The sequence below is a fragment of the Spirosoma endbachense genome (assembly GCF_010233585.1).
Classification (GTDB): domain Bacteria; phylum Bacteroidota; class Bacteroidia; order Cytophagales; family Spirosomataceae; genus Spirosoma; species Spirosoma endbachense.
This window is the reverse complement of record NZ_CP045997.1, coordinates 2,160,579-2,218,249: the sequence shown is the minus strand read 5'-3', so window position 1 is coordinate 2,218,249 and position 57,671 is coordinate 2,160,579. Positions and strand designations below refer to the sequence as shown.

Below are 57,671 nucleotides of genomic sequence, written 5' to 3'. Positions count from 1 at the left end.
CTGTAGAAGCCTACCACCACCATTTTCAGTAATACTCTGGTTAATGGGTAACGCATCAGGCGTATTTGATTGTTTGTTGCTCCACGAGCATTTCTTTGAGAACAGGTAACTGCTCACTTTCCAGCGTTTGGTGAGACGATAGAAGGAAACTGACCCCTTGTTGACGATTTATTTCGCCAATCCAGGAATAAAGCGTCGATAAAGCATCTGTATCCAGGGTAATTAGTGGTTCATCCAATAAAATGAGGGTAGGATTGCCCATAAAGGACATGACCAGGGAAAGTTTCTTGAGCATACCACTCGAATAGGTTCGTAGCGGATCATTGACAAACAGCTCAATATTCATGCGTTCTATATACTCCTTTTGCTGTTTTTTTGATCCTCCTTTGGCTGAGCTAAACAGCTGTATGAGTTCCAGTCCCGTTAAAAAGTCGGGGAAAATGGGTTCGGCCTCCGCGAAATTCACTCGCTTTCGGTAAGCTACAGCCTGCTTTTTAAGGCTGATCTGAGGATGAAGTAGTACATCGCCCTCGAAAGCGATAGCCCCGGCCAGTGCTTTTAAGAATGTACTTTTTCCCGACCCGTTTTCACCTTTAACCCAATAAATCCCGGCAGCTATCTCCAGCTGATCGATGTGCAGGACAGTAGTTGCATTATAGGATTTTTTAAAACCGTTGATTGTCAGCATTGATTGAGTAGAATTGGCTCGCCGGGAAATCATCGTAACAAACTTCTCTTAGTTAAGCAAATACGAGCGTAGGGCTACCAGGCCATTGACCGTGGTAACCACAAATTGCTACAAATTTTGAGTGATGATAGCTTAAATAGGACTATCGCTCAGGGACGTGCCACGGTTATTATAGACGCCACCAACACCCGTGGCACGGCCCTGAGCGATAGTCCTATTGAGCAAATGTCAAGCCTGGTTGTCCTCTTCGTTTATATAATTACATAAACGGCTCCAAAGTTGGTTAAGAGGATAGGCTAGCAGAGAGGAGTTCTAGGGGAGAAAAAGGAGCTTTTGGCTAATGCCTGATTTAACCTGGCTTTTTTTAATCAATAAACCCAGACCATTTCTGACCTGGGATTATTGATGATAATTTTTAGCAGCTGATTAGCACTGAGGTTTTTTAGCACAAGTCTGCGCCCAATAGCCAATAATTGCTCCAAGTATCATACCAATACCTGCGCCCAGAATGCCCGCGCAGCTACCAAGCATTCCGGCCCCAAAGCCAGTTGCCAGTATGATAGTCAAATCAATTTCTGCTTTTTGAACTTCTTTCTTGTCAGCGCTCATATCTGCTATTTGGGGATATACCACATATAACGCAAATCTCGGTTAGAAATGGCTGGACTTTGTATTTTATTGTGTTTATGGTATGTATAGGACCAGATTCAATGCGTTCAGGAGCCAATTCTATACGTTCCAATAGCTACGCAGGCCGCGTAGACAGGCTATCCAATCATCCATACTCGTGGGCTTAACCAGATAGGTGTCGGCCCCTAAATGGTAAACATCGACAATATCATCAGGATCGCTGAATTTACTCATAATCGCAACCGGGATTTGCCAGTAGGGCGAATCGATTTGCTTGAGCTGATCTAGCAAATTGATTCCATCACTCCTCTGTGGTAGGTATAAGTCTTGTAAAATCAGCTGGGGTAAGTATTCTTCGTCGCCAATACAGTATAAATAACGCAAGGTGACCTGGGCTGTAGAAGCGTGAACAACCTCTATCTCCGGTAAGGCCAGCGATAAAGCGTCTTTCAGTAGCAACCACAACTCCAGATTGTCTTCGACAACCAGTAAGCCTCCGTTCGTTGGATTAAAGCTCATGGCCCAATGAATTTAACAAATCTGTTCGTCTCGATACAACAGCAATGATGTGCCAACTGTTGAAAAATGAGTCAGTTAAAGTTACAAATTGATTTTGATCGTATCTGAATTAATTGCGATCCAGAAAAACGGCCTTATTGCCTGGGTTCTACCAACGGACGATTTATAACCGCAAAGTCATCCATAAAACAGTTCCATTAAATGATCTTGCTAATCGTACGTGGCGCAGCAACCACTTTATCCGTTGCCTGTGGTGAGCCTTATGAGTGACTAAAAGGCTAATTCTGGCAAAAGACTATCTTTGCTTCAGTGGCGAAACCTGGCTGGGATGATCAACAATAAACGAACAAGAACTGATGCGATTCCGTGCAACTCTTCAGTCTAATGGTAAAACAGTTACTGGTATCGAGGTGCCAGATGAAGTCGTGATCAGCCTGGGTGCTGGTAAACGCCCTCCAGTGCGGGTTACCATCAATGGCTATACTTACCGAAGCAGTATAGCTGTTATGGCAGGAAAGTTCATGATAGGCGTTAGTGCCGAAAATCGGAAGGGGGCTGGCGTTGTGGCTGGGGATGAAATCGACGTCGACATTGACGTGGATACTGAGTCGCGGGAGGTTATTCTTCCTCCCGATTTTGCTGCGGCCTTAAACGGTAATGTGCAGGCAAAGGTATTTTTTGAGCAACTCTCTTATAGCAATCAACGTCGTCATGTACTCCTGATCGAGCAAGCGAAGACCGTTGAAACCCGACAACGCCGGATCGCGGCATCGGTAGCTAGGCTGCAAGAGGGAAAAGCCTAGCTTACTGTCACTTATAACACGGCAAAATGACGCGCTGAGCTATAGGTCAGCAGGATTTACAATTGATTAAACAGGCTCGCGATTTATTTGCTACCTCTTAACTATAAAAGAGACTATGCCCATGGCGAAAAACAAAACGACCGAAAATGAGAATAGCGTAGAGGATTATCTGAATGCTATTCCTGAAGAGAAAAAACGTAAAGACTGTTCGGAGCTTATTACGCAAATTACGACACGAACAGGGCTTACCCCTAAAATGTGGGGTACCGGTATCGTTGGCTTTGGCAGCTATCATTACATCTACGAAAGCGGGCGCGAAGGCGATGCCCCGTTAACCGGGTTGGCTTCCAGATCAACTGCAATTACTTTATACCTGGCTACCAGCTTCGACCAAAAACAGGAATTACTACAAAAATTAGGCAAACACAAAGCAGGCAAAGGATGTATTTACATTCAGAAACTGGATGATATTGACATGGATGTATTGAGCCAGTTGATCCTTGATTCTATTGACCACATCAGAAATCAGTTTAACAACGTTTGATTCGTTGTCTCAAAGTAGTGCAATACCTCTCAGATAGGGTTGAAGATCCTATATTGTATTGACTAGTAATAGTCTAGGTTAAATAATCCACAAAAAAGCCTGGTCAGCTGACCAGGCTTAGTATACGGAAGAAAGTTTATTCATTCCTGTACGATTGCCGTCTCACGTCGTTCCGTAAGGGACTGGAAAATAGTTAGACCTACTGCTTGTGCGGCTATGGTAATGGGCCCGTACGGATCAATACCAGGTACAGGGCCATCCTTAGCAATAATCCAGCCAAACACCTGAAGAAAGACGTAATTCGATGCAAATCTGATTAATTGAGGTTTCATAGCGTGCTCTTTTAACGTTATGAACTATTAGTCGTTCGAACAGGAGACTTGGGAAACAAACGACTTCATATGTTTTTCGTGGGCTGGCGCAGCTGGTTGTTGGTTACCTCTATTATTATCCAGAAGTCGGAGAAGACCAAATCGCATCAGGAAATACCTAGGTACTGCAATAAAGTAAAATTTCAAGTCTGTTTACATCATGTCCTGAGTTAGTTGGTGTAAATTGTAAAAGGGGATTTTTGTTTTTGCAAAAATTATCATTTGCAATACAAAAATTGGCATTTCAGTATATTGTTGGTATAAAGTTCTAGTTATGAAAAAGGTATGGCTTATTTTTAGTAGAAGAATTTAGCCAAACCTGTGAAATGATTAAAAAACTACTCATCAACCTCTTACTGATACTGCTGAATATAATGAGCATAGCGTATGCTCAGGAGCGCGTCATTACAGGACGCGTAACATCCAGCGATGACGGCGGCCCATTACCAGGGGCCAGTATAACGGTTAAAGGAACAACACGGGGTACCACGGCTGATGCCAGTGGTAATTTTAGTTTAGCGGTATCGGGCAAACCCACGCTGGTCGTTTCATCCATTGGCTTTGCCCGGATGGAAGTTGAAGTGGGAAGTCGTAGTAGCATTGCGGTGCAATTGCAGAGTTCCGATAGTGAACTCGAAGAAGTAATCGTTACGGGGTATGGCGGTGTGCTCAGCAAACGGGAAGTAACCGGGGCTGTCTCTAAAATCAAAGGGGGCGAAATTCAGAATGTCCCTTCGCAAAGTGTTGACCGGGCCATGCAGGGGCGCATTGCCGGTGTACAGATTTCTTCGGCCAATGGGGCTCCCGGCGGTGCCATGCAGGTTCGCATACGGGGGGTAGGCTCAATTACGGCGGGTAATGAACCGCTTTATATTGTCGATGGTGTACAGCTTAACACCCAAAACACAAACAGCTTCGCCAGTTCCAATCCACTTAATTTTCTTAACCCGAATGACGTTGAATCCATCGAGGTATTAAAGGATGCTGCGGCTGCGTCGATCTATGGTTCACAGGCTGCCAATGGGGTCGTTATCATCTCGACCAAGAAAGGGAAAGCCGGTCGGACGCAGATCAAGTTTAACCACTATCAGGGTGTCGTTGAGCCGATCAAGTACTTCGACGTGCTCAATTCACAAGATTGGGTAAACATGCGGACGGAGGCTTTTATGAATGCCAACCCAACCCAAAATCGGACCTGGGCCTTGCAGCAGGTGCTGGGGATTCTGCGCTATAACACGGCCAATCTGGGTGAAGGTCAGTTACAGGGTATTGTCGACACGCTGAAGACCTATGACTGGCAGCGGGCTGCCATGCGGAGCGGTCGGGTTGAGAATTATGAAGTCTCGCTTTCGGGCGGTAGCGATCGCAATACATTCCATTGGTCGTCATCCTATAATACGCAGGATGCCAACGTCATCGCGGTCAATTTCAAGCGTTTTACCTCTAGCCTGCGACTGGGCCAGAAACTATCGGACAAATTACACTTTGAGGAGTCGCTTAACCTAAGCACAACCACACAGGGTGGACAGTATGCCTCACCCAATGGAGGGGGCTTTCTGGGCTCGGCCGCTTTTGGGGGGCCGCTGATGGTGCCCTCCAATGCCATTTACAATGCCGATGGAACGTATGCCAATACACCCGCTACGGGCAATGCCGTTGGGGTACTTAGTCATAATTTTATACTGTCGGCCAATCTGGCCAAAATTGCCGCCGTCACCAATCAGCTGATCGGTACAATGGCACTCACCTATAAAATAACACCTCAATTAATATTCCGGCCGACGGTCAACCTGGATTATCGTCTCATAAAAGGTAGTTATTACGCAGATCCTCGTATTCAGGATGCGTATAGTGTGCAGGGGCGCTCCCAGTTTCAAAATGACGAGAACGTAAACTTTCTCACCAATGCTACCCTGACCTACGGGCATCAGTTTGGTAGCCACTCCTTTAATGCACTGGCAGGGGTCGAGTATCGGAGCGATACCCGGAATACAACGAGTGGGTCGGCTACCGGATTCCCAACGTCCGACTTCCAGTATATCTCGGCAGCAGCCAACTATACCGCCATGTCGAGCTCCTGGACGGGCTATCGTCGGGCATCCGTGTTTGGTAAAGTTGATTACAACTACAGTAGCCGGTATTTCTTATCACTTATTGGCCGCTACGATGGATCTTCCCGCTTTGGCGCTAACAACCTATTTGGTTTCTTCCCCTCTGTTTCAGCCAGCTGGCTGGTTTCTGATGAGAGCTTCCTGAAAGGGAATAACGTGTTGACCGAATTGAAAGTGAGAGCCAGCTTTGGATCGACAGGGAACGACCAGATTGGCAACTTCGACTCAAGAGGTTTATATACCGGTGGAGCGAACTATAACGGTGGTAGTGGTATTTATGCCAATAGCCTTGCCAACCCCAATCTGAAATGGGAACGCAATACCGAACTGGCTGCCGGACTGGAATACGGATTATGGAATAACCGGATTCGTGGTCAGTTTGACGTATACGATCGTACCAGCAACGATTTGTTGTTACAGCGTCAGGTTCCCAATACTAGTGGTTTCACCACAATTACCTTCAATGCGGGCCAGTTGAAAAACCGGGGTTTTGAAACAGAGATTACCGTCGATGTGCTCAGAAACTCAGCCCTCCGCTGGGAAACTAGTTTCAACTTCTCGGTTATCGACAATAAGGTTACCAAACTGTATGATGGTATATCGCCCCAGGCCAATAAAGACAGCCTTATTTTGTTAGCCGCAGCCGTTCAGGCTGGTAACACGACAACCACCCGAAATTTCATCGTCGGCAAGCCTGTTTACGCAAACTATGTGCCGTTGTATGCGGGTGTAAACCCTGCAACAGGTCGTGCCATGTGGTATGACCAGAATGGCAACGTCGTTTATACGTACCAGACCCCACGTGATTCGAAATACGCCGGATCAGATTTTGCGAACATCTACGGTGGATTTCGGAACCAGATCTCGTATAAAGGGCTGGAGCTGACCGCGTTCTTCCAGTATGAATTCGGTCGTCGGGCAAACAACTCTCAGGGCCTTTCGCTGATCGACGATGGAACCCGGAATGTAAACACCCTGGTATCGACGTATGAGAATCGCTGGCTCGCACCCGGCCAGATCACCGATGTTCCCCGTCCGTATAACGGAGGAGCTGAAGTATTGGGTTCTTCGTATGTTTCCAGTACGAGCCGTACCATTGAAGATGCTTCCTACATTCGCTTAAAGCAGGTGCAGCTAGCCTATACGGTTCCGAAAGCGATCCTTACCCGTACAAAGGTGATTCAGAATATTCGCCTTTACGCTGTGGCCACCAACCTGGTTACCTGGACCAAATGGACCGGCTATGATCCCGAATTCCTCAACTTCGGATCGGGCAATACGGGTGCTATTCCCCAGTCAAAGACGTACACATTTGGGATTGAGGTAGGTTTCTAATTATTTATCTTTTGACATTCCGATTATGAAAATATACACGTTTAAACGGGTGCTTGCCACGGCTATTATGACGTGGGGACTTGCTGCCTGCAGTAGTTTAATTGAAGTGAAACCAAGGACATCGATTGATTCCGGTACGGCACTCACCTCACAGGAAGCCATCAATGCGGCTGTCAATGCGGTTTATGATGCGTTGCAAAGTACGGATCTGTATGGCCGTGATTTGATTGCGCTTCCTGAGGCCCTTTCCGATAACGGGCGTGCCACCAACAACTCAAGCCGTCTTGTGCCAGAGTACCAGAATCAATCGGGTGCACACATGATTAACTGGACTCAGGACTATTACGGGATTAACCAGGCTAATCTGGTTCTCGACGCACTGACTAAAGTTAAGCTGACCGATGCCTTACGCAATTCGTATGAGGGCCAGTGTCTGTTCCTGAGGGCTTTAATGTATTTCGACCTGGTTAAAGTCTATGCGTACATGCCAACAGCCACCATCAGTGATTATAATCGGGGTGGTGTTCCGTTGATTTTGTCAGGGGTATTGACCTTGCCTCAGGTAACCTATCCGGATCGGGCAGCTACGGATGCCGTATATACCCAGATCCTGGCCGACCTGACCGCTGCTATCGATAAACTAAGTGCTACGGCTAAAACAAGAGGGCCGATCTACGCTACGCAGGGCGCTGCTCAGGCACTTTATTCGCGAGTAGCACTCTATGCCGGAAAATACCAGGAGGCCGCTGATTTTGCAACCAAAGCATTGGCTTCCGGGATCGGTACATTTCAACCGAAAGCCAATTACATTGCTGGCTGGCGAACAGCTATTAACCCCGAATCGATGTTTGAAATTAACTTTCAAACGAGTGAAAATATCGGCGTTAATACGTCGCTACAAACAACCTTTACGACACTGACGGCCGTTGGAAACCGCACGACTACCGGTGGTTTTGGCGATCTGGTACCGACCGTGGCACTCCTGGCCGACTTAGAGTCAGAAAAAGATGCGTCGGGTGCTGTACTGGACATTCGTCGGCAGCTCTACGAGCTGGGAACCAGCGGTCGGGGCGCTGTAAACACCGAAACGACGAAGTTTCTGGGTAAGAATGGCACCATCAACCTCGATAACGTTCCGGTGATCCGTATTTCGGAAATGTACCTCAACCGGGCCGAAGCGTATTATCGCTTAGGAAAAGAAGCCGATGCCATTAAAGATTTGAATACGATCCGGACGCGGTCGGGTTTAGCCGAAAAAACCACCCTGACAGGTGCCGCTTTGCTGGACGAAATCATTAAACAGCGCCGACTCGAATTTGCTTTTGAAGGACATCGCTTCTGGGATTTGAAACGACTGGGCCGCGACATTGTCAAACTGCCCACAACGGTTCCTTTTACTGATTATCGCATTCTGGCCCGGATTCCGATTGCCGAAATCAATAACAATCCCAAGCTAAAACAAAATTATAACTACTGAGCCACTGACTCAGTGTTCTTAACACTATTACTACTTTGCTATGAAAACACTCCTGCGTTTCATGCTGATAGGTTTTATCCTATTTACACAAACTTCCTGCTTTGAGGAAAGTGATTTCCTGTGGAATAAAAAAACGGTCGTTGAATTTCAGGCTACGGTTGTTACCTCACTGGCCGTTGGAAAAACATATCCGCTGTTGCCCATTAAGAACGGGGCTGGCAATCAGACTACTCAGGTGAATCTGGTGGGGCCACAACGGAGTAAAGAGGAAGTTATTAAATTTTCGGTCGATAAAGACAATACGACCGCTGTTGAAGGGGTGCATTACAACCTGAAAGGAGGGACCTTTACCATTCCTGCCAATTCCAGTTTGGGGAATTGTGTTGTCGAGGTTTTGAACGGCACACCACCGACTTCAACGACGACCAAAACCGTTGATCTGGTTCTGACTCTGGAAGGAAATGGGTCGGACATTAGCCCGAACGAAAATTATAAGAAAGTAGGCTACCGAATTTCATTTTAAGAAGTAGCCCGCAGTTTTTAACATAGGACTTTCGCTCAGAACCGTGCCACGGTTTGTTGGCTCATCTTTAGTAACCGTGGCACGGTTCTGAGCGAAAGTCCATAACTATTAATCGTAATTCATTTTAACTCAATTAACCTAACACAATCGATTTCTATATGCGTTATAATCTAAGTATGGCACGCCAAAGTCTGTGGCTTTGGCTGATTTTAGGGTCTACCTTTTCGCTCGTTAGCCGTGCGCAGGATGCCCCCACTTACCAGACTCCGCCCAAAGTGCTGGCCGATCTGGTAACCGTACCGCCTACGCCCACAGTGAGAATGTCGGCAAAGGGCGACATGATGCTTATCTTCGAACAGGCGTCTGTTCCTACGATTGCCGAACTGTCGCAACCCGAACTCAAACTGGCAGGTTTACGCCTGAATCCGGCAAACAGTGGTCCCAGCCGTATGCCCTATATAACGGGCCTGAAGCTGAAAAAACTGACGGATAAAGACGAAAAGGCCATTACCGGCCTACCCGCTACACCTCAGATTAGCTATGTGCAGTGGTCGCCCGACGAAACCAAGATTGCGTTCGCCAATTCGACTGATAGTCAGATCGACTTTTATATTGCGGATGTAGCCACCGCTACCGCAAAAAAAGTTGGTTCACTGGCTCTCAACGCCACGTTGGGTATCCCATATCGTTGGGTGTCTGACAGCAAAAGCCTGATCGTCAAGACGATTTCGCCGACAAGAGGCACTGCTCCCGAAGTCAGTCGTGTGCCAAGCAGCCCAACCACTCAGGAAAACGTTGGCGGCAAACGTGGACAGGCTCCTACCTATCAGGACTTGCTTAAAAATCCGTCCGACGAGCGTCAGTTTGCCTATTACACCAATGCTCAGGTCGTTCGAATGAGCCTGGATGGGGTCGCCACAAACATTGGTCAGCCAGGAATCATTCTCTCGGCAGAACCATCGCCGGATGGCCAGTACGTGATGATCGAGACGGTGCATACACCGTTTTCGTACTTAGTGCCTGTTCGCCGTTTTCCGCTGAAAACAGAAGTATATGCGATTGCGGGTTCGTTGGTGAAAACCCTAAACGATGGCCCTTTGCAGGAAAGTGTAGCCTACAGTCGGGATGGTGTTCCCACAGGTCCGCGGGATTACAACTGGCGTTCTGATACACCCGCTTCGGTTTACTACACGGTGGCTCAGGACAATGGCGATCCTAAGGTAAAAGCCGACATTCGGGATAAAGTTTTTCTGCTGGATGCTCCTTTCTCGGCGCAACCCAAAGAAATCTATGCAGCCCAGTTCCGGTTCGAAGGTTTCGATTGGGGGAATGAAACGATGGCTTTGGCTACCGAACGCTGGTGGCAGAACCGCAAAACGATCACGAAAACGGTCAATCCTGGCAACTGGCAAACCGCTGTTCTGTTTGATCGTTCGTATGAAGATCGTTACACCAATCCCGGCCAGCCTGATACAAAACAGAACAAATATGGTCGTGAGGTGCTGAATCTGCTCCCTAACGACGAAATTTTGATGCTCAACATTCAGGGCGCATCACCCCAGGGCGACCGGCCTTTTGTGAGCCTGCTCAACCTGAAAACCAAGCAAACTAAAGAGCTCTGGCGTTCGGCGGCTCCTTATTTCGAACGCCCGATCGCGGTACTGGATGCGGCTAAACAGATCATCCTGACTACTCAGGAAACGCCCGATGAGAGCCCCAATTATTTTGTCCGCAACCTCAAAGCCCGTGTTGCTCCCGTTCAGGCGACGTTCTTCCCTCACCCGTATCCGCAGCTGAAAGGGATTCAGAAACAGCAACTTCGCTACAAACGCACGGATGGGGTCGAACTGACTGCCACGCTTTATTTGCCGGTCGGTTATAAAAAAGAACAAGGTCCGCTGCCAACGTTCCTGTGGGCTTATCCTGCTGAATTTAAGAGCAAAGAAGCGGCTAGTCAGGTATCGGGTTCTCCTTATCAGTTCAACCGGATCAGTTTCTGGGGTGCGGCTGCGTTCGTAACGATGGGCTATGCTATTCTGGACAATGCCAGCATTCCCATTATAGGCGAGGGCGACAAAGAACCGAATGATACGTATATAGAACAGTTAGTGTCGAGCGCCAAAGCGGCTATTGATGAAGGTGTTCGGCTGGGTGTTGTCGATTCCAGCCGGGTAGGCGTGGGCGGTCACTCATATGGTGCATTCATGACGGCCAATCTATTGACCCACAGTAAGCTTTTCAAAGGTGGAATTGCCCGTAGTGGTGCCTATAACCGCACATTGACACCATTCGGTTTCCAGAACGAGCAACGCAGCTACTGGCAGGCTCCGGAGGTTTACAACAAGATGTCGCCTTTTATGAATGCCGATAAGATGAAGACACCTCTGCTGTTGGTTCACGGTGAGGCAGACAACAATACGGGTACATTTCCGATCCAGTCTGAGCGATACTATAATGCGCTGAAAGGCTTCGGTGCAACGACTCGCCTGGTTTTCCTGCCTTACGAAAGCCATCACTACGATGCCAAGGAATCGTTACTGCATATGCTTTGGGAGATGAACGGCTGGTTGGATAAATACGTCAAGAACCCAGCGGCTGCCGGACAGGCCAACAAAGCCGGTAAAGTAGGCGGAGGGAAATAACTAGTTAGTTGGAGTAGCCAAAGGGTCGAGGTAGTCAGTAACTAAAAAATTATTGACTACCTCGACCCTTTGGCTATTTTATGGATTATCAGCTTGTCTGATTTTAACTGGTACTCTTCTAACTTCTATTTTATCCGTTCTAGTCATGAATGTGGTTGATGACAAAACCTATAAGCCGGCCGCCGGTGCGGTTTCAAAAACCGTATAGGTTTACAAATAACTTCCTGTTTCGAGATTTCTTCGCCAACTTTGGGCGCTGCTTACAGGCAGTTGACGGTGAATTGTCAAGTGCTTATCAGAGATAATAAATACCCACTAATGTTGCTCTATTACGGTCGTTTTTTTACCTCTGATCAAGGGATTCAGGTCGCATTCACCCATCTGAGTGATCTCTACTCGACAGAATCGCTGAAACAGTTTGCCAGTCAGGTCAGTGAGCAATATCGGTTGTTGGAAGACCAATTAAGCGAACAGGAAGAGGTAATGATTATCACTGCTCCGGATTTAACGGCCACCGAGATTGTATTTCTGACGAGCCACCCAGCAGCCGAAGTAGACCCAAACAGGACAGACATCGTATCGGCGAAAGTTACCAATCTGCAGGCCTTGTGCAGACTAGGGAAGTCCTGAACCAGATCGAAAAATGTAAATACCAGTGGCTTACAGATAAGGAAAGCTATCCGCAGGCCACTGGCTTATGGAAAGACTACGGGAAATATAGGTCAACAACTCTTCAATTGTACCAAAACGGACACCAGTTGTCCAGAATCGTACGATCAGGTTGCATTCTGAATTCTCAACTTTCTAATTATCAGCTATTTGGTGATTTGGTATGAAAGTTGGTCTTTGGACAAAGAGCCACACTCGCGCTTTTAAGTTGAATCAGATCATTGGCGTGACCTGATTCAATGAAGTGTTTGAGGGTTGACTAAATTCTAGGTTAAGAAAACGGAAAGCATACATAACTCTATGTATGCTTTTTTTTGTTTCCTGCTAGATGCACACAGCATACGGCTTACTTTCGTTTGGGTCTAAATGGCCCTGATTCAATAGTAAAACCAGCATTCAGTGTGTACCGTTACTGGGTCCGACTAATAAGATTTATTGGTAATATACGTTCTATCTGGCCAATCTTGGCTAAGATTGTAGTCGATTACTATATTGTTTCATAGACTACAGCTAAGAAAGTAGACGATGAAATCAGTTAACTAAGTCTATGCGTCTCGTTTTAATACTGAGTATTTTACTAGTAACAGCTTCCTGCAAACTTGAAATTCCTGATACGGATATAACGAAATTCACTCCAGAACCAACGGTGGTTTCGGTGCCGGGCGGCCTAATTGATAAAGTGACGGGATTGGCCGATAGTCGTAGTCAGCCCGGTAACCTTTGGGCTATTCAGGAAGGAGGTACTCCACTGGTACTGACAATGTTGGGGCAGGATGGCACTATAAAAGGGAGTATCAGTGTGCCAAAATTTACGAATCGGGATTGGGAGGATTTAGCCATTGGGCCTGGGCCGACTGAAGGAACGAATTATCTGTATATTGGCGATATCGGCGATATAAACGTACAAAACAGTATTTCACAGATTTACCGATTACCCGAGCCGCCAACGTTAAGAACAGCGATCACGCAGATTGAACGCATTAATTTCCAATACCCCGACCGGCTACAGGATGCCCGAGCGATGTTTGTTGACCCGCTCACTAAAGATATTTACATCATTGCCAATCGTAATCCCAACGTCCATTTGTATCGATTGCCGTACCCGCAAAACATCAATGCAATTACCGTGGCCGAAGCGTTTGGCGAGTTACCGATCGCTTCCCCCGTGACAGGAGCTACGATATCACCTGATGGGAGCGAGATCCTGGTACGAACCTATACCCAGGTTGCCTACTGGAAACGGAAACCCAACCAGAGCGTTGCCGACGCCTTACAAAACTCGAATAGCCGGCCAGCGCCTTTGTTATCGGAGCCTAAAGGTGAAGCGATCTGCTTTGATAAAGAGGGGAAAGGCTATTTTTCCCTTAGCCAGAAAACGTCATCGGCATCCGTAAATTTATTTTATTACAAAAAGCAGTAGCCAGAAAATAAACAGACCTGTTCTGCTCTGAAAGCTTATACAGCAAGCGGTCGAGCCTACCAGAGTCGACCGCTTGCTGTATGAAAAAAGGCTTCTTATTTCTTTGTCGAATCCGGTTCAACAAGCTTGGTCGTATCGCTCACCACCAATGTCGTATCATCGCTAATCAGTGTATCGTTTTGGATCACTGTGGTCGTATCCGACTGAGCCTGGTCTGTTTCGGTTTTCTTCGACTGGCAGGCTGTGGTCATAGTAATGACTGCTGCAAAAAAGAGGGCTGACTTGAGTTGTTTTTTCATGATAGTCCGTGTTGGAATGGCGAATCAGATTGTCGACATTAATACAGACGCAAGCAGAAAGTAACCCACTAATGCTATTAATTATACATTAATAAAGCCATTACTACTGTTCGCGAACAAATCCGGTCCAGTCCGCTTGTTGTTCATAAACTGGGCGGTTGCCAGTTGTTGCCTGCTGTGAATCCCGTTTGAAAAACGACAAATCTCCCCAAACGATTACGCCCAAACCATGTAGCTCGGGCGCAATCATTTACTCAATGGATGTGGATATAATCAATTAGGGTTTTAGTAACTTCACTTGCTGACGTTGTGACGATGTACTTACATTCAGTAATAGCAATCCTTTGCCATTACCTATCGGTACGCTAACCCGTTCCTGTAAACCTGCCTGATCGATGTGGTGTTGATGGAGCGTACGGCCCTGTAGGTCAATCAGATCTAGCTGAACCGCCTGGCCAGATGCACCACTAATTTCTATTTCTGCCGATTTGCCCTCTATCGGATTGCCCAGTGCCCGTACCTGCAATACCGCCGTCGGCTCTTCTGCGCTTAAGCGCGCCCGACCGCAGGCTTCTTTCAGGTTCCACACGTAAGTTACCACCTGGCCGTTCTGACGAGCCATCAGCGTAAACGGCTGAACATCATTGGCAGTACGGCTGTCTTTATCCACAAATTGATCCGGATTGGTTGTCCAGCCCGTTATACCGATAGCCTGAAACTCAATTGGAGTGCTATTGCCACCACTTGTGTTGAAATGGATAGCTCCCGTTCCGCAATCATAGGTAGGAGCCAGTAAGGTGAGCGGGCCTGTAGGCGGGTTAGGCGGATTACTATCACCTGTAACGGTGAATTTGAAGGTAGTAGACGCTGATCCACCATTGGCACTGGCTGAGGCCGTTACAATATAAACACCCGCAGTATTGGCCGTACCGACCAGAACCCAGGTCGGGATCGTACTACCGCTACCTTCCTGTCTGAAAAAAGTAGAAACTCCTGGTGGCAAATTTGATGCATTAACACCCCAGCTTGTTGTAAGGGACGAGGAGAAATAGGTGCCGATCGGAAAATAAACGCCCTGACCAACCGCCACTGTTAGGTCGGGTATGGTGCCTACCGAGACGGGGTTAGATGGGCTAGCGCAGTGGTTTTGTCTTGACCATGAGTAGGTAACGACCTGACCATTCTGTCGGGCTGAGATCATAAACGGTGGCGTATCGGCACAGGTACGAGCACACTGATCCAGAATATGGTCGGGGTTCGTAGTCCAGGAGGTAATCCCTGGCACCTGAAACTCAATCGGAGAGCTATCACCACCGCTTGTGTTGAAGTGAATGGCTCCTGTCTGGCAGTTGTAGGTCGGTTTGAGCACCGTTAAGGTGCCTCCACCGGGCTGCGATGTATTCGATACAGTTATCTTGAACGTAGTAGTTACAGGATTACTCCGAAAGGCGCCGGTACTGGCCGTCACAGTCACCGTAAAAACGCCAATAGTAGTTGGTGTTCCTAAAATAATGATAGCTGGTATAAATTGCAGGTCGTTCGGGCGGTAAAATACATACAACCCGTCTGGTAAGCCCGTGATGTTGAAAGCCCAGTTAGACATGTAATTCGGTACATTAACTGTTGGGTCGGTGAAGTACGAACCGACTGGAAAGCCGGATCCCGGTACAGATTGCCCTATCGTCAGAAACTGGTCGGGAATAGGCCGGTTCAATATGGGTGGCTGTGGGGTTGAGGGGTTGGGGGGATTATTACAGGCCGCTTTCAGATCAAAATTATAAACCACACTCACTCCACTCTGAGTCGCTGTTATCTGAATGACTTTGGGATCATTTCGCAAGCCCTGCTCGACGATACCAAAATTATCGGTAGCAGACGCGCGGGTGATACCCGGTGCCGAATAGGTAATGGGTGTGCCGTTTCCTCCGCTCGTGTTGAAGGTAATAGCCCCCGTTTGGCAGTTGTAGGTAGGGGCAAGTAAGGTAAAATTACTAATCGGTTGGGGGGCGGTTTCTGCATTAAGTTTAACTAATTGAATGGCGGTAGTGACGAAAACGATACTGCCATCACCTGCTGTTGCGATATCTGTTAAAAAGCCATCAGATGGTCCATCGAACGTTCGCAGCGCAACAACTTTCAATAAGTTAGGGTCGTTCAGGGCAAGTGAAGCCGTACTGACTTTTAGAATTCGGGGGTCGGCTCCGTTTTCCTTCGATGTGTTGCCCACTGCGTAGTACTTCGTACCATCAGGGTCGGTATAGGGAGTAATAAATGTTTTTGTTCCGGCCAGCCCGAGCGATCTGGCTCGTTTAAAATTGCCGTTCCCGTCTAGTTCAAGTATGGCTGATACGGGGGGAGCGACGGCCATGGCGCTGGGGATCAGGCCGAGCCCTGCCAGGGCATACCCGTTACCGTCGGCGGCAAGTGTTACATCTGTAACTGCAAGAAATTCGAGCAGTGACCCCGGAGCAATGCCGTTGAAACCGCCTGCCATTGGTAAATTGTTTAGCAATTTTTGCCAGACTACATTCCCGTTTCCATCGAGTTTGGCGACCCAGCCTAATGTACCCACTGAGTTAAGGTTATTTAAGTCCTTTTCGTCGCCGGTAGCATTATAATAGCCAACGACCAGAAACCCACCATCGGGGGTATTAATAACGGCTTCTCCTTTAGTCAGGCTGTTATTGGGGGTAGGAAGATTAGGGTCTGGGTAGGCAATTTGTTTTGTCCAGGCTCCCGATTTTTGAACAGTCAGAACATGGCTGCCATCAAGGTTTGTGCTGTTATTGAGTAGCAAGGCTCCGCCGTCTGGTGTACCAATCAGATCGTCGTTTGCCGGATTGTTGTTTCTTCCGCCCTGCTGGCCACTGGCATCCACACTGGTAAATATAGGGAAGGACGAACCATACTCTGACCCCTCCAGTACTATACCCCCATCTGTACTGGGAGCTGTTAGCCCAATCCCGGCAATGTAGGCATAGCCACCAACGCAAGGGCAGTTAATCGGTAATTTGCCTGCCAGATAGGAGGTGCCAGCCAACCAGCCAGTTTCAAAGAGTTTGTTGCCCTGTAAATCGTATTTTACGACCTTAGGGAAGGCATCCGACGTTACAATGTTGCCATCTGTTGTTACTGACATCGTTAATCCGAGCCGTGCCCATTGGGCATCAGGAATCGATTGCGCCCAGGCGACGGGACTGCTTACCAGCCCTAAACTGAGCAGGGTCAGCAAAACGCCTTTGACCAATTGAGTATAATTTTTTTTCATGTCTGTAAAAAATTAAGGGTGTTTGTTGTACGTAAAAAAAGCCCGGCTAATCTGGCCAGGCTTCGAATGTATAGCGTTCGTATAACAGATAACTGACCGTAGAATATATTGTCCCCCAATTGATAGTAAAAGTCTCAGAGTTTATAGCAAAATCATCGACTAGGCTTTGCTAAGGCCATTTGCCACAAATTCTGTGGGGGTTTGCTGATAAAATTCTTTAAACACCATCGTGAAATAGGACGGTGTTTTGAAACCTGCCAGATAAGCCGTTTGCGAAGCACTGTGACCCGCGCGTAACAGGTCGGCTGCTTTGCGCAATCGGTACTGACGAATCAGCTCGTGCGGATTCAATTGAACGAGACTATGAATTTTCCGATAGAGCGTTTTGCGGCTCATGGCTAGCTGATCGGCCAGCCAATCGACGTTAAGTAAAGGATCGCTGAGGTGGTTTTCGAGGAGTTCATATACCCGGCGCAGGAAGGCATCTTCCACTATGTTGATAGGGCTGGGCGTGTCGGGCTGGGAAAACTGCTGACGATACTGATCGCGTAGTTTCTGCTGACGGGAAATCAGATTACGCAGGCGTAGGTGCAATTCATCAAAATGAAACGGCTTCGACAGGTAGTCGTCGGCCCCTTCCTGCAAACCCTCGATGCGGCTGCTGTGAGCTGCTTTGGCAGACAGGATAACGACGGCAATATGGTCAGTATCCGGGTGATTTTTGATGAGATGGGTTAGTTCATAGCCATCTTTTCGGGGCATCATCACGTCTGAAATAACGATGTCTGGCAGTTCGGCCTGCGTTAGTTGCCAACCCTCTTCACCATCGAAGGCCCGTAGAATTCGGTAAGTGGCCGCCAGTTCACTAGCCAGAAACTCGCTTAACTCGGCGTTGTCTTCAACAATGAGTAGGAGCGGAATTTGATCGTCAATCGGCAGATTACCGGGCAAGTCGGCGGTCACTGGAAGCTGATCAATTACTTTAGGTTCTTTGACGGGTAAAACAATCAGTGGCACTTCAGCATTGACCGAGGCAGGCTGAACCGGCAAGCTCAGCATAAACGTAGTACCAGCGCCTTGCTGACTGTCTGCACTGATTGTTCCACCAATCAGATCGACGAGTTCTTTTACAAGGGCCAGCCCGATACCCGTACCTTCATACGCACGGGTTTGTGAGTTATCGACCTGGTAGAACCGATCAAAAATATGGGGAAGATTTTCGGGAGAAACCCCAATGCCCGAATCCGCGATGCGAATACTTATGCTCGAAATATCGTCCTCTACCGAAGAAAGATTCGGTTTGAGGGTAACCGTTACATGCCCACCTTTACCCGTAAATTTCAGCGCATTCGACAGGAGGTTTGTCAGAATTTTCTCCCACTTGTCGGCGTCGAACAAGTGCTCCTGAGTGAAACCATCGGCAGTATACGTCAGCGTTACTCCTTTCTGCTCCGCCAATTGTCGGAACGACTCAACCAGATTATTGACAAATTCGGTTATGTCGCCCCGCATCAGCGAAATCGCCATATGGTGCGCTTCCAGTTTAGAGAGATCCAGTAACTGATTGATCAGGCGAAGGAGCTGATCGGCATTGCGTTTGACCAGCGATAACGTCTGACGGGTTGGACCGTCGAACCGGCTTTCCTGCAGGAGTTTTTCAACCGGCGACATAATCAGTGACAATGGCGTCCGGAATTCATGGGTTATATTGGAAAAGAAGCGGGTTTTTAGCTCATCGACGGCCTTAAGCTGTTCGGCTTCCCGGCGATTGAGTTCCATGAGCTGTTGCTGCCTGATCCGATTGGTATAAAACCGGATGTATCCCCAAATGGCTCCAACAGCCAGCAACGCGTAAAAGCTGTATGCCCACCAGGTTGCCCACCAGGGTGGATGAATGATGAGACGGATAGAGGCTCCTTTCTCGTTCCAGATTCCGTCGCTATTAGCCGCCTTTACCCGAAAGGTATACGTGCCCGGCGATAGGTTTGTGTAGTTGGCAAAATGACGATTACCATTCTGGACCCAGTTTTTGTCTACGCCAATGAGCTGATAGGCATACTGATTATGTTCGGGCTGCGTGTAGATCAATGCCGCAAAGCCGAAAGACAGGAAGTTTTCATCGTGGTTTAGGGTGATCAGATTGCTTGTGAGGGGCCGGGGCTGATCCATCACGTTAAGGGCCGTGATATAGACCGGAAAGGGTCTGGTATCATCGCGGATGCTATCCGGATTGAAATGAACAACGCCGTTCAGGCTCCCGAAATAAAGCTGGTTCTTATCCCGAAAGATCGCATTGCGCAAAAAATCATTGCTGGGTAGGCCGTTATCCGTGCCGTAGTTACGAACAGCTCTGGTGCGCGGTGAGAATCGGCAAAGCCCCTTATCGGTACTTAGCCATATGTTACCGGCATTATCGCTGGTAATGCCCACCACATTGTTGCTGGGCAGACCATCATTGGTTGTAATGGCGGAGAATAATCCAGTTCGTGGATCAAATCGATTTAAACCGCCTAACTGCGTTCCAACCCAGATAAGGCCCTGTTTATCTTCGTAGATGGTCTGCACATCATTACTGTTCAGACGACCTTTTGGGCCCGCTGTATAGCGTGTGAATCGACCCGTTCGTGGGTCCATCCGGCAGATACCCTGTCGCCTTGCCAGGACCCATATATCGCCCGTCCGGCTGGCCAGCAAGCCATATATATACTTGTCGGGCAATCCATTCGGATCATTGGGTTTGTATTTATAGTATCGATACTGATGGGTACGGGGATTAAAGGAAGCGATTCCAGACGTTGGCTCCACGTCGCCCCCGATCCAGAGATCTCCCGTTGGTGCACGACTGATAAAAACAGCTGGTATTTCAGACGGATATCCGGTATAGTTACCCGAAGCCTGGTCAAAATAAAACAATCCCTCCCAGGTTCCGAGCCAGACGCCTGCCGTGCCGTCGGGTTGAAGAGCCTGTATATAATTCTTCTTCTGGCTAGTTATATTGGACGCCAGTTGCTGAGGGGGTATTATCTGCGGACGATTTGTGGGTGGTTCAGTCCGATAAACACTATACCCATTGCTGATCCAGAGATGGCCGTTATTATCGGGCAACAACGCAACAACTTTGTTTTCCGGCAAGTTTGCCGTACCCTTATTTGGCCGTACCTGATAGGTTATAAATGGCTTATTGACAATAGCCTGCCGATCGATGCCATTATCGGTTCCTACCCAGAGTGTACCGGCCCGATCATGGTAAAGGGATTGAGCACTATTGCTACTGATCCCCTTCGAATCGTTGGGGTCGGGTCGGTACGTAAAAACCTGCTGTCGGGCCGGATCAACCCGGTGTAAACCGTTCGTTGTGCCCACCCAGATATGTCCCTTCTCATCGCCATGAATTGAATTTAAATACATGAATGGGTTGATTTGCCCATCTGGATTGTAGGGCTCTGGCCGAAAAGGTTTCTGACGCAGATCAAGCCGAAATAATCCATAGCCAGCTGTTGCCGTGCCGAGCCAAAGCACCTGTTGCGAATCCAGATAAAAGGCAATAAATGTGGGTTCCTGCTCGCCGGGAGGGAGGTGGGCCGGTATGAGTGTATAATGCCCTGTTGGCCGGTCAAATAGATACAAACCTCGCCAGGTTGCAACCCAGAATCGGTGTTGAGGATCTTCAAATACGGTTTTAATCGTTGCCTGGGGATGGGGCAGGGGATACAGCGTGAAACGATGAATGTCAGGTTCATAGCGGGCTAATCCACCTAGGGTGCTTAACCATAGCTTATGCTGAGCGTCTTCATAAACAGAATGCTGGTAATTCCATCGGTTGGCGTTGCTGGCTTGAATCGGGTGCGGAGTAACGCGCCCTGTCTGCTTATTTATCTCATGTAAGCCACCTTCAGTTACTGCCCATAACCGGTTGGCATGGTCTTCACACAATCCCGAAATAAAGTTGTTTTGAAAGCTATGGGCGTGGTCATTCGGATTGGGTTGTAAACTAGTGAAAGTGTATCCGTCATATTTGTTTAATCCGTCGTTTGTACCAAACCACATGAACCCTTCCCGATCCTGAAGAATGCAGTTGACTGAATTATTGGAAAGCCCGTCTTTTATGGATAAATGTTCGAAGTGCTTGTTTATTGATTGTTCATTCACCTGCGTTGTACTTATCCTTCCAGAACGGGTTGCCTGGGCGAATCCCGGTATTACGGGAATCATCAGGATCAAAAACAAGTATAGACGCACCATAAAAATTGGCAACAGAATTAAGACACTAAACTACGCAAAGAAGAACGTTTCTATTCGTACATCGGCAGCACCCACCGCTACTGTTCTGCCCTAAGTTTAATCAAATTACTTAATTGCCCCGCACAATTGCGATCAATAGGTTGAACGCACTATCTAAGTAAAGGAAATTACCTAACTGCTGCAATGATTTTTGTGTAATAGGGACTATATTAATGTTAATGGCTAGAGCAAATAGACAGTCGTAGAAATGTGCTGATCAAATCAATCGGGTCGACTATTCATTCCCTGTGAAGCAGCTAATTAGCACATAATTTGAATAGGTAATTTTTATGATACAGATGTAGTAAATTGGTTAATGCTTTGGCTTTATAAGTATGTAATAAGGTTGGAATGTAACCAAAAAACGCCCGGACATTTTGCGCCGAGCGTTTTTGTTGTAGTTGCTGATCCGGATAACGCCTGTTGGTCGTATCCGGGCTCTTTATTTACAGGTTGTGACAACTGTCAGGCTGCTGCTCGTAATGGTATTGGAAATAATATAAGGCTCTACTTCGTCTCCGCAGACGCTTTTTTCGATACGGCTAGGCTGTGTATTCTGGGCACTATACGTCAGTGTTTCACAGGTTTTACAGTTTTTCTTTTTGAAAACTCCACCTTCGCATGCCATCAACCCAATAGTGGCGAGCAGAATTAGTTGTATACGTCTCATAATTAGCTGGTTCATTATTTTAGTAGCAACGGCGTGTCCAGAGACAGGTTTCTACCAACCGATTGATACTCTTTGTGTTAATAGGGCGTGAAGAATAAACGCCGTTCTAAAGGCAGTTGTTTTTTAAACGAGCAAATTGGCAAGAATTATATAGCTCCTGATCAGGTTGGATAGTAGCTTCCCACTTTTGACACGTTCGTGGAAAAATTGGCCAGAATATAAATTTTCTGAGATCGCGTATTACTGATTACGTATGATAATTCAGTCTGATTTAGCTCAGCCATGAGCCATTTTTTATTGATATATCAAAAAAAAGATAAACTATTTAATGGAATTATAATTTATGCAAACGTTCCCGCAAACGTTTGCATAAATTATAATTATACTATTTATATAAAATATAAGATAAAACATAGTGTTTTCGTAATTGTATGCGGAAAACACATGAGTAAACTCCCCTGAGCTCTCACGTTTTAATACTTAGAAACCATCCGTATTATTTCTCGTTTTGTATTTTTTCTATAAACAGTACTTTGTTAATTCCTCCGATTGCACAGTAATGGCTCAATGGACCAGAACTCAGATTCAATCCGCAAAACAGGGGGATAACCAGTCTTCACACTAATTTCTTTTCCAGAATTTTTACCATTTAACTTTTATGAGTCCTATGAAAAAACGATTATTCTACTTGAAATTTAGGACAAGTATAGCATGGCTATTTTTGTTTCAACTCGTAGTCGGATTCAATGCTTTTGCGGGAACTGCCGACATACCCGTTTCGGGTAAAATCACCGACGAAAAAGGTGATCCCCTGCCTGGTGTCAGCATCGTTCTGAAAGGAACAACACGCGGAACCACAAGCGATGGCAGTGGGCAGTTTAAACTAACCGTACCTAACGAAAAATCAGTCCTGATTGTCAGTTTTGTGGGATACCTGCGGCAGGAAATTACCGTTGGCAATCGTACCTCTGTTGATGTTCAGTTGCAGAGCGACGACAAGGCATTGGATGAAGTCGTTGTTGTGGGTTATGGTACCCAGAAAAAAGTAAACCTGACTGGTGCCGTTTCGACGGTTGATTCGAAAGCGCTCCAGTACCGACCTACGGCAACGTTAGCCAATGCATTACAGGGAGTTACGCCAGGGTTAACCATCACACGCCAAAGCGGTCAGCCGGGTAGCCAGGGTATTCGACTTCAGATACGGGGTGTGACATCGGCCAATGGTAACGTTGATCCGCTGGTTATGCTCGATGGGGTAAGCGTTCCTATCGCAACGATGACAACCCTCAATCCAAACGACATCGAGAGTATCAGTGTCTTGAAAGATGCAGCCGCGGCCGCTATTTATGGCGCGCAGGCAGCCGGTGGCGTCGTATTGATCACTACGAAAAAAGGTAAGGCCGGTAAAGTAACGTTCGATTACCTGGCTCAATATGGTACGGATTGGGCAATCAACGTTCCCGGACGAATGAGTTTGATGGATGAAGCCCTATTCTCGAACCTGGCTCGCAAAAATTCAGGAAGTGCCCCGGAGTATACGGACGAAGAACTGCAACGCATTCGCGATGGCATACCCTATGTAGTCAATCCGGCCGACACGGGTACGTATCTGTACTATAACCAGCAGTCATTGACGGATCAATTGTTGCGTAAATATACAGCCATGAAAACCCATAATTTCACGGCACGGGGTGGTTCTGATAAGGTCAATTTCCTGCTATCGGCGGGTTATTACGAGAAACAGGGGGTATTCAAAGTTGGACCTGATAATGCGAAAAGGTATAATTTACGGCTCAATTTAGGTGCGCAGTTAACCAAGAATATCTCACTCGACACGCGGCTTTCCTATACGCTGGAACGCATTCAACAGTCGTCGGTTGGGGTAGATGGGCAAGGGCTACTTTATCAGGTTTATCGCCTGCGAACGCGAACGCCCTTCTTTACCCCGGAAGGGCGCTATAATGGGGCAGGGTCAGCGGCTACCGCTTATGGATTACTCGAATCGGGTGGTTATAATGACCAGAACAAGCGGCAGTTCGATGGTGTTGCCACCCTTCAGGCGGCTAACTTCGTAAAAGGCCTGACACTGCGGGGCATTGCTGGCGTGCAGTATCGCCCTGCTAATCAGGAAATCTTCAACCGAACTGTACCACTTTGGGGAAGATCCCGAATTCTGAGTTATGCCAATAACCCGAACTCTTACCAGGTTACGAATGAGCTGGTTCGTAATACCAACTTACAATTCCTGGCAACCTATGAGCTGAAGTTGGGCGATAAGCATAACTTCACGGCATTGGGCGGTTATCAGTGGGAGGATTATCGGGAGGAGGGCGTTTCCACAACATCGAGCAATCTGGTAAGCAATGATCTGCCGACGCTTAACCTCGGTGATGATAGAACCAAGAGCAATAGTGAATACGTAAGAGCGAGAGCATTTCAATCCCTGTTCGGTCGGATCAACTATAACTACGATGGTAAATACCTGTTCGAGGCTACCATTCGGCAGGATGAAAGCTCGAAGCTGGCAACCGGATTGCGTACAAAAATATTCCCGTCGGTATCGGCTGGCTGGAATATGCAGCGTGAAGAATGGTTTGCACGGGCACTTCCGCTGTTTACCGAGTTCAAGCTCCGTGGTTCATGGGGTCGTCTGGGAGGAGCGTTGGGCGATAACATTGGATACTACGATTACCTGAGTCAACTAAGCCGCGGTTCTGGCTTAGTACTGGGCGATTCGCGGACGTCGTATATCTTCCAGGGGTCGATTCCGTCGGCGGCCTTGTCCTGGGAAACCATCGAAACCAGCGACATTGGTATCGACCTCGGATTTTTCCAGAATAAGCTTCAGTTTACGGGCGATTATTACGTGAAATATAATCGCAATATGCTGACTCCCATGCAGTTGCCAGGTACAATTGGCATCGGTACGCCAAGGCAGAACAATGGTGAACTGAAATCATGGGGTTGGGAAACAGAGATTCGTTATCGCGGCCAGATCGGGAAAGATTTTACCTACTCGGTAGCGGCTAACTTATCTGATAACCAGAATAAATTATTAAGCTATTCGGGCCGTACGGTTATTGGTGCCGGTACCAACAACCTGATTGAAGGCTATCCTATCAATACCATTTGGGGTTATCAGACAGCCGGTTACTTCCAAACGGCCGATGAAGTGAAGAACTGGGCGTTCCAGGACAACCGTTCCGGAGCAGGAGATGTAAAATACATTGACCAGAATGGCGATGGACGCATTACCGTTGGGAAAGGTTCTGCCGCCGATTACGGAGATCTGACCTTACTGGGTACAACTACCCCTCGGTATCAATATGGGTTTACGCTGAGTGCTCAGTGGAAAGGATTCGATCTGACGATTTTCATGCAAGGCGTCGGCAAACGAAACTACCGTCCAGTAACAGAGTCTATCGCGCCATTGCTGGTTACGTGGAAGCAGGCGCTGGCCATACACAGCGATTACTGGACCCCCGAAAATCCGAATGCGCTTTATCCCCGTCCGTATGTTGGCGCTACGCACAACTACCTGGCATCGGATAAATGGACGCTCAACGCTAGCTACGTTCGCATGAAGAACCTGCAATTTGGTTATACACTGCCAAGTACCTTAACGGAGAAGGTCCGCATTGCTCAGGCACGGTTTTTCTTCTCGGGTCAGGATCTGTTTACGATATCTGGCCTGAAAGCCTTCCAGGGCTACTATGACCCTGAAACACGCGATAACGTGGAAAACGATTATCCGTTTTTCGCTACGGCTTCATTAGGCCTGAATATCTCATTTTAATCGGTTGTCATTCGTAGAACGAACCAAAGAATCTCAATGAAAACGATCATCAAATACATCGGCATTACCTTTACAATGCTTGCGGGTTTACCCGCCTGTGAGGTAGAGCGACTACCCGAAACATCCATCAGCGACCAGACCTACTGGCGATCGGAAGGCGATCTGAAATCTGCCGCTAATTACCTCTACACCTTTTTACCGGCCTGGTCGACCGAGGACGTTTGGTCGGATGATGCAATTGGTCTGGCTTCCAATAACATTAGCGATGGGTCAAGGCTCGCCCCGGCAACTGATGGAAACTATAATACCAACTATAACTTAATTCGGGCGGCTAACAATATTGTCGAGAAAGCACCACGGGCTTCTGCCAGTACCGATAAGGCAATCATTGATCGATATACGGCCGAAGCCCGGTTTTTTCGTGCCTGGGGGTATTATAATCTGGTTCAGCGCTTCGGTGACGTACCGCTGATCTTGAAAACGCTCGATGAAGCCGCGCCAGAATTATCGGCTCCAGCCAGCCCAAGAGCGGCCATTTTTGAGCAGATTTATCAGGATCTGGATTTTGCTGCACAGAAATTACCTACTCATACTGTGTTAGGTACGGCCGATTTTGGACGTATCAGCAACACCGCAGCGCTGGCCTTCAAAGCCCGAGTGGCGTTGTTTGAAGGAACCCGTTCGAAATACCATAATTACGGTGAGCCAGCCAAGCACCTCAAAGCAGCTGCTGATGCCGCTAAAGCCGTGATTGACAGCAAACAGCATGATCTGTTTACGGGCGCTTACTTCGACCTGTTTCAGATGCCTGGCGAGGGGCGACAAAATCGCGAAAACGTCATCGTTAAACAGTATGGCGTATCACTTACCGAGCGGGTTGTAACGCACAGTTATTATCGGGGCTCTCTGGAGAACGGCAATATGAATCCGACTAAAAGTTTAGCTGATTCATACCTGATGAAAGATGGACTGCCAATTGCCAAGTCGCCCCTCTATAAGGCTCCTGTGGTATCAACGGATGTGTTTGTGGATCGCGATACACGCATGAGCGATACATTTATGAAGAAGGGTGATCCAATGATGACCACAAAGCCAATCTTCGATATTGCTCCTCTGGTATTCAACAAAACGGGATTCATGTTCCGTAAAACGGCAAATGTTGATGACTGGAATACGCAGGCCTCAACGATTGACCGGCCAATACTTCGATATGCTGAAGTACTGGTAACTTATGCTGAAGCATTATATGAATTGAATGGCTCTATCAGTGATGCTGATCTCGACTTGACGGTTAACCGGTTGCGTCAGCGAGGTGGGGTAGCAAAACTGACCAATACTTTCGCCACGGCCAACGGCCTGAATATACGGGATGAGATACGTCGGGAACGGCGGGTCGAATTAGCGCAGGAAGGTTTCCGGTATTGGGATCTGCTGCGCTGGAAGACTGCCGAAACCGAATTGCCAAAACCTGTTTTGGGTAACTACTTCTTTAAGGCTGAGTTCGGTACGGTGACGTCGGTAAAGTTAACGTCCGATAACTACATACTCGTACAGGAGGCCAGCTTTCGCAAGTTCGATCCGAACAAGGATTATCTCTGGCCATTGCCGATTAATGAGATTGCGCTAAATCCGGCGTTAAAGCAGAATAAGGGCTGGTAAGGCAAACCCCGCCCTCAACAGAAGGCGGGGTGCACTGCTATCAACCTCCCTCTTTAAACCCGTTCCTGGGCAGGAACGGGTTTAATTCGTTCATCACACGGCTTCTGCCAGTTCCACATTATTCCCTCTATCTGCGGATACGGCCATTTTATTTCGGTAGAACAATCGGTATATGATTGGGAAAACCAGGAGTGTCAACACCGTTGCTGTAAGTAGTCCACCAATAACGACGATGGCCAGTGGTTTCTGGGTTTCGGAGCCGATGCCAGTAGAAATGGCGGCTGGAAACAGACCAATGGCAGCCATTAGTGCGGTCATGACTACGGGCCGGATACGCGACTGAACACCCTCACGAATGGCCCGGTCGAGTGGCATTCGTAGCTGCCGATTTTTGTTGAAGACCGAAATCAGAATGACACCGTTCTGTACGCAGATGCCGAATAAGGCAATGAAGCCTACACCGGCCGAAATACCGAAATTCATGCTGGTAACATGCAAGGCCAGTATACCGCCAATCAGGGCAAAAGGAACGTTGAGTAAGACCAGTCCTGCATCTTTAGCATTGCCAAACGTAATGAACAGAATCACGAAAATGGCTGCAATACTGATCGGTACGACTTTCGTTAACTGATCGGTGGCCCGTACCTGATTCTCGAATTCGCCTACCCACTCAACCGAATAGCCTTTTTCGGGCTGGAGTTTTTCGCGGATGCGTTGTTGCGCTTCGGCGATGGTGCTCCCCAGATCGCGGCCCCGTACCGAAAATTTCACACCAATAAATCGCTGGTTGAGGTCCCGGTAAATAAAGGCGGGGCCGGTTACCTGCCGGATGGTGGCAATTTCTTTCAGCGGTATTTTACCTCCGCTCATTGTTGGCACCATCAGCCGCATAATATCATCGTCGCTCTGGCGGTATTCGGGCTGAAACCGCACCCGGATGTCGAATTTTCGTTCGCCCTCGTACAGAATTGATGCTGTTTTTCCACCGATTGCCATCTCGATCACTGCCTGAGCATCAGCTGTCGATACCCCATAGAGCGCCATCTTGTGATCATGGAACTGAATACTCATTTCAGGCTGACCGACGTTGCGGATAATACCCAGATCTTTGATGCCCTCAACGTCTTTGACGGCATCCATCGCCTGATTGGCGTATTTCTCCAGCTCATACACATCTGGCCCGAAAATCTTAATACCGTTGCTGGCCTTATAACCAGCCACTGCTTCGGCTACGTTATCGATGATGGGCTGTGAGTAGTTGTAGAGCACCCCGGCGTAACGGCGTAGTTTCGAATCCATTTCATCGGTGAGTTGCTCGGTGGTAAGCCTATGTCCGGCAAGCCGTTCGGTCCATTCATCTTTGGGCCGTAAATCGACCTGGAACTGGCAGAAATAGAAGCCGTTTGGGTCTGTCCCGTCGTTGGATCGACCCACCTGTGAGAGCACCTGCTTCACTTCGGGAAATGACTTGAGATCTTGCCGGATGGTTTTGGCCATGGCTACACTTTCAGGAAGCGACATGCTCATGGGCAATTCGGCAGTGACCCAAAGCGCCCCCTCGTTTAACTGAGGCAGGAACTCGGTGCCAAGCATCGTTGACGAGAAAAATGTGGCTACCATAAAGCAGATCGACCCAATAAGGCTCATCCGGCGGTGACGATAACACCAGCCAAACGCGCCCATCACGATTCGTTCGAAGAAGTTGACAATAGGATTGTTCTTCTCCCGTACGTTTTTCTTCAGCAGGATGGAACAGAGTACCGGCACCAGCGTCAATGTAAACAACAAAGCTCCCAGCAAGGCGAAGCCAAGTGTCCAGGCGAGGGGTGAAAACATTTTGCCTTCTACTTTCTGGAAGGAGAAAATAGGTAGCAGCGCCGTGATAATGATGAGCTTGGAAAAGAAAACCGCCTTTCCTAATTCGCCACCCGTTTTGCGGATCAGACCGAGCTTCGCCATTCGGTTGTAGCGAGCCATGCCAACTCGGTGAGCCAGGTGATCCAGCGACACAAACACCCCCTCGACCATCACGACCGCTCCGTCGATGATGATACCGAAATCGATCGCGCCCATCGACAGCAGGTTGGCCGACATCCCCCGCAATCGAAGACAGATAAAAGCAAACAGCAAAGCCAGCGGAATAATGATGGAGACGATCAGCGTAGTTCGCCAGTCGGCCATGAATAAAAACACGATAACCGTTACCAGTACTATTCCTTCGGTGAGATTATGCAATACCGTATGCGTGCAGAATTCAATCAGGTTGTCGCGGTCGTAGAAGGTGACCATCTTCACATCGGATGGTAAAATGCGGGTATTCAGATCCTCGATTTTGGCTTTTACCCGACCGAGTACATCACTGGGATTCTCACCTTTTCGCATAACCACGATGCCTTCCACCACGTCGTCGCTGGCATCCAGTCCCACCTGACCAACGCGGGGCAAATTCGATTCGGTGACGTCGGCCACGTTTTTGACCAGCACAGGATTGCCGCCCATCTCTTCGATAATGATATTCTCAATATCCTGAATGGACGTCAGCAGGCCGACGCCCCGCACGACATAAGCCTGGCCGTTACGCTCAATCACGTCGCCCCCAACGTTGATGTTGCTGCGCGTAACGGCCTGGTAGACTTCAAGTGGTGTAATGTCGTATTTCGTCAGTTGGGTGGGGTTAACCCGTAGCTCATACATCTTGTCGCGACCACCAAAGGCCACCACATCGGCTACGCCCGGTACACTGCGGAGCTGTCGGTCGATGACCCAGTTCTGGAGTGTCAGCAACTCACGGCTATCACGATCCTTACTTTCGAGGGTATACCGGAAAATTTCTCCTGTTGGTCCGTAAGGCGGCTGAATTTCGGGTTCGACACCATCGGGGAGCGATACGTTGCGAAGTAGGTTGTTGACCTGCTGACGGGCAAAAAAATCGTCGACATCATCATCGAAAATCACTTTCAGTACCGATAGACCGAACATAGTGGTCGAGCGTACATTGGATTTACGCTGGACGGAGTTCATGGCGACCTCAATCGGTACCGTCACGAATCGTTCGACCTCTTCGGCCGAGCGGCCATTCCATTCTGTCACGACGATAATCTGCGTATTGGTTACGTCGGGAAAAGCTTCGAGCGGGGTTTTTAGGTAACTGAACACACCGGCAATGACTAGTGCCGCCGTCATGAAGAAAATAAAAAAGCGGTTTTTGAGCGAAAAACCGACTATATTATTGATGAGTTTATTCATAGAGAGTGGGGCAGAGGGCCAGAGGATAGGGAAAACTGCGGGAGTTTTTTCTTCTACCCCTGGCCTTCTGCTCAGTTATTTAGCGCGTTGTAGACCAATAACTGATCTTTGGAAATGACTTTTTCGCCCGGTTTTACACCCTGACTGATGTAGGCAATGCTACCCAGCGATTTGAGGACATTGACCTCACGGGTTTCGATGTCGGCGCGTCCCCGATAGACCAGGACGTAGCGTTTTGAGCGGTCGAAAATGATGGAGCTGGCCGGTACGGTTGCCAATTGCCCACCTGCTGCATACCGCAACGTGACGGTAGCGTGCATTTCGGGCTTCAGCTTCATTGCTTTGTTGTTCAGTCGGATACGCACCGTCATGGCTTTCGTGTTCGGGTCGAGAACGGTATAGATTTTATCGACTTGCCCCCGAAATTCCTCATCCGGATAACTGAGCGTTTGAATGGAGGCTTCCATGCCCTGCCGTACTTTACCAATGTCGCTTTCGTTGACGTTGGCCAGCACCCATACTTCGCTGATTTGCCCGATGGTAAAGAGGTTATCGGCATTATCGGAGCGGAGCTGCATATCGCGGTTGACGTTCTTTTCAATGACGTAGCCGTCGATGGGTGCTTTTACCGTGTAGATAGACGATTTGCCAATGCCGTAAATCCGGGAAACTTCGGTGATGCGATTCACTTCGGCCTGTGCCTGTTCCAGTTCTTTCTGGGCCGACACGACCTCGCGCTGGGAGGTGAGTTTCGTTTCGAACAGATCCTGAGCGACCCGTAGGTTTTTCTCGGCCAGGAGCAGATCTGACCGCGCCTGAATCGTTTGTCGTTCCAGATCCGCGACCTCGCCCGACCGGATAGAAGCCAGCGTCTGCCCTTTATGAACATAGTCGCCCAACTCTACCTTCACCTCTTCGACATTGCCGCCAACCAGCGGAAAGACTTTGATAACCCGGTTTTCGTCGGCAACAACCTTTCCGACCAGGGTTAATTCATTGCGCACGGGTTGTGTCACAACACTATCCAGCCTGATTCGGCTCATCATCGTGTCCGACAGTCGGAATGCTTTTTCTTCTTCATGCACTGGTTTGGGTTCACACGCTATAAGCAGCAATATGCTCAGCGTGAACAATGGTATTGAGAGTCGATTGCGTTTCATTTTATTCCTTAAATAAGTCTTCGCCAATGAGGTAATTCAGTTCTTCGTAGGCACCAACGCGGTCGGCCTTCAGGCGGTTAAGCTGCTGAACACTGTCGTTATAGGCTTCGATCATGTCGACAAATTCGAGCAAAGAGATGTTGCCCTTCTGGAAGTTGGCAATGACGCCCCGGTTCAACTGATCGAACTGGTCACTAAACTGCCGTTCGAGCCCCTGCACCCGTCGTTCAACTTCCCGAACTTTCAGGAGCGACGTGGCTACTTCATTGCTGACCTGAATGGCGCGTTGTCGCTGGAGTTGGCTCTGGTAACCGATCTGGCTACGAGCCGCCCGAATGGCGCCCTGATTGCGATTGAAAAATGGAATGTCGGTCGAAAGCGACAGGCCGACGTAGTTGTTAATGTAGCTTCCGGCCTGATCGTAAGCCCCCCCGATTCGCACATCGGGTACTGCCAGTGCTCGCTGTAAATTGTAGTTTAATTCGGCCTGGCGCGTCAGTGAAGCCGTCGCTAACAGGTCAGGGCGGTTGCGCAGGGCCATCTGGCGGAGCGAATCATCCGGTTGGACCGGCAAACGATATCGGGTCAGGCTTTCTTCGGCCACCACTGGATTAATTGAAACATCAACCGACAGCAGCGTCCGAAGGGCCCGCTCGTCGTCGGCTAGTTGAAACACAATACTGGTTCGGTCATTACTGAGCTGAAACAACAAGGCCTTAAGCCGGAGCAGCTCACGGAGCGATACATTACTTCGTTCGTACTGCTTCTCGTAGGCTGTTACAGTTGTTTGAAGAGTGGCCAGCTGCTGATCGAACCGGGCCAGTGTTTGCCGTTGAAAATAGATCGAATAAAACCGGGTTCGCAAATCGAAACGAAGCCCCCGCAACAGATCAAGCATCTCCAGACCCGTCAGACGGGCCGCTTCTGTGGCTAGTCCAATACGCTTGTTGCGTTTGCCAGCCGTGTAGAGCAACTGCTCAATGGCGACCGTTTTCTGCCCCTGACGACCAACATCCAGCAGGCGTTTGGTCTCGTTATTATAGGTGCTAAGCTCAACGGTTACGGTTGGGTTGTCGTAGAGACCCGCCTGAATGACCTGTGCCTGACTGGCATCGATCCGGAATCGCTCGGCCAGTAGTTGCAGGTTGTTTTTTAGAAACAAACTGTCCGCTTGCCGGAGCGTTAAAAATAATGAATCCTCTGGCGCAGTGAGTTGCGACACCAGGGGACGACCCTGGACAAATTGGGCAAAAAGAAAGAAACTGAAGAATGAAAGCAGCAACCGCATTTGACTGGATTAAATACGCTTGCAAAGGTCAGTCCGCCCAATTACAGGGAACTTAGAGCCAACTTAGGGGAGGGTTAGAAATACATTAGAAATTAATTAGAGACTCAAACATGCGGCAGCGAAACGGTAAATGTACTGCCGATATTCGGTTGACTTTCGACTGAAAGTGTGCCCTGGTGCAGGTCAACAATGCGGGCGCAGATCGACAAACCAATGCCAAAACCATCGTAGATCATGGCATTGGGAGCGCGGTAAAATGATTCGAAAATATGCTGACGATCTTCGTCGGATATGCCTATTCCATGATCATGTACCGCAATTCGGCAAACCTGGGTGTCGGTACTGATACGTACCTGAGCTGTATGATCAGCAGAGTATTTGCAGGCATTGTCGAACAGATTCAGCATAACCTGCTTGAGCAATCCTTCGTTGCCATTCACCAGTGTTTCCGTTTCTCCCTGCGGAATATTCTCGTAATCGATCTCGATCCGGTAGGTTGGTTTGGCGCTCAGTAGTTCGTCTTTAGCCAGAAAAACGACATCGTCGGTGCGTACGGGCTGGAACGGAACGCCCTGAATCGACTCCAGCGTACGGGCCAGAAACAACAGGCTATTGGTGAGGCTAATGAGCCGGTCTGTATCCGACAGGAGGTTAACCAGGACTTCTTCGTGCTCCGGCACCGTGAGCGGACGGCGCAGGCCAAGCTGAATTTCCGATTTTAAGGCAGCCAGTGGTGTTCGAAGCTCGTGGGACGCGTGCGACACAAAGTTTCGCTGTTGCTCAAAGGCTTGTTCTAATCGTTGTAGTACATCGTTGAAGTTGATTGCCAGTCGGGCAATTTCATCCTGTCGGTTACCTTCGTCGAGCCGTTGCCGGAGATTCCGGGCCGTGATGGCCGATACCTGTTCATTGATCCGGCTGATGGGCCGCAGCGATTGACCGGCGAAGAAAATGCCCAGGCCAATCGTAATACTCAGGCCACCCAGAAGTCCCCAGCCCAGTGTGAGTCGAAGATTCTCCATCTTACTTCGCCCGAACTGATCATAAGCCGATGCCAGCACCACCAGATCGCGGCCATTCTGTTGATACAGTAAGCCAATCAGTTCGTTATCATTACTGTATGTTTCAATTTCTTTCTGCTGCCGCACATCGTCCAGTAAGCGAGCGTTGTAATGAATGACCTGATCATCTACGCTGCTATAAATCAATCGGTTGCGGGCGTCGAAAACCAGTACTTTTTCATTGAACAGGGCCGTTAGCGTATTGCGGTCAATGATTTTGAGCAACTTCTGGTCGACTTCATTCACTTCGACAAGAAACCGAACCGTTGTTCGACCTTTATTTTTCAGACGCTCGTAGAATTCTTCCCGGCGGTAGGTGTCCGATACAAAATAAATCAGCACCGAAAACGCGATCAGAATGGACGCGACAATCAACGAAAACTGGAGGGCGATTCGGTTGCGGATCGTCATAAGTGCAACAGGAGTACGTGGCAGAAAGAGGACAGGAGATAATCTGTTTACTCTCGTTCTTCCTTTAAAACATAGCCCATGCCGGGTCGGGTATGGATGAGTTTAGGTTCGAAATCCCGGTCGATTTTCCGGCGTAGGTAGTTGATGTACACTTCCACTACGTTTGTACCCGGATCAAAATTAAGACTCCAGACCGTTTCTGCAATGTCGGCTTTGGGCAATACCCGCCCCCGGTTACGAATCATGAATTCCAGCAACGCAAACTCACGGGCTGTCAGATCAATGATCGTGTCGCCCCGACGAACCTCTTTGGTTGTAGTATTTACGGTCAGATTGGCTACCTGCCAGATTTCTTCATTCTCGATACTACTGCTGACTGCTAACCGACGAAAACAGGTGGCCACGCGGGCAATGAGCTCCCGGAAATCGAATGGCTTTACGAGGTAATCATCGGCGCCAAGGGCCAGACCCTCCACTTTATCTTCGATTTCGCCAAGGGCCGAGAGGATAATGATGGGTAGCGTCGGTCGCTCGGCCCGAACCGAACGGCATACCTCAAACCCGTTTAGACCCGGTAAGTTCAGGTCTAAAATCAGTAGATCGACGCCCGGTTGCAGAGCTGCCTGTCGCCCATTGAGCCCTTCATAAACAACCTCGGTCGTGTAGCCTTCATCCTGAAGTCCCCGGCTTATATTCTGGGCAATACGTCGGTCATCTTCAACGATCAGTATTTTTTTGGCTGACATAAGTATGATTGTGGACTAAAGACGCTGAATCATGGATAAAAATCCCGGAATTTATTATCCATGATCAACCGGTTACACTCGATACCGTTTCAGGCTCAATAACAGGGCGGGTAATAGAATCAGATTCGTCAGGCAGGCCATTAGTACGGTGGTTGCTACCAGAACGCCAAGAGCCGCTGTACCACCAAATCCAGAGGCCGCAAAGACCGAAAAGCCACCAGCCAGGATCAGGGCCGTATAAATCAGACTAACGCCCGTTTCGTGAATAGCTGCCGAAATAGCCGCAACCGGGGCTAATCCTCGCTGTAGTTGCTGCCGGTAGCTGGTCAGGAAATAAACCGTTCCATCGGACGAAAGTCCAAACGCAATGCTGAAGATCAGGATGGTCGATGGTTTGAAGGCAATGTCGGCATAACCCATGATGCCTGCCGTTACCAATAGCGGAATCAGGCAGGGAAGTTTCGACAGCAGAATGATAGGAACTGATCGGAAGAGGACCATACCGACCAGGGCAATCAGCAGAATGGCAATGCCCAGACTTTCGTACAGATTCCCCAGCAGGTAATCATTACTTTTCAGAAATACCAGGCTATGGCCGGTCAGGCTTACCTGATAACTCGTGTCGCGGAAGAGCGAATCAAGACGTGGCTGTAATTTGCCCAATACTTCCTTCAGTCGGATGGAACCGATGTCGGCCATCTGATAACTCACCCTGGCAACCTGCTTTGTGCTGTCCAGATAGGCGCGGGTCAGCGACGACGAAGTGGTACCGATAGGAGCCTCCGCTACCATGTCGCGCAGGGCCATAGCGGGGGGCAGTACATAGTATTTTGGCGCTCCTCCGCGGTAAGACTGATACGCAAAGCGAATGGCATCGACCAGCGAACGAGGCTTGGAAAACTCAGGGTACTGCCCAATGATTCGTTCCATAGCCCTGATTTTATAGAGAGCCTCACCAGTTCCGGCCATAATTCCATTCGGCTTACGGGTATCGATCATTACCTCAAAAGGCAATGCGCCTTTAAACTGCGCTTCAAAAAAACGCATGTCGTTGTATACCGGATCGTTTTGCGGTAGATCATCGACTACGAATCCCTCCACCCGAATCAGGGGGAGCCCCAGGGCGCTGATGAGGGTAATAGCCGCAATCAGACCGTAGACCAAAGGACGCTTGTGATGAACCCAGCCGTCGATACGCGTTAAAATGCCTTGCCAGACCGTAATCTGCGACGACTCCTGTTGGGGGATTTTAGGGACGGGCAAATAGCTTAGGATAATCGGCACCATTAACAGGCAAATCACGTAAACCGCTAATACACAAATGGCGGCTACTAACCCGAATTCGACCAGTAACCGGCTGTTGGTGAAGTAGAAGACGCCAAACCCTATGGCGGTTGTTACGTTTGCCAGGAAAGAAGCCAGCCCAATTTCACGAATGGAATTTTCCAGGGCGACTTGTTTCTGGCCATGTTCGGCCAGTTCGGCGTGGTACTTGTTGATCAGGAAAACACAGTTGGGAACGCCAATGACGATGAGAAGCGGAGGAATGAGACCTGTTAACAGCGTAATGTCATAGCCGAAAAGAGACAGTGTGCCCAGCGCAAAACAGACGCCCATCAGTACCACTGTGAGCGAGATAACCACCACTTTCCAGGAGCGAAACAGCAGCCAGACCAGCAGGCCGGTTACGGCGGCAGCCAGGGCCATAAATAGTTTCATCTCCCCCGCTACCCGTTTGGTAACTTCGGTTCGGATGGATGGCAACCCTGAATAATGTACAGTAACTCCGGTCTTTTTGGCGAATGCATCACCGTATTTGCGAATCGTGGCAACGATGGAAAGCCGATCTTTGGTATTGAGTTTTTTTTCGTCGAGCGATACCGCCATCAAGGTCGATTTTGCCTCAGGATTAACGAGTAAGCCATCGTAGAAGGGCAGGGAAAGGATTTTTTTCTCCAGGCTGTCGACCTCCTGTTGCGACTGTGGCCGTTGCAGGACAACCTGATTGATGCCCCAGGTCGTATCTTTTTTGGCAATGGTGTAGAGACGGGTTGTCGACAGGGCGTCTTTTACACCCGACAGTTTTCGAACCTGCTCTGTCATGTCGTACCAGGCCTGATAGACGGGTAAATCAAACCAGCGTTTATCCTGCCAGCCGACTACCATCACAGACCCATCGATTCCGAAGCGTCGTTTGAAATCTTCATAATGCTGCTGGGTACTATCTGATAAAGGCAGCACGCGGGCAATCTGATAGGAAAGTTGCAGGTGGGTGCCCAGATAACCCATTGCGATCGTTACGAGAATGAGAACGCTGAGCCAGAATAACCGCAGTTTTAAAATCCCGCGGGCAATTGAAATCCACATAAGCGAGTAATGTTATAGAATGGTAACAGGCCAGACTATGGAGCCTTTTCTGTTAATCTCAGCCTGTACCTGATTCGAAAAGCCGGGCAACATTGTTGGAATGATACCCGATAACGTAGAAAATACGGCCTGATTGACGAACAAATACCTTTTAGGAGTATTTTGACAAACTCTCTCGATATGATAACTCAGGTTTTATGTTCGATAGTGCAAAGATTCAGTGATTCATCAAACATTACAAATGATTACCCGCTTCGGTGTTACAGAACTCTACTAATTCTCCCAATAATACAGGAGGGTGCAGGAGAGAATCATGCGCCCCAGACAGGAACTTTCGGTTACTTTTCTTAAGCCTTATTCATGCACAGGAAACGATTCTCTATTCTGATTGTACTGGCTGCTTTATGCTGGTCAGCGGCTGTACCACCTCAGCGCCCAACGCTTTACCTCATCGGCGATTCAACCGTTAAAAACGGTGGCGACAAAGGTGATGGAGGTATGTGGGGATGGGGTCACTATATAAACGATTTTTTTGATACAACTCGTCTACATATTGAAAATCATGCCATTGGCGGCCGCAGTAGTCGTACCTTCCTGACAGAAGGACGCTGGACTAAAATCATGGCTAACCTGAAGCCCGGCGATTTTGTGATGATGCAGTTCGGTCATAACGACGCCGGAGCAATCAATGATACGAGTCGTGCCCGTGGGACAATTAGAGGAACGGGCGACGAAACCCAGGAAATCGATAATTTACTGACGAAAAAACACGAGATCGTACACAGCTACGGCTGGTATATGCGGAACTATGTGCGGGAAGCCAAAGCGAAAGGGGCAACGCCAATCGTGCTGTCGTTAGTGCCGCGTAATGTCTGGAAAAATGGCAAAGTAGTGCGATCTGCCGACGATTATGGAAAATGGGCTGCCGATATTGCAAAAGCAGAGGGGGCCTGTTTTATTGATCTGAACGGGCTTGTCGCGAAAAAATACGACGCTGTTGGCGACTCAACGACCTTACAGAGCACCTACTTCATGAAAGATCATACGCACACAAACGAAGCTGGAGCTAAGGTCAATGCGGCCTCTGTAATTGACGGATTGCAGCAACTTAATGACTGTTCACTGACTAAATATATAGTGAGTAGATACCGCAAATAAGTGAGAATAGTATAATCATAGGTCTATTGAATGCCATTAAAGTGATTTATGGTAAACAATAGACCTATTGTATTTACAAAGAAAGGCTATCTGTGAATTTACTCTTGGAGGAGTATATAGGTAAAAATACTCTTTATCTATTTGCCGTGAATTAGTTGCCTCGCCTTCTAGATGAATTTTTGCTAAAAAAAGTTGAATTAAGTTATCGATAAAAAAAATCAGTAACTTACGTATATGTATGGATTGTTGAAATATTAGATTAAATGAATATTTAACTTTGTTATTCGATGTTTTGTGCGCATAAAAAGAAAAACTGGTTATATGATAAGTTAGATATTTATTTTTTTATATATTAGAAACGGTTAACATTTAATTATCTTTACCGATAGAAATATAAGAGTATATACCTTGCTGAAGGGTTGATCCTAGTAGCTTAGCCGTACTATAAAATGAAATCACTTTACCACGTTCTGGTTGCAGAAGATGATCCGTTTATTCGCAAAGTATTGCGACAAACGCTAAAAGATGAATTTGAAGTAACCACAAAAGAAAACGGGATCGAGGCCGTGAGCTGGCTGGAGGAGGGGAATCCCGTTGATATTATTTTGTCTGACATTCAGATGCCGCACATGGATGGCAAAGACCTGATCCGTACGTTACGGGCTAGTCCGCTTTTTCAGAAACTACCTATTATTATTCTGTCGACATTTTCCGATAGCGATACACGGATTAAATTTCTGAAACTGGGCGCCGACGATTATATCGTCAAGCCATTCAATCCAATAGAGGTTAAAACCAAGATCAGGAGCTTGTTGCGTCGGCTTGAAACACAAACCGGTGACCTGTCTTGAATTCACCCTTACATAACGACGAACCTTAATTTCCGACGAATATGCAGGAAGTAAAAGAAAACGTCAAGCCGTTCCGGGTGCTTTATGTGGAAAAAGATGACCGACTGGTTCAGTCGTTTCAGCAGGCATTCCAATCCCAAATTGACGTCATTAGCGTACCCGATGGGCGGACGGCGTTGGCACACGTAGACGGGCGCGAACCTGTCGATCTTGTGCTATACAATGATGATCTGGATAGCATCAGTTTTCTGAATGGATTGGTTGCCAGGCATACAACCAGTCAGCTGCCAGTGGTACTATTAACGGATCGAACGAATATTGATCTGACTGTAGACCCTTTTCATGGGCATGTCATCGATGCATTTCCGCATGATTATTCGGAGGATGCACTGCGTATTCGACTGTCGTACCTGATCCAGAAGAAAGCATACGGACAAAGTGGTTACGTCAATCCAAAGTCGTCGTCGATTCGTATTCCACTTGGAAAGCGACTCTTCGACATTGGTGTTTCACTGTTTATCCTGACGCTGATATCACCTATTTTACTGGTGGTAGCCATACTGGTTAAACTTGACTCCAAGGGTCCGGTTTTCTATAGCTCTAAACGGGTCGGAACAGGATTCAGGATTTTTGATATGTACAAATTTCGAACGATGAAGACCGGTGCCGATCAACTTCTGGCCGGAATGGCATCACAGAACATGTACAATGCACCAGCCGCCGAAAAGCCAGCCGACGAGCGGTGTGAAGAGTGCCAGTTGGCCGGTACGGAGTGCCAGCGGCCTCTGTTTATGGATCAGAAACAAATCTGCGAAACACTGTATCAGCGCGAACAGAAGGCAAAAGCAATGTTCTCGAAGTTTAAAGAAGATCCACGCGTAACCCGTCTGGGTAAGGTACTTCGAAACACCAGTATCGACGAACTCCCACAGTTATTCAATATTTTGCGGGGCGACATGTCTTTTGTCGGCAATCGGCCCCTGCCACTCTACGAGGCCGAAAAACTCACCACCATTGGCTACGCCCGCCGTTTTGCGGCTCCGGCTGGCTTAACGGGGCTCTGGCAGGTTACGAAGCGTGGCAAATCAAAGGTATCGGATCTGGAGCGGATTCAGCTCGATGTACTTTATGCCAAGCGCTATTCATTCCGGACCGATATGCTTATTCTTCTGAAAACGCTCAAGGCAGTATGGCAGAAGGAGAACGTATAGATTCGTCCCCCCTTATTTCGCTGATTACCATCAACTACAATCAGGCGGTGGTGACCTGTGACATGCTGGAGTCTACCCGACAGCTGACATATCCGAATTTTGAAATTATCGTCGTCGACAATGGTTCTCTGGAAAACCCGGCTGAGCGAATTCGGCAGGGCAATTTTCCGAATGTGACGGTAATCGTTAGTCCGGATAATCTGGGCTTTTCGGGCGGCAATAACCTGGGACTCCAGCATGCGAAAGGCGACTTTTACTTTTTCCTGAATAACGATACCATCGTTACGCCTAATCTGTTGGAGACCTTGCTGGAGCCGTTTCGCCGGGATTCAACCATTGGCGTTACCTGTCCCAAGATTCGCTATTTCGATCAGCCGAACGTTATCCAGTATGCTGGGTATCATCCGCTGAATTCCTACACGGGCCGCACCTGGGCAATTGGCCTAATGGAACCCGATAAGGGCCAGCATGATCAATCGGGCCCAACTTATTTCGCGCATGGTGCTGCTATGATGGTTAGTCAGCTCGTACTGAAACGGGCTGGTTCACTGGATGATAGTTATTTTCTTTACTACGAAGAACTTGACTGGTCGGCACGGATTCGGCGGGCGGGCTTTCAGATTTATTACCAGGCTGAAGCCCTGATTTATCACCGCGAATCGATGAGCGTGGGAAAAATGAATCCGATGAAAGTGTACTACCACACACGAAACCGGTTGTGGTTCATGCGTCGTAATGTGACGGGATTTCCCTTACTGATTTTTTGCCTGTATTACTTCGGCCTGGCCATTCCGAAGGCGCTCATCCAATACCTGATTCGCTGGCAACCGGCTTACCTCAAGGCCATTAAAGACGCCATTATCTGGAACCTGAAACACACAAACAAGCAAGCCAGGTCAGCATCGCCACCCATAGCGGTGACGGCCTGAGCAGCCCTTACGAACGACAACCAAATGGAACTACTGCTACTGATTTGTATCGGACTTGTACTCTACACCTATCTGGGTTATGGCGTAGTGGTTTGGGTGCTCATTAAGTTGCGGCCTAAACGTCAGCCCGTGGCTGATTCGCCGGATTTTACACCAGATGTTACGCTCATCGTGCCCGCCTATAACGAACTCGACTGCCTGCCCGCCAAGGTAGCGAACTCGCTAGGCCAGATATACCCCCGTGAACACATTCGTTTTCTATTTGTGACCGAAGGGTCAACGGACAATTCAGATGCCTACCTGCGCACTACGTATGGCAATGCCGTCGAGATTCTGGGCGGTAGCGAACGGCGCGGTAAAGTGGCGGCAATGAATCGGGCGATGCAGCAGATTCAAACGCCGATCGTCATTTTCACGGATGCCAATACGCAGCTAAATCTTGATGCCGTCAAAAATATAGTGCGCCACTTCCATGATCCTAAAGTTGGAGCCGTTGCCGGAGAAAAGCGGATTCAGACCGCCGACAGCGAATCGGCGGCAGGTTCGGGGGAGGGGCTTTACTGGAAGTATGAGTCTCAACTGAAAAAATGGGATGCCGAGCTGCATACGATCGTTGGGGCTGCGGGTGAGTTGTTTGCTGTTCGTACCGAGTTGTATGAACCGGTTTCGCCGGATACGATTCTGGATGATTTTATGATTTCGCTTCTGATTGCTGAACGGGGCTATCGGGTCGCCTATGAGCCAGAGGCTTATGCGCTCGAACGGCCTTCGTTTTCCATCATCGATGAGCAAAAGCGGAAAATCAGAATTGCGGCCGGTGGCTTCCAGTCGATGGTCTGGTTGAAAAACCTGCTGAACCCGTTCCGTCATGGACTGCTCACATTCGAATACGTTTCGCACCGGGTGATGCGCTGGGCCGTTACCCCCATATGCCTGCCACTGATTTTATTGCTCAACATCGGATTGGTCATTCGTGATGGCTGGGCATCGGGCTGGGGCGTGTTGCTGGCGGCACAAGTTCTGTTCTATGGGGCTGCCTGGCTGGGGTATATCCTTGAAAAACGTCAACTGCGTTGGAAAATCGTTTTTGTGCCGTTCTACTTCACCTTTATGAATGTATGTGCACTGGCCGGTCTGGCCCGCTATTTGCGTGGTAACCAATCAGGAACGTGGGAGAAAGTTCGTCGGGCCAACGCAGTGGACGCGCTTATTTAATCGCTTTTGAGAGTATAGAGCATGGCACAATCCATTTTTTCACTGAGCAATCGATCATCGAACCAATTTTGGTTGTATAGCCTCGCTGGGGGGCTTTACACGGTTGGGGCTGGTTATCTGATCAGTAAGCTTGGTGGGGCAGGGGCTGTGCTGGCTATTCTGGCTCCCCTATTATTGGGGCTGCTGATCCTGGTGTTTCTGGAACCTCGTTTTGGCTTGTTTCTATACCTTCAGCTTTGTTTTATTGTTGGTTTTGCGCGTTTCGTGCATGTTTCCGTTCCGGCTGGCCTGCTGGTAGATGGGGTACTGGCACTGACCTTGCTAAGCCTGTTTCTGAATGGACAGCGTATGGAGTGGAGTCGGTTACGAAGTCCGGCTTTTTTCTTTGTAGCCATCTGGTTTCTGTATACCGTCATTGAATTGTTTAACCCGGAAGCCCCGTATCGTCCAGCCTGGTTTTTTCACGTGCGGGCTTTTTCGCTACACTGGTTTCTGGTGGCCTGTATGGTTCTGGTAGCCCCCATCACCCGGAAAGATGTCCGTATTTTTGTAAATTCCTGGTTGATCTGGTCGTTTCTGGCTGCGCTCTGGTCCTTCAAACAGCAATACATTGGCCTGTCGCCCGATGAACTGGCGTGGTTGTATTCCGGGAATAATGCTAAAACGCACCTGCTTTTCGGTCAGCTTCGCGCTTTTTCATTTTACTCCGATGCCGCTCAATTCGGGGCCGAAATGGCCGGAGCTACGCTGGTGGCACTCATTCGCGTTTTTGAAGAGAAAAAAGTGCACTATAAAGCAGCTTACGCCCTGTTAACGCTGATTTTCTTCTGGGGCTATGCCGTTTCGGGAACACGTAGCGCACTGTTTGTACTACTCGCCGGATTTCCGTTTTATCTGCTTTTGAAACGGGATTTTATGAAGTTACTCATTGGCTTTGCCTTTGCCGTACCCCTGTTTTTGCTCTTGATGTATACCAGTGTCGGCAGTTCCAACTATCAGGTTCAGCGAATGCGCTCAGCACTGACACCGATGAACGATCCTTCGTTTATACTGCGACTGCAAAATCAGGCAAAGCTGCGTACATACCTGCAGGATCTGCCATTTGGAGCTGGTATTGGTACTTCCACCGATATGGGTGCCCGGTTTTCGCCCTGGCACTGGGCCGCGCAAATTCCCCCGGACAGCTGGTACGTCGAACTCTGGATCGAGACCGGGCGGGTTGGGGTAACACTCTATATCCTGATGCTGACTGGGCTGGCTGGCCTTGGGGTATATCAGGTGTGGCGGCTCAAAGATCCGTGGATGATTAAAGTGATGTACGGTTTTCTGGCCGAATTTTTCGGCATCGCCGTAATGGGCTACTCCAATCCGGTGCTGGGCCAGTTTCCAACCAATAGTGTCGTCTTTATCAGTACCATTCTGATTGCCACCAGTTACCGGTGGGACAGGAAACCGGAAACCTCAGATTCAGACATAGATCAACCTTTACCCGCACCCCTCCATTATGAAGCAATTTGATAGTATCATCTGCATTGCGCAAACATCCTGGAAAGGCGATTTTCAGAAGGCAGTCGTGCAACTCATGACAGAGCTTTCGGCTCGCCATCGGGTATTGTTTGTCGATTATCTGTATACGGTTAAGGATCTGGCGCAGGGAATGACTGGCCGACAGGATATTCCGGTTCGGAAAATTATGCATTTGAATAACCCGCTGGCCAAAATACCGACCGAGCACGGCGGAGAACTGTATGTCTGGGCACCTCCCGTCATGCTTCCACTCAACTGGCTGGCGGCTCGCCCACACGATCAGATGCTTCACTGGAATACCGATCGGCTGGCTAGTGGGGTGCGTGATGTGATGCGTCGGCTAAATATGCATCGGCCGCTGGTTATCAATGCCTTTAATCCGGTTATTGGTTTACCGCTGTTGGGCAAACTGAATGAGTGTGCAACAATCTATTACTGTTTCGATGAGATTACAACCGCCGGTGACTGGATGAGTCGGCACGGGTATCGGTATGAAGAAGCGTATCTCCGGCGAGTCGATGCGGTCATTGCTACCTCCGAAACCTTGCGCCAGGATAAATCAGCGCAACAGCCCAATACATTCTGTGTCAAGAACGGGGCCAATTTTGAGCTTTTCAATCAGACCCGGCTGCTGGCTCAGCAAAACCCTCCCGAAAAGCCGGTTGTAGGGTATCTGGGATCGGCAGATAACCGGGTCAACATTGACATTATGGAGTATTGTGCCCGAACTATGCCTGATGTCGAGTTTCAGTTTATTGGGGAAGTCCACGAACCCCAATTACCCGAACGATTGCGCGCTTTCCCGAATGTCAGGTTTATTCCACCGCATCAGCCTGCCGAACTGCCGCCGTTACTGGCCAAGTGGCGGGTAGGTGTCATACCGTTTGTCTGTAACAAGCATACGTATACGATTTATCCACTGAAAATTAACGAGTACCTGGCGGCCGGACTGTCGGTAGTATCCACGCCCTTTTCGATACTGGACGATTTTACCGGTATTATCGAATTAGCTGATACGCCCCAGGCCTTTGCGGAGGCCATTCGGTGGGCACTCGCCGACACAGACCCCGAACGAGTACAGCAACGGGTCGACACGGCTCAGGCGAACTCCTGGGAGCGACGTGCCTATGAATTTGAAGCTGTTATTCAGCAGGTTCCGAAGGCCGTTTTCAGTGGGCAGCCGACTGTTGGCAGCAGGCAGTAGACAGTCTGGATCAGGCAGCCGTCCACTGAAGACAAAAAAAATAGTTTTTCGACAGCGAACAACATGAAGAAGTTTAAAATAGACCGACTTGCCCGACAGTGTATGCTGGGGCTGGTTTTGTTGACCATCGGGTATACGGGGGGCTATAGCCAGGGAGCGGTTCCTGCGCAAACGGCCCCGCAAAAACCACAGGCAACGCCCGCCGATGGCGTGCCTGTCGATAGCATGCCATTCGATTTTCACAAAGATATTGCCCAGCAGTTAATCTCGTTTGAGGAGATGTATAAACTGGCATTAACCTATGCGCCCTCCGTGAAATTTGAGAGTGCCGTTTCAAATTCACAACTGGCAGCCTACCAACTCGCCAAACTTCAGATCTTACAGAATCTGAACGGGTTTGCTAATTATTCGACGGGTAATCAGGCGATTCTGTCAACGGGTACCAATGTGACCGACCAGTTAGGACAGATTTCCAATGGTTATCGGGCCGGGGTAAATGTATCGATCAGTATTCATGATTTATTTGGTCGGCCTCAGCAGATTCGACTGGCCAGGGCAAATTATGAAGCTACGCAGGAACGCAAGCGAACCGCCGAAATTCAGCTAAAGCGCGATTTGTTCAATATGTATCAGGATCTGATTCTGTCTCAGCGCGTTCTGCAAATCCGGTTGCGCGACGATCAGGCATCGCTGGCCGCCTATCGGATTGCAGAAGTAGAATTGCAGAAAGGAAAGATCACGCCCGAAACGCACGCGTTCAATAGCAACCGCTATGCCGAAACCCGCACAACCGTTGAACAGGCCAAAACCCAGTTCATCAAGAGCATGTATGCACTTGAATTATTCGTTGGAGTACCTATTCAACAACTGAAACGCAACTAGCCATATGACACTTCAAGGACTCGGGCGGCTTCTGAAGCAGCATCTCATCTGGTTTATTCTGTTCCCATGCCTGGCGGCAGGAGCGGTCTATTATTTCATGCGGAATGAAACCCGGATTTATGAAACCAAAGCTACGCTTTACACCGGCTTTACATCTGGCTATTCTCTGCGCTCTGCCCAGGAAGGTTTTCAGGCCGATTATGCCGCTGTCAGTAATGCTTTTGACAATATTCTGACAACACTCAACTCAAATCAGACGCTCTATCATGTGGGCGTTAATCTGTTGAGTCAGCATCTACAGCTAACAAAGCCAACCGAAAAGCAACTGTCGGCGGCCAGTTTTCAGAATTTGCAGCGAGCCATTCCTGCCAGTTTGCGCCAGTCGTTAGTGCGGGTGGGCGATCCTGAATACACACGCATGCGGATCGATAGTCTCGCTCAAAGCCAGACCGATAACCCGATCAGAAAGCTGATTCTGGAATCAGATTCGGATTATTCACCCGAGCATATCAGCAAAAAACTGAAAGCAAACCGTCGAAATGGCAGTGATATGCTTGACCTTGAATATGAGGCTGAAGATCCGGCGGTGGCGCAGCAAACATTGGCGCTGGCCATTACGGAACTGAACCAGCGCTACACATCGCTGAAAAGTGGCGAAACCAATCCGGTGGTCAAGTATTATGACGAAAAGGCAAAGCAGGCAAAAAAACTGCTTGATAATGCCGAATCGAAACTTCGGGCGTTTAACGTTCAGCACAACGTACTGAACTTCGAAGATGAATTGAAGACCCGTTCCGTTACCCGTGAGGCTTTAGTAACGGAATATAATGACGAAGTGATGCGGAATCGGGCGGCTAAAGCCGCCATGGATGCCCTGAGTCAGCGAATGACGCAGGGAGGGAGTTTGCTCAAGATCAATACCGCACTAACCGATAAGCAGGCTGAACTGACCGAAGCCGAAGCGCAGTTGATCAATGCCCGGACCAACAACCAGCCGCAGGCCGTTCTGGACCGGTATCAGGCGAAGATCGACCAGGCATCGGCTGATTTGAAACAGATTGCCCAGAACTATTTTGCCGCCGACAATACCTCCGAATCGGTTCCAAAACTGAAGCTGGTCAATGAGTGGCTGACTAAAGTGCTGGAGTTTGAGGAATCTGGAGCCCGGATGGATGTGGTAAAAAAACGGCTTGACGATTACCAGAAAGAGTCGACTACGTTTACTCCGCTGGAGTCTGAACAACGGCAACTTACCCGCGACATGACGGTTGCAGAGAAAGAATACCTTAGCCTGGTTCAATCACTTAATCAGGCCACAACGCATCGGCAGGACATTGCCATTGATGGATCATTATCAGTGCTGGACCCCCCTGGGTTTCCGTTTTCGCCAAAACCGGCCAAACGTTTGCTGTTCATCTTGATTGGCGCTGGGGCTGGTTTTGTGATTGCCCTGCTGCTGGCTGCCCTGCGCTTCTGGGCCGATAAGCGAATTAATACACTGGAACAGGCCGAACAGCGAATCGGTAGCCCGGTTACGGCTGTATTTCCAACGGTGAAAAAGTTTGCCGTCAATTCAAAGGCGAGCCGTGCTGCTGTAAGTATGTTCGAACAGTTGGGCAATGCCATCAACATTGAAATAGAACACCGGCGCGTTTCGGAACAGCCACCGCTGATTACCTTGTTCAGCATGCGGTCGAAGCAGGGGAAAACCTGGTTTGCGCATGGTCTGGCCCGACTTTATGCCGAATCAGGGGAGCACGTGGCCTATTTCTATCCGCGGCTGACCGATAACGATAAGAAGTTTGAACAGGACAACATTGCATTTTTTCCTTATGATCTTCATCCCAATTTCATGAATATACGGGAGCCCGAAGATTTACTGGCTGGTGAGCATGCCCTTACAATGAACTCATTCAATAAAGTAATTCTGGAGTTGCCTGCGCTCGTCGGTAGCCCGATTCCACTACATTTGGTCAATCGGAGTGCTGTTTCACTGATGGTGCTGGCGGTTCATACGCTCTGGGGCCGACGGGACAAGCAGTTATTTGGACTGTATGCCAAAGCTGCCAAGCACCCAGTGCTGATTGCTCTGAATAAAGTAGAAGGGGGCGACATAGATGCGCCAACTGTCGGGGACATTCAACAGGGAATCGTTCGGACCAAACGATATGCAGAGCCGAATGAAGTAATCGCTGGTGCATCAGCAAACGAAAAAGTTCTTGATCGGCAACCCAAATGAGTCATAAGCAACAGGCGATTAGTGGTGGTAAGTGGATGAGTACATCGACGGCTATTTCCACCGTGTTCCAGTTTGGCCAGGTGGCCATTCTGGCCCGGTTGCTGGAGCCGTCGGTCTTTGGAATCGTTAGCGTCAGCACGCTTATGATCGCTTTTTTTGGCATTTTTGCCAACCTCGGATTCTCCAACTCAATTATTTATAAGCAGGAGGAAGACCGGGAGGTATTATCGACAATCTATCTGCTGAACCTGGGGCTTGGACTGTTCATTGGTGTTGTGGTATTCTTCAGTTGGCCACTGGTTGTGGCTTACTACAAGGAGCCGCGGCTGGAAAAGGTCATCAAACTGTCGTCGCTGTATTTCATCATTGTCTACGTAGGGCAGATTTACCTGTTTCTGCTTCAGAAAGAGTTACGATTCAAGGCGGTAGCCAGTATCGATATTACGGGCACAATAGCCGGAACGGCCGTTACCATCGTGCTGGCCTACACGGGCTTCGCCGAATTATCGCTGATTTATGGGCAGCTGGCGCAGCAGGCGGCCAAGTCGGTCCTTCAGATGGTGTATGGTCTGAAGCTGTTTTCGCCGATACTGAAATTTGATTTGAATCTGATCAAAGATCACCTGCGATTTGGGCTCTATAATGTAGGCGATGGTATTGTTGGCTTCATTCAGGCCAATTCAGATAATATTCTGGTGGGAGGGATGCTTGGCGTGAAGCCACTGGGTTATTATACACTGGCTTCTCAACTGGCTGTTTTTCCCATTACTCGACTCAGTCCGATTATTCTGCAAGTGGCCTACCCCATTTTAGCCCGTCTTAAAGGAGATGCGAATGAACTTAAAAAGTCGTATCTGACCATTCTGGATTTGCTCAGTTATATCAATCTGCCGTTGCTGGCAGGTTTGTTTATCACGGCCGATAGCGTAGTGCCGTTATTTTATGGGCCCGGTTGGGAGCCAACGATCCTGCTTATCCGGATTTTTGTTTTCGTCAGCATTTTCTCTTCGCTGAGCAATCCGCTTTTCACACTGGCTTTTTCGAAGGGAAAACCGAAACTGCTCTTTTACCTGAACGTGATTACGCTGTTTATCAAGATACCGCTCGTGTATGTGCTGGCTCAGTATTGGGGCGTGGTTGGCATTGCTTCGGCTTTTTTACTGGCCACTTTAGCTAATTTGCTGATTAACTTCCGCATTGTTCATTCGCTTATTGGCCCGTTCATGAAGGAGTTTGCGCAGAATATAGCCAAGCCGGTTCTCTTCTGCCTGCTTATGGTGGGAGCCATTGAGCTTTATAAATTCTACGCGGATTCAATCAATGTGTTTAATACCATTGCACAGATAGCAATCGGGGCATTGATTTATATAACCCTGACAATCCGATTTAAGTACCCACTTGCCGAACTGAAAACGTTTGGGAAAGCCAGTTAATCTATGCTTAGTATGCAACAGCTCATTCTGAAATCTTTGTATGTAGTCGCCCGTCTGAAATATCCCCGGCTCCGAAAGGATCTGAGCTATTTCGTGCGCGACAACTACTACTGTAAGCTGGTTCAGGGGCGCTATGTAATACACGATTATGTGCTCAGGAAACAGTATAAAGTGATTAGCTATCACGGAGAGTTCGATCAGGAGTTGCGTTATGTGTTACCATTTGCTTATTGGCATTACTTAAATGGAACATTAAGTAAAACGATCGGGGCTAAGCAAACGAAAGAATTCTATTTTTTTAGCCCCAATCACGAAGAGCGGTTTGACAAGCGAATCTGGACGGAGTCGTATGCGCATTATGATGTGCCAAACATGACCCATAGTAACTCCTATAGTTTCCGAAACTGGGCTCAGGTTCCTTACAAAGCCCAGTATCGGAACGATATTTTCGTTTATGATAAACCCCTGCTGGTTATTGCCAATAAATACAATATTGAGTGGGACCAGCCGCCCATTAATTTTCTGGATATTCCAACCCTCGATCAGATCATTCGCGATTATGGCGCTAAGTACCAGATCGTTTACAATCGACCCCTACCAACCCAGATCGTACAGGATAACAGCGAAACGATGCAATTGAATGAACATACCTGGTTGCGGGAAACTCATCCGGAAGTAATCCTGATGGATGACCTTTATGCCCGTTATCATCCAACTGTGGTCAATAATTACAATCACCTGCAACTGATGGTGTATGCCAATTCTGATCACTTTATTTCGATGCATGGCGGAACCGCAGCCCTGGCAAGTTGCTTCGGAGGAGCCAACATTATCCTGTCGAATCCAAATTGGGGAATGGAGCATCATTTTAATGAATACCAGAATTTGTTTCCAAAACTGTCGGGTGCGACCATTTTACACGCCCGCGATCGGGCAGAGGTATTAAAACATTTAAGTGACAACTATTAATTTCGAATGATATTTAATTTATCATTTTTTAGATATAGATATATGTAGTATTTTTAAACAGCATAGAATTGACTAATGCGGCTTAGTATATGTTAATAGGTTACTATTGCGCATAGTTAATGGTTGAAACAATGTCATGATGCCAAAATGATTATCAGTAGAATAACCAGCGGCTTAGGAAATCAACTTTTTCAGTACGCGGCCGCTCGGCACCTGTCACTGAAAAACAAGACTACTTTATATCTGGATCTGAGCTACTACGACTATACCTACGATACTGATACACCACGGGCTTTTAAGCTTGGGCACTTTGCGGCTCCGTTTCATATACTTCAGGATTCTCCTCTCATCCAGTATGTATCAAAGGCTACAAAGGTGTTACCAAATCGTAGTTTACGACCGTTTTTTCTGTTTCTGAAAGAAAAACACTTTCACTTCGATAAACACATTGTGCAGGCCAGAGCCAGCTTTATTACGCTGGATGGATTCTGGCAGTCAGAAGAATACTTTCGGGAGAGTGCCGACGCGATTCGTCAAGAGTTGACATTGACCTCAACACCCAGCCCCGAATTTAACAGCTACGTGGAGTCAATCAGCATGGCTTCCATGCCGATTTCTGTTCACATCCGGCGTGGCGATTATGTAAATCATCCGGAGTTTAGCCAGACGTTTGGTTTTGTGGGAATTGACTACTACCAGCAGGCACTTGATCAGATACTAGGGCAAGTGAAAAATCCTCGTTTCTACGTCTTCAGTGATGATCAGGTCTGGGTGCAGGAAAATCTGCCACTACCCGACAATACCGTTTTTGTTCGAAACAGTGGCCCGGATGGCGATGTGGCAGACCTGGTGCTAATGAGTCGATGTCGGCACCATATCATTGCCAATAGTTCATTCAGCTGGTGGGGGGCCTGGCTTAATCCGAATCCAGATAAGCTGGTCATTACGCCAAAGCGGTGGTACCGGAAACAGCCAACCTGGAATACAAAAGACCTGGTTCCGTCGACCTGGCTTGCCCTTTAACTACGACTTGCGTCTACCTCTCCAACTGCTGACTCATTATGCTAAATGTTTTCATTGATCACCAGAAATTCAGTACGCAGAAGTACGGTGGTATTAGTCGCTATTTCGCGAATATAATCCAGGGCATTAAGCGTACTGAAGATATGACCTACCTGTTAGGTGTTCTGCACGCTAAAAATCACTATATCCAGGACGAACCTCTGTCACTAAAAGGACGTCTGCCTGATCGTATTTTGAGCCGCAACGAGCGCTACGACGTGCAACTGAATCAGCTTTATTGCAAGTGGCTGCTCGAAAAGTCGGAGTTCGATGTATTTCATCCCACCTATTACCATCCTTATTTTTTCAAGCAGTTAAAAAAGCCGCTGGTCATAACGGTTCATGACATGACCCATGAGGCCCTGCCCGAATATTTCTGGGCGCAGGACCCACTTACCCATAACAAGCGATTGAATATTGAGCGGGCCGATTCGATTATAACCATCTCGAATACGACCCGAAAAGACTTGCTCGATATGTTCAGGGTCGATCCGGCGAAAGTGTCGGTTATCTATCATGGCATCGATATCGAGTCACCACTGCTGGTTCAGCCGGTAGAAAATCTGCCCAAACAGTACCTGTTGTTTGTGGGCGATCGCAGTGGTTATAAAAACTTTTATCTGTTTATGAAGGCTTTCCAGCATCTGGCTCACCGTTTTCCGGATCTGCACGTTGTGCTGACCGGAGGAGGAAGGCTGGAAATTGCGGATCGTGAATTCCTTGATCGGCTGGGCCTGACGGATCGGGTACGACACATTAATGCCACTGACGAACAACTCAATTTTCTGTATCAAAACGCGCAATTATTCGTGTATCCTTCGCTTTATGAGGGATTTGGGTTGCCCATTCTGGAAGCATTTAAAGCCCGGTGCCCGATACTGCTCAGTGATACCGAGTGTTTTCGGGAGGTAGCTGTCGATGCTGCGGTGTATTTCGAACCCACGGCCGTCGACGATCTGGTTGACAAGCTGGAAACTACATTGACCAATTCGAGCCTGAAAGCCCAATTGGTCGAAAAAGGTACGAAGCGGCTCGCCGATTTTCCGCTTCAAAAATCAATTGATCAAACGTTGGACGTATACAGGTCATTAGTCAGTCCACAGGCGATAAAACGCGTTACAGTATGAGGTTTCGAGCGGTAGATTCTTTTCGGGGCATAGCTGCCATTATGGTTATTTTATTCCATATGCAGCATCTTAATCTATTGTCAGACAATGTCTTTATCGCAAAGAGTGACATTTTTGTTGATTTCTTTTTTGTGCTGTCGGGGTTTGTAATGACTCACAGCAACTTTAATAAAATTACCGATCTGAGAAGCATAAAGCCATTTGTCAGTAAACGATTTAAACGACTTTACCCGCTTCATCTTTTCACGCTGCTACTGGTCTTACTCTTTGAAATCGTTCGCTTCGGCATTGACCGATACGTCGTTCGTTTATCCAATCCTGTATTTGCCGATGACAAAACCCTGATTTCGTTTCTGGCAAACCTGACCCTAACCCAATCGCTTGGCCTATTTGATCGAGTGACCTGGAATGGCCCCAGCTGGAGTATTAGCGTTGAATTCTACACCTACATTGTCTGGGCACTGTGGCTGGTGCTGTTTCGAAAAAACGTATTGTTAATCTGCATCATTGGTTTCAGCCTATTGGCCTGGTTCATTGTGCAGCATCATGGCAGCATTATTTATAATTACGATTACGGATTCGTTCGGTGCCTCTACAGCTTCCTGATTGGCATGGTTTCGTATCGGATTAGCCGTCAGCTATCATCAGGTTTCGGTTACTGGCAGAGTACGGCAACAGAGGGCATTATACTGGGTCTGACCATTTTTTCAGTTCGGTCATTTACCCATTCCGAAAGCTGGATGATGCCACTTCTGTTTGCCATCGTGATTATTGCCTTTTCGCGTGAAACAGGGGCTATTTCCAAATTTCTGGCGATCGATCGACTGGAGTTTCTGGGCAAGCTATCGTATTCGTATTACCTGAATCATACGATTGTGCTGGCTATCATGGACCTGCTTCTGTTCAAGATTATCAAAGTACACCATACCACAATCGGTGAGTTATTCTATGTGCTCAGTTGTCTGGGCTTTGTGCATCTGCTGTCTGTTTTCACCTATCGCCACATTGAATTGATTCTCCAGTCGCCCACACCGAAGCGGCCCCAAAGGTCGTCTGACAACATGACCATAGCTAGTCTCAATCCTAAACACAATTGGAGTATGAATATTCTCAAAGCGCCTGCCTGGATTAGTGAATTCAACTATCCCTACGCTACATTCGACGAGGTTCCGAAATCGGTTTTTGATAGAATCAACCGTGATCTTGATGCTGTTCAAAGCCATGATCCGCTGGTTAGTGTGGTTATTCCGGGCTGGAACGAGGAGGTGAACATACTTCGTAGCGTTGCTTCGCTGGCGAAGATGAAAACCGACATACCCTTTGAAATTGTGGTCGTTAACAACAACTCGACCGATCAGATGCAGAAGACGCTGGACAACCTGCATGTTCGTAGTGTATTTCAACCGATTCAGGGATGGGGCCCCGCTCGCCAGATGGGTTTGGAGAACGCACGGGGGAAATATATTCTGACAGCCGATGCCGACGGTCTCTACCCACCCGATTGGGTTAGTGAAATGATGGCCGTATTACAGCAGCCGGGCGTTGTTTGTGTTTATGGTCGTTATTCGTTTATCCCGACTCCCGAAAAGGGCTTCTCGCGCTGGAAACTATCGATCCTTGAAACGCTGAAGGATGGTATTGCCGAGGTTCGGCACATGAAACGGCCGCACCTGAACGCCTACGGAATAAGCATCGGTTACATCAGAGAATACGGCCTGAAAGTTGGTTATGTGATGCATAAAATTCGGGGCGAAGACGGTCGTATGTGTTTTGACCTGATGAATTATGGAAGCGTTAAGCAGGTGAAATCGGCCAAAGCCCGCGCCTGGACAGGTACGCGAACGCTCGAAAAGGATGGTAGTTTCTCGCGAACGCTCTTTGTGCGTATTGCCAATGAGCTCCGGCGGTTTAGCAGTATGTTCGTTGCGCAACCTCCTCACGATACCAAAACATCATTGAATAATTAGGGAATTGTCGTTCAACATCATTGGCTATGCTCGTGTGTCAATGCAAGTCGGCTTTCCTGTGCTGGATCGTCCCACTATTTCTGCTGCTACTGACTGCCCGTGTGGATAGTCGGGCGCAGTGTAGCCAGGGGGCAATCATTTGCGAAACATTTGGTGCCGGGCCGCGCGGAGCGTTACCACAAGGGCAAACTACATTTGCCTATACCAGCAATCCCTGCCCCAATGATGGCGAATATACCTTGATGGATACCGTAGCCAATAGTTGTCATGGTGATGCCTGGCACCGGGTGCGGGAAGATCACACGCCCGGCGACGTGAAAGGTAATATGTTTGTTGTCAACGCGTTCTATCAGCCCAGCGAGTTTTTTAGCCAGAAAGCAATGGGTCTGTGCCCTGGTGTTACGTACGAATTTTCGTTGTGGGTACTGAATATTAACAAGGTATTGCAGCCTGGGCCCTGTGATGAATTTAGCCTTCGCGACCCGATCATAGCAATGCGGGTAGAGCAGGCAGATGGAACGCTGATCAAAGAGGTAATCCAGCCGGCTGTTTCCCGTTCAGTAACTCCTGTCTGGGTGCAGCTTTCGATGCAGTTCGTTATCCAGACTAACACCAACGACATTGTTGTTAAACTGATCAATAAAGGTCTGGGTGGCTGTGGTAACGATCTGGCGATTGACGATATTGGCTTCCGCCCGGTTCACCCAAACCTGACCATTCAGTTCGCCAATTCATCGGCTTCTGAAACAACGGTCTGCGCCGATACACGCCTGACACTCAGTGTCGGAGCTGCTGTAGGCTATCCAAATCCGGTTTATTCGTGGCAACAGAGTCAGGATAATGTCAATTGGACGCCCGTTCCGGGAACCGGTCAGGCAACCTATACGATTAATCCAGTGCGGGTTGGCCGCACGTATTATCGGCTCCGAAATGCCCAGCCAATTAACGCCAATGCCATTGGTCGGTCACAATGTTCGGCCGAGTCTAATGTGCTTGTTGTCAATGGGCGTCCTGATGCGCCCTTCAGTCTGGGTAATGATCTGGCCGTTTGTGCAGGCACGTCGCAGGTGCTTCAGGTGCCTGACCCGCTGCCCGCAGGAACTTCGTTTGTGTGGTCGGATCGGAGCACAAACCGGCAGCTAACGGTCAATGCAGCCGGGGTTTATTGGCTGGAAACAAACCTGGGCGGGTGTACGTACCGAGACACGGTAAACGTGTCGACCCAGAACTGCCACCTGGAAGATGTTTATGTACCCGATGCATTTTCGCCCAATAACGATGCGGTTAATGATAACCTGATTGTCATTCATGCGGGTACGTTTACGGCCTATTCCTTTCGCGTTTATGATCGGTGGGGGAGTGTCATATTTGTAAGCAAGCAGGCCGATCTGGCCTGGGATGGTATGTTTCAAAATCGGCCCTGTCCGGACGGGATCTATGCCTGGACCCTTGATTATAGTGTTTTGAATAACCAGAATCAGGAACGCCATTACGCTCGTAGCGGGCGGGTGATGTTGGTTCGTTAATAAAATAGTGCCTGCCTTTCTCTAGATCAGCCGATTAGAGAGCGAGTCTGGTTGCTTTGACGTTGGAAGTCCAGCGTTTTTTTGATAAGTTGCGTTAATGGAAATAGGACTTTTGCCCAGCGGTATCACTGTACCACGGTTAGTGATGATGCTCCCAATGAACCGTGGCACAGTGCTACTGCTGGGCGAAAGTCCTGGTAAAGTCAATTCGTAAACGTGACCGCTCATCATTTACCTAGTCCAGATAATTTAGGGAAAACCAGCTTCATGCGTCTATCCTGTCCACAAAATCATATTAATGCAACAGAATTACTATTTTCCTGACGTTACACTCCTGGTGACGCACTATAATCGGTCACAGTCGCTGGAGAATCTGCTGACTAGCTT

Annotated in this window: 42 protein-coding genes (2 of these 42 cut by a window edge); 26 read left to right on the top strand and 16 right to left on the bottom strand. The window is 48.4% G+C overall.

Going from position 1 to position 57,671, the window contains the following annotated elements:
- The 4 genes from GJR95_RS08625 to GJR95_RS08610 all read right to left on the bottom strand — a co-directional run.
- Nucleotides 1-56 carry the start of a hypothetical protein gene (locus tag GJR95_RS08625; RefSeq protein ID WP_162385495.1) on the bottom strand. Its footprint begins 1,075 nt before the window's first position, so only the first 56 of its 1,131 coding nucleotides appear in the window; it begins with the start codon at nt 54-56; the stop codon falls past the left edge of the window.
- Complete coding sequence (locus GJR95_RS08620; RefSeq protein WP_162385494.1) at nt 56-688, bottom strand: ABC transporter ATP-binding protein; 633 nt, start codon at nt 686-688, stop codon at nt 56-58. Before GJR95_RS08620 ends, GJR95_RS08625 begins: the two co-directional genes overlap by 1 nt.
- A 426-nt stretch (nt 689-1,114) precedes the next feature.
- Nucleotides 1,115-1,297, bottom strand: a complete 183-nt coding sequence (locus GJR95_RS08615; RefSeq protein ID WP_162385493.1) for a hypothetical protein — start codon at nt 1,295-1,297, stop codon at nt 1,115-1,117.
- Nucleotides 1,298-1,417: 120 nt separating this feature from the next.
- The gene (locus GJR95_RS08610) at nt 1,418-1,837 is read right to left on the bottom strand and encodes a response regulator (protein WP_162385492.1); all 420 of its coding nucleotides are present in this window, start codon (nt 1,835-1,837) and stop codon (nt 1,418-1,420) included.
- Between the two features lie 356 nt (nt 1,838-2,193).
- Between GJR95_RS08610 and GJR95_RS08605 the strand changes: the two genes are divergently transcribed.
- A complete protein-coding gene (locus tag GJR95_RS08605; RefSeq protein ID WP_162385491.1) occupies nt 2,194-2,640 on the top strand; it encodes a YdeI/OmpD-associated family protein in 447 nt (148 codons plus the stop codon).
- Nucleotides 2,641-2,761: 121 nt separating this feature from the next.
- Nucleotides 2,762-3,184: a DUF1801 domain-containing protein gene (locus tag GJR95_RS08600; RefSeq protein WP_162385490.1), complete on the top strand. Its 423-nt coding sequence runs from the start codon at nt 2,762-2,764 to the stop codon at nt 3,182-3,184.
- A 140-nt stretch (nt 3,185-3,324) separates the two neighbouring features.
- Here the strand turns inward: GJR95_RS08600 and GJR95_RS08595 are convergent, their stop codons facing one another.
- Nucleotides 3,325-3,516, bottom strand: coding sequence for a hypothetical protein (locus GJR95_RS08595; protein WP_162385489.1), 192 nt, complete (start codon nt 3,514-3,516; stop codon nt 3,325-3,327).
- 365 nt (nt 3,517-3,881) lie between these two features.
- Here GJR95_RS08595 and GJR95_RS08590 point away from each other — a divergent pair, with 365 nt between their 5' ends.
- The 6 genes from GJR95_RS08590 (at nt 3,882) to GJR95_RS08565 (ending at nt 13,732) form a co-directional block, all read left to right on the top strand.
- A complete protein-coding gene (locus tag GJR95_RS08590; protein ID WP_162385488.1) occupies nt 3,882-7,001 on the top strand; it encodes a SusC/RagA family TonB-linked outer membrane protein in 3,120 nt (1,039 codons plus the stop codon).
- A gap of 25 nt (nt 7,002-7,026) precedes the next feature.
- Complete coding sequence (locus GJR95_RS08585; protein WP_162385487.1) at nt 7,027-8,478, top strand: RagB/SusD family nutrient uptake outer membrane protein; 1,452 nt, start codon at nt 7,027-7,029, stop codon at nt 8,476-8,478.
- A gap of 40 nt (nt 8,479-8,518) precedes the next feature.
- A complete protein-coding gene (locus tag GJR95_RS08580; protein WP_162385486.1) occupies nt 8,519-9,001 on the top strand; it encodes a DUF4843 domain-containing protein in 483 nt (160 codons plus the stop codon).
- 158 nt (nt 9,002-9,159) lie between these two features.
- Entirely contained in the window at nt 9,160-11,643 is a 2,484-nt protein-coding gene (locus tag GJR95_RS08575; protein ID WP_162385485.1) for an alpha/beta hydrolase family protein, read from the top strand.
- Between the two features lie 318 nt (nt 11,644-11,961).
- Nucleotides 11,962-12,273, top strand: a complete 312-nt coding sequence (locus tag GJR95_RS08570; RefSeq protein ID WP_162385484.1) for a hypothetical protein — start codon at nt 11,962-11,964, stop codon at nt 12,271-12,273.
- A 586-nt stretch (nt 12,274-12,859) separates the two neighbouring features.
- A complete protein-coding gene (locus tag GJR95_RS08565; RefSeq protein ID WP_162385483.1) occupies nt 12,860-13,732 on the top strand; it encodes a PE-PGRS family protein in 873 nt (290 codons plus the stop codon).
- 95 nt (nt 13,733-13,827) lie between these two features.
- Here the strand turns inward: GJR95_RS08565 and GJR95_RS08560 are convergent, their stop codons facing one another.
- The 5 genes from GJR95_RS08560 to GJR95_RS08540 form a co-directional block, all read right to left on the bottom strand.
- Nucleotides 13,828-14,031 carry a hypothetical protein gene (locus tag GJR95_RS08560; RefSeq protein ID WP_162385482.1) on the bottom strand — a complete coding sequence of 68 codons (204 nt, stop codon included), beginning with the start codon at nt 14,029-14,031 and terminating at the stop codon, nt 13,828-13,830.
- 103 nt (nt 14,032-14,134) lie between these two features.
- Complete coding sequence (locus GJR95_RS08555; RefSeq protein WP_162385481.1) at nt 14,135-14,281, bottom strand: hypothetical protein; 147 nt, start codon at nt 14,279-14,281, stop codon at nt 14,135-14,137.
- Between the two features lie 27 nt (nt 14,282-14,308).
- On the bottom strand, nt 14,309-17,299 hold the full coding sequence (locus tag GJR95_RS41775; RefSeq protein WP_198424819.1) for a hypothetical protein: 2,991 nt from the start codon (nt 17,297-17,299) through the stop codon (nt 14,309-14,311).
- Between the two features lie 159 nt (nt 17,300-17,458).
- A complete protein-coding gene (locus GJR95_RS08545) occupies nt 17,459-21,511 on the bottom strand; it encodes a hybrid sensor histidine kinase/response regulator transcription factor (protein WP_232541120.1) in 4,053 nt (1,350 codons plus the stop codon).
- A gap of 511 nt (nt 21,512-22,022) precedes the next feature.
- Entirely contained in the window at nt 22,023-22,250 is a 228-nt protein-coding gene (locus GJR95_RS08540) for a hypothetical protein (RefSeq protein ID WP_162385479.1), read from the bottom strand.
- A gap of 667 nt (nt 22,251-22,917) precedes the next feature.
- Here GJR95_RS08540 and GJR95_RS08535 point away from each other — a divergent pair.
- Complete coding sequence (locus GJR95_RS08535) at nt 22,918-26,046, top strand: SusC/RagA family TonB-linked outer membrane protein (RefSeq protein ID WP_162385478.1); 3,129 nt, start codon at nt 22,918-22,920, stop codon at nt 26,044-26,046.
- Nucleotides 26,047-26,082: 36 nt separating this feature from the next.
- Nucleotides 26,083-27,705 carry a RagB/SusD family nutrient uptake outer membrane protein gene (locus GJR95_RS08530; RefSeq protein ID WP_162385477.1) on the top strand — a complete coding sequence of 541 codons (1,623 nt, stop codon included), beginning with the start codon at nt 26,083-26,085 and terminating at the stop codon, nt 27,703-27,705.
- 93 nt (nt 27,706-27,798) lie between these two features.
- Here GJR95_RS08530 and GJR95_RS08525 read toward each other — a convergent pair whose 3' ends face one another.
- From GJR95_RS08525 to GJR95_RS08500, 6 genes are all read right to left on the bottom strand, one after another.
- On the bottom strand, nt 27,799-30,951 hold the full coding sequence (locus GJR95_RS08525; protein WP_162385476.1) for an efflux RND transporter permease subunit: 3,153 nt from the start codon (nt 30,949-30,951) through the stop codon (nt 27,799-27,801).
- Nucleotides 30,952-31,022: 71 nt separating this feature from the next.
- Nucleotides 31,023-32,111, bottom strand: a complete 1,089-nt coding sequence (locus GJR95_RS08520) for an efflux RND transporter periplasmic adaptor subunit (protein ID WP_162385475.1) — start codon at nt 32,109-32,111, stop codon at nt 31,023-31,025.
- A gap of 1 nt (nt 32,112) precedes the next feature.
- Nucleotides 32,113-33,399, bottom strand: a complete 1,287-nt coding sequence (locus GJR95_RS08515; protein WP_162385474.1) for a TolC family protein — start codon at nt 33,397-33,399, stop codon at nt 32,113-32,115.
- A 104-nt stretch (nt 33,400-33,503) separates the two neighbouring features.
- Nucleotides 33,504-34,871 carry a sensor histidine kinase gene (locus GJR95_RS08510; protein WP_162385473.1) on the bottom strand — a complete coding sequence of 456 codons (1,368 nt, stop codon included), beginning with the start codon at nt 34,869-34,871 and terminating at the stop codon, nt 33,504-33,506.
- A gap of 47 nt (nt 34,872-34,918) precedes the next feature.
- Nucleotides 34,919-35,617 carry a response regulator transcription factor gene (locus GJR95_RS08505; protein WP_162385472.1) on the bottom strand — a complete coding sequence of 233 codons (699 nt, stop codon included), beginning with the start codon at nt 35,615-35,617 and terminating at the stop codon, nt 34,919-34,921.
- A 72-nt stretch (nt 35,618-35,689) separates the two neighbouring features.
- A complete protein-coding gene (locus tag GJR95_RS08500; protein ID WP_162385471.1) occupies nt 35,690-37,984 on the bottom strand; it encodes an efflux RND transporter permease subunit in 2,295 nt (764 codons plus the stop codon).
- Nucleotides 37,985-38,344: 360 nt separating this feature from the next.
- On the opposite strand from GJR95_RS08500, the gene GJR95_RS08495 reads away from it, so the two are divergent.
- The 16 genes from GJR95_RS08495 to GJR95_RS08415 all read left to right on the top strand — a co-directional run.
- Nucleotides 38,345-39,142, top strand: coding sequence for a rhamnogalacturonan acetylesterase (locus GJR95_RS08495; RefSeq protein WP_162385470.1), 798 nt, complete (start codon nt 38,345-38,347; stop codon nt 39,140-39,142).
- A gap of 449 nt (nt 39,143-39,591) precedes the next feature.
- On the top strand, nt 39,592-39,993 hold the full coding sequence (locus tag GJR95_RS08490) for a response regulator (RefSeq protein WP_162385469.1): 402 nt from the start codon (nt 39,592-39,594) through the stop codon (nt 39,991-39,993).
- Nucleotides 39,994-40,034: 41 nt separating this feature from the next.
- Nucleotides 40,035-41,204 (top strand): sugar transferase, encoded by a 1,170-nt coding sequence (locus GJR95_RS08485; protein WP_162385468.1) that lies wholly within the window; start codon nt 40,035-40,037, stop codon nt 41,202-41,204.
- Nucleotides 41,183-42,133, top strand: coding sequence for a glycosyltransferase family 2 protein (locus GJR95_RS08480; RefSeq protein ID WP_162385467.1), 951 nt, complete (start codon nt 41,183-41,185; stop codon nt 42,131-42,133). The genes GJR95_RS08485 and GJR95_RS08480 overlap by 22 nt, the downstream gene beginning before the upstream one ends.
- Before the next feature lie 24 nt (nt 42,134-42,157).
- Nucleotides 42,158-43,348 (top strand): glycosyltransferase family 2 protein, encoded by a 1,191-nt coding sequence (locus GJR95_RS08475; RefSeq protein WP_162385466.1) that lies wholly within the window; start codon nt 42,158-42,160, stop codon nt 43,346-43,348.
- 21 nt (nt 43,349-43,369) lie between these two features.
- On the top strand, nt 43,370-44,866 hold the full coding sequence (locus GJR95_RS08470) for an O-antigen ligase family protein (RefSeq protein WP_162385465.1): 1,497 nt from the start codon (nt 43,370-43,372) through the stop codon (nt 44,864-44,866).
- Complete coding sequence (locus GJR95_RS08465) at nt 44,853-46,079, top strand: glycosyltransferase (protein WP_162385464.1); 1,227 nt, start codon at nt 44,853-44,855, stop codon at nt 46,077-46,079. The genes GJR95_RS08470 and GJR95_RS08465 overlap by 14 nt, the downstream gene beginning before the upstream one ends.
- Nucleotides 46,080-46,142: 63 nt before the next feature.
- On the top strand, nt 46,143-46,961 hold the full coding sequence (locus GJR95_RS08460; RefSeq protein ID WP_162385463.1) for a TolC family protein: 819 nt from the start codon (nt 46,143-46,145) through the stop codon (nt 46,959-46,961).
- A gap of 4 nt (nt 46,962-46,965) precedes the next feature.
- The gene (locus tag GJR95_RS08455; protein ID WP_198424818.1) at nt 46,966-49,200 is read left to right on the top strand and encodes a GumC family protein; all 2,235 of its coding nucleotides are present in this window, start codon (nt 46,966-46,968) and stop codon (nt 49,198-49,200) included.
- On the top strand, nt 49,197-50,633 hold the full coding sequence (locus GJR95_RS08450; RefSeq protein ID WP_162385462.1) for an MOP flippase family protein: 1,437 nt from the start codon (nt 49,197-49,199) through the stop codon (nt 50,631-50,633). Before GJR95_RS08455 ends, GJR95_RS08450 begins: the two co-directional genes overlap by 4 nt.
- A 12-nt stretch (nt 50,634-50,645) precedes the next feature.
- Nucleotides 50,646-51,602: a hypothetical protein gene (locus tag GJR95_RS08445; RefSeq protein ID WP_162385461.1), complete on the top strand. Its 957-nt coding sequence runs from the start codon at nt 50,646-50,648 to the stop codon at nt 51,600-51,602.
- A 147-nt stretch (nt 51,603-51,749) separates the two neighbouring features.
- Nucleotides 51,750-52,625, top strand: a complete 876-nt coding sequence (locus GJR95_RS08440) for an alpha-1,2-fucosyltransferase (RefSeq protein WP_162385460.1) — start codon at nt 51,750-51,752, stop codon at nt 52,623-52,625.
- 38 nt (nt 52,626-52,663) lie between these two features.
- The gene (locus GJR95_RS08435) at nt 52,664-53,791 is read left to right on the top strand and encodes a glycosyltransferase family 4 protein (RefSeq protein WP_162385459.1); all 1,128 of its coding nucleotides are present in this window, start codon (nt 52,664-52,666) and stop codon (nt 53,789-53,791) included.
- Nucleotides 53,788-55,758, top strand: a complete 1,971-nt coding sequence (locus tag GJR95_RS42025) for a glycosyltransferase (protein WP_232541119.1) — start codon at nt 53,788-53,790, stop codon at nt 55,756-55,758. The genes GJR95_RS08435 and GJR95_RS42025 overlap by 4 nt, the downstream gene beginning before the upstream one ends.
- A gap of 26 nt (nt 55,759-55,784) precedes the next feature.
- Nucleotides 55,785-57,284 (top strand): T9SS type B sorting domain-containing protein, encoded by a 1,500-nt coding sequence (locus GJR95_RS08420; protein ID WP_162385458.1) that lies wholly within the window; start codon nt 55,785-55,787, stop codon nt 57,282-57,284.
- 298 nt (nt 57,285-57,582) lie between these two features.
- Nucleotides 57,583-57,671, top strand: partial view of a glycosyltransferase family 2 protein gene (locus tag GJR95_RS08415; protein WP_162385457.1) — the 5' portion only. The gene runs 691 nt beyond the window's last position; only the first 89 of its 780 coding nucleotides appear in the window; the start codon lies at nt 57,583-57,585; its stop codon lies beyond the right edge, outside the window.

What these genes read in the sequence shown, in the direction of transcription:
- GJR95_RS08620 (WP_162385494.1), bottom strand. Translation starts at nt 688, where the DNA reads ATGCTGACAATCAACGGTTTTAAAAAATCCTATAATGCAACTACTGTC.
- GJR95_RS08615 (WP_162385493.1), bottom strand. Translation starts at nt 1,297, where the DNA reads ATGAGCGCTGACAAGAAAGAAGTTCAAAAAGCAGAAATTGATTTGACT.
- GJR95_RS08610 (WP_162385492.1), bottom strand. Translation starts at nt 1,837, where the DNA reads ATGAGCTTTAATCCAACGAACGGAGGCTTACTGGTTGTCGAAGACAAT.
- GJR95_RS08605 (WP_162385491.1), top strand. Translation starts at nt 2,194, where the DNA reads ATGCGATTCCGTGCAACTCTTCAGTCTAATGGTAAAACAGTTACTGGT.
- GJR95_RS08600 (WP_162385490.1), top strand. Translation starts at nt 2,762, where the DNA reads ATGGCGAAAAACAAAACGACCGAAAATGAGAATAGCGTAGAGGATTAT.
- GJR95_RS08595 (WP_162385489.1), bottom strand. Translation starts at nt 3,516, where the DNA reads ATGAAACCTCAATTAATCAGATTTGCATCGAATTACGTCTTTCTTCAG.
- GJR95_RS08590 (WP_162385488.1), top strand. Translation starts at nt 3,882, where the DNA reads ATGATTAAAAAACTACTCATCAACCTCTTACTGATACTGCTGAATATA.
- GJR95_RS08585 (WP_162385487.1), top strand. Translation starts at nt 7,027, where the DNA reads ATGAAAATATACACGTTTAAACGGGTGCTTGCCACGGCTATTATGACG.
- GJR95_RS08580 (WP_162385486.1), top strand. Translation starts at nt 8,519, where the DNA reads ATGAAAACACTCCTGCGTTTCATGCTGATAGGTTTTATCCTATTTACA.
- GJR95_RS08575 (WP_162385485.1), top strand. Translation starts at nt 9,160, where the DNA reads ATGCGTTATAATCTAAGTATGGCACGCCAAAGTCTGTGGCTTTGGCTG.
- GJR95_RS08570 (WP_162385484.1), top strand. Translation starts at nt 11,962, where the DNA reads ATGTTGCTCTATTACGGTCGTTTTTTTACCTCTGATCAAGGGATTCAG.
- GJR95_RS08565 (WP_162385483.1), top strand. Translation starts at nt 12,860, where the DNA reads ATGCGTCTCGTTTTAATACTGAGTATTTTACTAGTAACAGCTTCCTGC.
- GJR95_RS08560 (WP_162385482.1), bottom strand. Translation starts at nt 14,031, where the DNA reads ATGAAAAAACAACTCAAGTCAGCCCTCTTTTTTGCAGCAGTCATTACT.
- GJR95_RS08555 (WP_162385481.1), bottom strand. Translation starts at nt 14,281, where the DNA reads ATGATTGCGCCCGAGCTACATGGTTTGGGCGTAATCGTTTGGGGAGAT.
- GJR95_RS41775 (WP_198424819.1), bottom strand. Translation starts at nt 17,299, where the DNA reads ATGAAAAAAAATTATACTCAATTGGTCAAAGGCGTTTTGCTGACCCTG.
- GJR95_RS08545 (WP_232541120.1), bottom strand. Translation starts at nt 21,511, where the DNA reads ATGATTCCCGTAATACCGGGATTCGCCCAGGCAACCCGTTCTGGAAGG.
- GJR95_RS08540 (WP_162385479.1), bottom strand. Translation starts at nt 22,250, where the DNA reads ATGAGACGTATACAACTAATTCTGCTCGCCACTATTGGGTTGATGGCA.
- GJR95_RS08535 (WP_162385478.1), top strand. Translation starts at nt 22,918, where the DNA reads ATGAAAAAACGATTATTCTACTTGAAATTTAGGACAAGTATAGCATGG.
- GJR95_RS08530 (WP_162385477.1), top strand. Translation starts at nt 26,083, where the DNA reads ATGAAAACGATCATCAAATACATCGGCATTACCTTTACAATGCTTGCG.
- GJR95_RS08525 (WP_162385476.1), bottom strand. Translation starts at nt 30,951, where the DNA reads ATGAATAAACTCATCAATAATATAGTCGGTTTTTCGCTCAAAAACCGC.
- GJR95_RS08520 (WP_162385475.1), bottom strand. Translation starts at nt 32,111, where the DNA reads ATGAAACGCAATCGACTCTCAATACCATTGTTCACGCTGAGCATATTG.
- GJR95_RS08515 (WP_162385474.1), bottom strand. Translation starts at nt 33,399, where the DNA reads ATGCGGTTGCTGCTTTCATTCTTCAGTTTCTTTCTTTTTGCCCAATTT.
- GJR95_RS08510 (WP_162385473.1), bottom strand. Translation starts at nt 34,871, where the DNA reads ATGACGATCCGCAACCGAATCGCCCTCCAGTTTTCGTTGATTGTCGCG.
- GJR95_RS08505 (WP_162385472.1), bottom strand. Translation starts at nt 35,617, where the DNA reads ATGTCAGCCAAAAAAATACTGATCGTTGAAGATGACCGACGTATTGCC.
- GJR95_RS08500 (WP_162385471.1), bottom strand. Translation starts at nt 37,984, where the DNA reads ATGTGGATTTCAATTGCCCGCGGGATTTTAAAACTGCGGTTATTCTGG.
- GJR95_RS08495 (WP_162385470.1), top strand. Translation starts at nt 38,345, where the DNA reads ATGCACAGGAAACGATTCTCTATTCTGATTGTACTGGCTGCTTTATGC.
- GJR95_RS08490 (WP_162385469.1), top strand. Translation starts at nt 39,592, where the DNA reads ATGAAATCACTTTACCACGTTCTGGTTGCAGAAGATGATCCGTTTATT.
- GJR95_RS08485 (WP_162385468.1), top strand. Translation starts at nt 40,035, where the DNA reads ATGCAGGAAGTAAAAGAAAACGTCAAGCCGTTCCGGGTGCTTTATGTG.
- GJR95_RS08480 (WP_162385467.1), top strand. Translation starts at nt 41,183, where the DNA reads ATGGCAGAAGGAGAACGTATAGATTCGTCCCCCCTTATTTCGCTGATT.
- GJR95_RS08475 (WP_162385466.1), top strand. Translation starts at nt 42,158, where the DNA reads ATGGAACTACTGCTACTGATTTGTATCGGACTTGTACTCTACACCTAT.
- GJR95_RS08470 (WP_162385465.1), top strand. Translation starts at nt 43,370, where the DNA reads ATGGCACAATCCATTTTTTCACTGAGCAATCGATCATCGAACCAATTT.
- GJR95_RS08465 (WP_162385464.1), top strand. Translation starts at nt 44,853, where the DNA reads ATGAAGCAATTTGATAGTATCATCTGCATTGCGCAAACATCCTGGAAA.
- GJR95_RS08460 (WP_162385463.1), top strand. Translation starts at nt 46,143, where the DNA reads ATGAAGAAGTTTAAAATAGACCGACTTGCCCGACAGTGTATGCTGGGG.
- GJR95_RS08455 (WP_198424818.1), top strand. Translation starts at nt 46,966, where the DNA reads ATGACACTTCAAGGACTCGGGCGGCTTCTGAAGCAGCATCTCATCTGG.
- GJR95_RS08450 (WP_162385462.1), top strand. Translation starts at nt 49,197, where the DNA reads ATGAGTCATAAGCAACAGGCGATTAGTGGTGGTAAGTGGATGAGTACA.
- GJR95_RS08445 (WP_162385461.1), top strand. Translation starts at nt 50,646, where the DNA reads ATGCAACAGCTCATTCTGAAATCTTTGTATGTAGTCGCCCGTCTGAAA.
- GJR95_RS08440 (WP_162385460.1), top strand. Translation starts at nt 51,750, where the DNA reads ATGATTATCAGTAGAATAACCAGCGGCTTAGGAAATCAACTTTTTCAG.
- GJR95_RS08435 (WP_162385459.1), top strand. Translation starts at nt 52,664, where the DNA reads ATGCTAAATGTTTTCATTGATCACCAGAAATTCAGTACGCAGAAGTAC.
- GJR95_RS42025 (WP_232541119.1), top strand. Translation starts at nt 53,788, where the DNA reads ATGAGGTTTCGAGCGGTAGATTCTTTTCGGGGCATAGCTGCCATTATG.
- GJR95_RS08420 (WP_162385458.1), top strand. Translation starts at nt 55,785, where the DNA reads ATGCTCGTGTGTCAATGCAAGTCGGCTTTCCTGTGCTGGATCGTCCCA.